At 63.2% G+C, this 57,671-nt stretch carries 50 protein-coding genes and 2 tRNA genes (2 of these 52 running past the window's edge); 37 read left to right on the forward strand and 15 right to left on the reverse strand.

Going from position 1 to position 57,671, the window contains the following annotated elements; all coding sequences use genetic code 11:
* Positions 1-780 carry the 3' portion of a tRNA epoxyqueuosine(34) reductase QueG gene (gene queG / locus B5F90_RS04525; RefSeq protein ID WP_087361616.1) on the forward strand. It extends 162 nt beyond the left edge of the window, so only the last 780 of its 942 coding nucleotides appear in the window; the start codon falls outside the window, past its left edge; the stop codon is at positions 778-780.
* Here the strand turns inward: queG and B5F90_RS04530 are convergent.
* From B5F90_RS04530 to B5F90_RS04545, 4 genes are all read right to left on the reverse strand, one after another.
* Entirely contained in the window at positions 740-2,104 is a 1,365-nt protein-coding gene (locus B5F90_RS04530; RefSeq protein WP_087361617.1) for an MATE family efflux transporter, read from the reverse strand. The genes queG and B5F90_RS04530 overlap by 41 nt on opposite strands.
* 217 nt (positions 2,105-2,321) lie before the next feature.
* Positions 2,322-3,260: a tetratricopeptide repeat protein gene (locus B5F90_RS04535; RefSeq protein ID WP_087361618.1), complete on the reverse strand. Its 939-nt coding sequence runs from the start codon at positions 3,258-3,260 to the stop codon at positions 2,322-2,324.
* A gap of 75 nt (positions 3,261-3,335) precedes the next feature.
* Positions 3,336-3,806: a nucleoside deaminase gene (locus B5F90_RS04540; protein WP_087361619.1), complete on the reverse strand. Its 471-nt coding sequence runs from the start codon at positions 3,804-3,806 to the stop codon at positions 3,336-3,338.
* Between the two features lie 89 nt (positions 3,807-3,895).
* The gene (locus tag B5F90_RS04545) at positions 3,896-4,321 is read right to left on the reverse strand and encodes an energy transducer TonB (protein ID WP_087361620.1); all 426 of its coding nucleotides are present in this window, start codon (positions 4,319-4,321) and stop codon (positions 3,896-3,898) included.
* Positions 4,322-4,526: 205 nt separating this feature from the next.
* Between B5F90_RS04545 and dinB the strand changes: the two genes are divergently transcribed.
* Positions 4,527-5,603, forward strand: a complete 1,077-nt coding sequence (gene dinB, locus B5F90_RS04550) for a DNA polymerase IV (protein WP_087361621.1) — start codon at positions 4,527-4,529, stop codon at positions 5,601-5,603.
* Between the two features lie 162 nt (positions 5,604-5,765).
* Positions 5,766-7,520: an aspartate--tRNA ligase gene (gene aspS / locus B5F90_RS04555; RefSeq protein WP_087361622.1), complete on the forward strand. Its 1,755-nt coding sequence runs from the start codon at positions 5,766-5,768 to the stop codon at positions 7,518-7,520.
* 380 nt (positions 7,521-7,900) lie between these two features.
* On the opposite strand, the gene B5F90_RS04560 is transcribed toward aspS, so the two are convergent.
* Complete coding sequence (locus B5F90_RS04560; RefSeq protein ID WP_087361623.1) at positions 7,901-8,203, reverse strand: hypothetical protein; 303 nt, start codon at positions 8,201-8,203, stop codon at positions 7,901-7,903.
* A 369-nt stretch (positions 8,204-8,572) separates the two neighbouring features.
* On the opposite strand from B5F90_RS04560, the gene B5F90_RS04565 reads away from it, so the two are divergent.
* The 20 genes from B5F90_RS04565 to B5F90_RS04660 all read left to right on the forward strand — a co-directional run bounded on the left by B5F90_RS04565 (position 8,573) and on the right by B5F90_RS04660 (position 32,454).
* Positions 8,573-9,613 (forward strand): alcohol dehydrogenase, encoded by a 1,041-nt coding sequence (locus B5F90_RS04565; protein WP_087361624.1) that lies wholly within the window; start codon positions 8,573-8,575, stop codon positions 9,611-9,613.
* 90 nt (positions 9,614-9,703) lie between these two features.
* Complete coding sequence (locus B5F90_RS04570) at positions 9,704-9,979, forward strand: putative quinol monooxygenase (RefSeq protein WP_087361625.1); 276 nt, start codon at positions 9,704-9,706, stop codon at positions 9,977-9,979.
* A gap of 173 nt (positions 9,980-10,152) precedes the next feature.
* Entirely contained in the window at positions 10,153-11,424 is a 1,272-nt protein-coding gene (locus B5F90_RS04575) for a replication-associated recombination protein A (protein WP_087361626.1), read from the forward strand.
* A 94-nt stretch (positions 11,425-11,518) separates the two neighbouring features.
* Positions 11,519-13,090, forward strand: coding sequence for a CotH kinase family protein (locus B5F90_RS04580; protein ID WP_087361627.1), 1,572 nt, complete (start codon positions 11,519-11,521; stop codon positions 13,088-13,090).
* 43 nt (positions 13,091-13,133) lie between these two features.
* A complete protein-coding gene (locus tag B5F90_RS04585) occupies positions 13,134-13,634 on the forward strand; it encodes a metallophosphoesterase family protein (protein WP_087361628.1) in 501 nt (166 codons plus the stop codon).
* A gap of 545 nt (positions 13,635-14,179) precedes the next feature.
* Positions 14,180-16,651 carry an ATP-dependent Clp protease ATP-binding subunit gene (locus B5F90_RS04590; protein ID WP_087361629.1) on the forward strand — a complete coding sequence of 824 codons (2,472 nt, stop codon included), beginning with the start codon at positions 14,180-14,182 and terminating at the stop codon, positions 16,649-16,651.
* Between the two features lie 214 nt (positions 16,652-16,865).
* Complete coding sequence (locus tag B5F90_RS04595; RefSeq protein WP_087361630.1) at positions 16,866-17,705, forward strand: lipopolysaccharide kinase InaA family protein; 840 nt, start codon at positions 16,866-16,868, stop codon at positions 17,703-17,705.
* A gap of 107 nt (positions 17,706-17,812) precedes the next feature.
* On the forward strand, positions 17,813-19,498 hold the full coding sequence (locus B5F90_RS04600; RefSeq protein WP_143256102.1) for a hypothetical protein: 1,686 nt from the start codon (positions 17,813-17,815) through the stop codon (positions 19,496-19,498).
* A gap of 194 nt (positions 19,499-19,692) precedes the next feature.
* Positions 19,693-20,775 carry a DUF5036 family protein gene (locus B5F90_RS04605; protein WP_087361632.1) on the forward strand — a complete coding sequence of 361 codons (1,083 nt, stop codon included), beginning with the start codon at positions 19,693-19,695 and terminating at the stop codon, positions 20,773-20,775.
* Positions 20,776-21,351: 576 nt separating this feature from the next.
* Entirely contained in the window at positions 21,352-21,966 is a 615-nt protein-coding gene (locus B5F90_RS04610; protein ID WP_087361633.1) for a TetR/AcrR family transcriptional regulator, read from the forward strand.
* A 115-nt stretch (positions 21,967-22,081) separates the two neighbouring features.
* Complete coding sequence (locus tag B5F90_RS04615; protein ID WP_087361634.1) at positions 22,082-22,561, forward strand: hypothetical protein; 480 nt, start codon at positions 22,082-22,084, stop codon at positions 22,559-22,561.
* A 27-nt stretch (positions 22,562-22,588) separates the two neighbouring features.
* On the forward strand, positions 22,589-23,275 hold the full coding sequence (locus tag B5F90_RS04620) for a hypothetical protein (RefSeq protein ID WP_087361635.1): 687 nt from the start codon (positions 22,589-22,591) through the stop codon (positions 23,273-23,275).
* A gap of 10 nt (positions 23,276-23,285) precedes the next feature.
* Positions 23,286-23,789, forward strand: coding sequence for a hypothetical protein (locus tag B5F90_RS04625; RefSeq protein ID WP_087361636.1), 504 nt, complete (start codon positions 23,286-23,288; stop codon positions 23,787-23,789).
* The gene (locus tag B5F90_RS04630) at positions 23,786-25,315 is read left to right on the forward strand and encodes an ankyrin repeat domain-containing protein (protein WP_087361637.1); all 1,530 of its coding nucleotides are present in this window, start codon (positions 23,786-23,788) and stop codon (positions 25,313-25,315) included. Before B5F90_RS04625 ends, B5F90_RS04630 begins: the two co-directional genes overlap by 4 nt.
* Before the next feature lie 10 nt (positions 25,316-25,325).
* Positions 25,326-26,315: an ankyrin repeat domain-containing protein gene (locus B5F90_RS04635; RefSeq protein WP_087361638.1), complete on the forward strand. Its 990-nt coding sequence runs from the start codon at positions 25,326-25,328 to the stop codon at positions 26,313-26,315.
* 31 nt (positions 26,316-26,346) lie between these two features.
* A complete protein-coding gene (locus B5F90_RS04640; protein ID WP_087361639.1) occupies positions 26,347-27,351 on the forward strand; it encodes a DUF1266 domain-containing protein in 1,005 nt (334 codons plus the stop codon).
* Between the two features lie 21 nt (positions 27,352-27,372).
* On the forward strand, positions 27,373-28,206 hold the full coding sequence (locus B5F90_RS04645) for a DUF1266 domain-containing protein (RefSeq protein ID WP_087361640.1): 834 nt from the start codon (positions 27,373-27,375) through the stop codon (positions 28,204-28,206).
* Between the two features lie 89 nt (positions 28,207-28,295).
* The gene (locus B5F90_RS04650) at positions 28,296-28,835 is read left to right on the forward strand and encodes a hypothetical protein (protein WP_143256103.1); all 540 of its coding nucleotides are present in this window, start codon (positions 28,296-28,298) and stop codon (positions 28,833-28,835) included.
* Between the two features lie 663 nt (positions 28,836-29,498).
* Positions 29,499-29,957: a hypothetical protein gene (locus tag B5F90_RS04655; protein WP_143256104.1), complete on the forward strand. Its 459-nt coding sequence runs from the start codon at positions 29,499-29,501 to the stop codon at positions 29,955-29,957.
* A 10-nt stretch (positions 29,958-29,967) separates the two neighbouring features.
* Positions 29,968-32,454, forward strand: coding sequence for a hypothetical protein (locus B5F90_RS04660; RefSeq protein WP_143256105.1), 2,487 nt, complete (start codon positions 29,968-29,970; stop codon positions 32,452-32,454).
* A gap of 133 nt (positions 32,455-32,587) precedes the next feature.
* Here B5F90_RS04660 and B5F90_RS04665 read toward each other — a convergent pair.
* Both B5F90_RS04665 and uvrC read right to left on the reverse strand, forming a co-directional pair.
* A tRNA-Leu gene (locus B5F90_RS04665) sits at positions 32,588-32,674 on the reverse strand.
* Positions 32,675-32,818: 144 nt separating this feature from the next.
* Complete coding sequence (gene uvrC, locus B5F90_RS04670; protein WP_087361644.1) at positions 32,819-34,648, reverse strand: excinuclease ABC subunit UvrC; 1,830 nt, start codon at positions 34,646-34,648, stop codon at positions 32,819-32,821.
* 132 nt (positions 34,649-34,780) lie between these two features.
* On the opposite strand from uvrC, the gene B5F90_RS04675 reads away from it, so the two are divergent.
* Together B5F90_RS04675 and B5F90_RS04680 are read left to right on the forward strand one after the other, a co-directional pair.
* Positions 34,781-35,725: a hypothetical protein gene (locus tag B5F90_RS04675; RefSeq protein ID WP_143256106.1), complete on the forward strand. Its 945-nt coding sequence runs from the start codon at positions 34,781-34,783 to the stop codon at positions 35,723-35,725.
* Between the two features lie 13 nt (positions 35,726-35,738).
* Positions 35,739-37,112: a DUF5723 family protein gene (locus B5F90_RS04680; protein ID WP_087361646.1), complete on the forward strand. Its 1,374-nt coding sequence runs from the start codon at positions 35,739-35,741 to the stop codon at positions 37,110-37,112.
* Positions 37,113-37,475: 363 nt separating this feature from the next.
* Here B5F90_RS04680 and B5F90_RS11115 read toward each other — a convergent pair whose 3' ends face one another.
* Both B5F90_RS11115 and B5F90_RS11265 read right to left on the reverse strand, forming a co-directional pair.
* Entirely contained in the window at positions 37,476-38,438 is a 963-nt protein-coding gene (locus B5F90_RS11115; protein WP_239307742.1) for a patatin-like phospholipase family protein, read from the reverse strand.
* Between the two features lie 20 nt (positions 38,439-38,458).
* Positions 38,459-39,733 (reverse strand): 5-formyltetrahydrofolate cyclo-ligase, encoded by a 1,275-nt coding sequence (locus B5F90_RS11265; protein WP_343213192.1) that lies wholly within the window; start codon positions 39,731-39,733, stop codon positions 38,459-38,461.
* A 126-nt stretch (positions 39,734-39,859) separates the two neighbouring features.
* Between B5F90_RS11265 and B5F90_RS04700 the strand changes: the two genes are divergently transcribed.
* The 3 genes from B5F90_RS04700 to B5F90_RS04710 all read left to right on the forward strand — a co-directional run bounded on the left by B5F90_RS04700 (position 39,860) and on the right by B5F90_RS04710 (position 43,405).
* Positions 39,860-40,558 (forward strand): succinate dehydrogenase cytochrome b subunit, encoded by a 699-nt coding sequence (locus tag B5F90_RS04700; RefSeq protein ID WP_087361647.1) that lies wholly within the window; start codon positions 39,860-39,862, stop codon positions 40,556-40,558.
* 117 nt (positions 40,559-40,675) lie between these two features.
* Positions 40,676-42,622: a fumarate reductase/succinate dehydrogenase flavoprotein subunit gene (locus B5F90_RS04705; RefSeq protein ID WP_087361648.1), complete on the forward strand. Its 1,947-nt coding sequence runs from the start codon at positions 40,676-40,678 to the stop codon at positions 42,620-42,622.
* 39 nt (positions 42,623-42,661) lie between these two features.
* A complete protein-coding gene (locus B5F90_RS04710) occupies positions 42,662-43,405 on the forward strand; it encodes a succinate dehydrogenase/fumarate reductase iron-sulfur subunit (RefSeq protein WP_087361649.1) in 744 nt (247 codons plus the stop codon).
* A gap of 472 nt (positions 43,406-43,877) precedes the next feature.
* On the opposite strand, the gene fsa is transcribed toward B5F90_RS04710, so the two are convergent.
* Complete coding sequence (fsa, locus tag B5F90_RS04715; RefSeq protein ID WP_087361650.1) at positions 43,878-44,534, reverse strand: fructose-6-phosphate aldolase; 657 nt, start codon at positions 44,532-44,534, stop codon at positions 43,878-43,880.
* A gap of 262 nt (positions 44,535-44,796) precedes the next feature.
* Here fsa and B5F90_RS04720 point away from each other — a divergent pair, with 262 nt between their 5' ends.
* The 7 genes from B5F90_RS04720 (at position 44,797) to B5F90_RS04750 (ending at position 50,308) form a co-directional block, all read left to right on the forward strand.
* Positions 44,797-45,300: a PspC domain-containing protein gene (locus tag B5F90_RS04720; protein WP_087361651.1), complete on the forward strand. Its 504-nt coding sequence runs from the start codon at positions 44,797-44,799 to the stop codon at positions 45,298-45,300.
* 12 nt (positions 45,301-45,312) lie between these two features.
* Positions 45,313-45,528 (forward strand): PspC domain-containing protein, encoded by a 216-nt coding sequence (locus B5F90_RS04725; RefSeq protein ID WP_087361652.1) that lies wholly within the window; start codon positions 45,313-45,315, stop codon positions 45,526-45,528.
* A 4-nt stretch (positions 45,529-45,532) separates the two neighbouring features.
* Complete coding sequence (locus B5F90_RS04730) at positions 45,533-45,871, forward strand: PadR family transcriptional regulator (protein WP_087361653.1); 339 nt, start codon at positions 45,533-45,535, stop codon at positions 45,869-45,871.
* A gap of 22 nt (positions 45,872-45,893) precedes the next feature.
* Positions 45,894-46,742 (forward strand): head GIN domain-containing protein, encoded by an 849-nt coding sequence (locus B5F90_RS04735; RefSeq protein ID WP_087361654.1) that lies wholly within the window; start codon positions 45,894-45,896, stop codon positions 46,740-46,742.
* A gap of 45 nt (positions 46,743-46,787) precedes the next feature.
* On the forward strand, positions 46,788-48,086 hold the full coding sequence (locus B5F90_RS04740; RefSeq protein WP_087361655.1) for a PspC domain-containing protein: 1,299 nt from the start codon (positions 46,788-46,790) through the stop codon (positions 48,084-48,086).
* Positions 48,087-48,288: 202 nt separating this feature from the next.
* A complete protein-coding gene (gene pfkA / locus B5F90_RS04745) occupies positions 48,289-49,269 on the forward strand; it encodes a 6-phosphofructokinase (RefSeq protein ID WP_087361656.1) in 981 nt (326 codons plus the stop codon).
* 37 nt (positions 49,270-49,306) lie between these two features.
* Complete coding sequence (locus B5F90_RS04750; protein WP_087361719.1) at positions 49,307-50,308, forward strand: adenosine kinase; 1,002 nt, start codon at positions 49,307-49,309, stop codon at positions 50,306-50,308.
* A gap of 314 nt (positions 50,309-50,622) precedes the next feature.
* Here the strand turns inward: B5F90_RS04750 and B5F90_RS04755 are convergent, their stop codons facing one another.
* The gene (locus B5F90_RS04755) at positions 50,623-51,516 is read right to left on the reverse strand and encodes a glycosyltransferase (RefSeq protein ID WP_087361657.1); all 894 of its coding nucleotides are present in this window, start codon (positions 51,514-51,516) and stop codon (positions 50,623-50,625) included.
* Positions 51,517-51,587: 71 nt separating this feature from the next.
* Here B5F90_RS04755 and B5F90_RS04760 point away from each other — a divergent pair, with 71 nt between their 5' ends.
* Both B5F90_RS04760 and B5F90_RS04765 read left to right on the forward strand, forming a co-directional pair.
* Positions 51,588-53,717 carry a cytochrome c biogenesis protein CcdA gene (locus tag B5F90_RS04760; RefSeq protein ID WP_087361658.1) on the forward strand — a complete coding sequence of 710 codons (2,130 nt, stop codon included), beginning with the start codon at positions 51,588-51,590 and terminating at the stop codon, positions 53,715-53,717.
* A 270-nt stretch (positions 53,718-53,987) separates the two neighbouring features.
* The gene (locus tag B5F90_RS04765) at positions 53,988-54,794 is read left to right on the forward strand and encodes a hypothetical protein (RefSeq protein WP_087361659.1); all 807 of its coding nucleotides are present in this window, start codon (positions 53,988-53,990) and stop codon (positions 54,792-54,794) included.
* Positions 54,795-54,913: 119 nt separating this feature from the next.
* Here B5F90_RS04765 and B5F90_RS11060 read toward each other — a convergent pair whose 3' ends face one another.
* The 4 genes from B5F90_RS11060 to B5F90_RS04780 form a co-directional block, all read right to left on the reverse strand.
* Positions 54,914-55,087: a hypothetical protein gene (locus B5F90_RS11060; protein ID WP_199792080.1), complete on the reverse strand. Its 174-nt coding sequence runs from the start codon at positions 55,085-55,087 to the stop codon at positions 54,914-54,916.
* 175 nt (positions 55,088-55,262) lie between these two features.
* Complete coding sequence (locus B5F90_RS04770) at positions 55,263-55,967, reverse strand: DUF4919 domain-containing protein (protein ID WP_162607750.1); 705 nt, start codon at positions 55,965-55,967, stop codon at positions 55,263-55,265.
* Positions 55,968-56,279: 312 nt separating this feature from the next.
* Positions 56,280-56,355: transfer RNA gene (locus B5F90_RS04775), tRNA-Met, on the reverse strand.
* A gap of 361 nt (positions 56,356-56,716) precedes the next feature.
* Positions 56,717-57,671, reverse strand: the 3' portion of a protein-coding gene (locus B5F90_RS04780) for a (Fe-S)-binding protein (RefSeq protein WP_087361661.1). 827 nt of this gene lie beyond the right edge of the window; the window shows 955 of its 1,782 coding nt (coding positions 828-1,782); its start codon lies off the right edge, out of view; the stop codon is at positions 56,717-56,719.

The following is a 57,671-nucleotide window of genomic DNA, read 5'->3' on the forward strand; positions in this document are numbered from 1 at the left end:
AAACGGTTCGACCCCGCGCGTCTGGTCGAGGGGGCCCGCACGGCCGTCGTCTGCGCCGTGGGCTACAAGAACGAGGCGAGCGAGGGCTACCCCGCCTCGTGCCGCACGAAAATCGCCTCCTACGCCCTGACGACCGACTACCACACCACCATCCGGCAGATGCTCCGCGGCATGCTCGGCGCGCTGCGGCAGCGCTACCCCGAACTGCAGGGGCGTGCGTTCGTCGACACGGCGCCGCTGCTCGAGAAGCAGCTGGCCGTCGAGGCGGGGCTGGGATGGATTGGCCGCCAGTCGCTGCTCGTCACCCCGACGCTGGGGAGCTTCGTGCTGCTGGGCGAGCTGCTGCTTACCGACGAGGCCGACAGCTACGACGCCCCCTGCACTCTCGAGGGGTGCGGCCGCTGCAACCGCTGCCTCGAGAGCTGCCCCACCGGGGCGCTCGTCGCCCCGCGGACGCTCGACACGGGGCGCTGCATCGCCTGCCACACCATCGAGCGCGAACCGCAGAGGCGCATCGACCTCCACGGCTGGCTCTTCGGCTGCGACGCCTGCCAGAGCTGCTGTCCCTACAACCGCCGCGCACCGCACCATGCCAACAAGGCCTTCGACCCGCTGTTCGACCCCCGTGCGATGACGTCCGAAGAGTGGGAGGCGCTCGACGAGCGGCAGTTCGGGGAGCGCTTCGGGGCGACGCCCCTCCAGCGCAGCGGTCTGGAACGCATCCGCCGCAATGCACGGCTCAACGCCGGGGACGGTGCAGCCGAAAATAGAGCAGAATGAACACTGTGGTGAGCGTCTCGGAGAGCGGCTGCGCAAACCAGATGCCCGCAACGCCGCAGAGCTCCGGCAGCAGCAGGAAGCTCGGCACCAGCAGCACGCATCCGCGCAGCAGCGCAAAGGCGGTTGCCGGCCGGACCCGCTCCAGGCTCTGGTAGCAGCCGATGGCCGTCAGATTGACCACAAAGGGGATGAAGCCGGCCGCGAAGAGCGGGAATCCGGCAACGGCCAGCTGCGCGGCACGGTTCTCACCGGGCAGGAACAGTCCGACCAGCCCCTCGGGGACGAAGACGAAGAGCGCCGAGACCACCGCGCCGCAGCCGACGGCCGTCATGAGGGCAATGCGTGCGGCGGCGCGCACGCGCACGCCGTTGGCCAGCCCGAAGTTGTAGCTCAGAATCGGCTGCGCCGACTGCGCAATCGCGTTGCCGACCATGAAGACGAAGGGGATGTAGTAGCACGCCACGCCGAAGGCCCCCACCCCGTCGTCGCCCAGCCTTCGCATGAAGACCCCGTTACCCACGAACATCAACACGGCGAGCGTCATCTCGCCCAGCAGTGCCGACGAACCGATGCGGCACTGGTAGCCGATGTTGCGCCACGAGAGTCTGAGGCTCTTGCGGCTCCACTTCACGCGGCAGAGCCGCAGCATCCGGGCGCGGAAGAGCAGGTAGCCGACAGCCACCACACCGCCGGCGGCCACGCTGATGGCCGTAGCGAAGGCGGCTCCGCGGACGCCCCATCCGAGCGGAAAGATGAACCACCAGTCGAGCACGACGTTCAGCACGGCCGAGAGGACCGAGCACCACATCGCCACGCGCGGTGCGCCGTCGAGGCGGATGACGAAGAGCCCCACGGCCGTCCACATCTGGAAGAGCAGCCCGGGCGAGAACCAGAGCAGGTAATCGCGCACGAGCGGCAGCAGCCGCTCCGAGGCGCCGAGCATCCGGGCCGTCGCATCGGGCCAGAGCATCACCGCGCCGACCAGGAGCAGCGTCAGCAGCGTCACGAACCAGAGAGCCTGGGTGACGTTGAGCCGCGCGGCCCGCACCTTGCCGCGCGCCAGGTGAATCGAGGCCACCACCGAGCTCCCCACGCCGGCCATGAGCCCCACCCCCTGGGCGAGCATCAGCAGCGGGACGTAGATGTTGATGGCGGCGATGCCGTCGCTGCCCACGCCGTGGCCCACGAACATTCCGTCGGCGACCGTCACCGCCGAAATCGACAGCATGCCCAGCAGCGTCGGCACGAAGAGGCGCCGGAAGAGGGTCGAGACCCGCACGGTGCCCAAATCGATGGCATCGCGCTCCTGATTGTTCCGTTTCATGACCTGTCACAAAAAAAGGTACCGGACAAGCGATTGGTTTTACCCAGTCATCTTATCCGGTACCGTAGATACCCTCCGATGAGGATTACAAAACTCGCAGAGCCCGTCCGGCTCCGTTTATTTCATATTTTCAATGGTCCTTCACTGGTCCGCTCCCCGCGAGCAGAGGCGCTCAGGCATCTACCTTCCCCCCCCCTCGCGGTGCGGAGCAGGACGATTACTTCGACAGCTCGGCAAGAGCGGCCTTGGCACTCTCGACGGCCGGACCGTCGGTCACCTTCTGGAAGGCGGCGATGGCCTGCGGCTTCATCTCCTTGGCGTTGTAGGCGGCGCCCAGCGTCAGGTACATGAGGCTCTTGTCCTCGGGGTCGGTCTGTGCGGCGGCAGCCTCCTCACCCAGCTCGATGACCTTCGCGAAGTCCTGCTTGCTCGAGTAGGCCTGCAGACGCACCTTGTGGGCAATGGCGCTTGCGGGGTTCTTGGCCAGCAGCACGTCGGCCATGACGATGATGCCGTCGTAGTTGTTGTTGGCCTGCAGCTTGGCAACCTCGTTGTTCGTATAGAGCGTCATCATCTCGTTGGCCTTCGCAACGGCATCCTCATACTTGGGGTTGGTCAGCGCGGCGATGTCCTCGTAGATGGCCATACCCTCGGCATACTTGCCCAGCTCGCAGTAGCTCATCGCCAGGTTGAGTGCCATGTCCGTATTGCGGGGGTCGGCAGCGTAGCCCTTGGCGAAAATCTCCGATGCGGTGGCGTAGTCCTTGTTGTTGAAGGCCTCACCGCCCTGCAGCTGGTAGATTTTGGCAACCCACTGCTTCGATTTGGTCATCTGCGTCATGTCGCCGTAGAGCTCGGCCAGCTCGGCCGACTTGCTGAAGTTGGTCAGCGCTTCGTCGTACTTCTTGGCCTGTGCGGCATAGCCGCCCATCATGAAGTAGCATTTCGGAAGCGTCGACTTGGCGGTTGCGACCAGCGACTCGGAGCCTTCGGCATCCATGCCCTCGTCAATGACCTGCTGGAACTTGGCCGCAGCACCCGCGAAATCCTTGGCACCGTAAGCAGCGGCAGCCTCGTTGTAGACAGCCGTCAAATCCTGCGCCGAGAGCGATACCGCAGCAAAGAGCGCAGCTACAGATAACAATACTTTTTTCATTTTCACTTAGAGTTTTTAATGTTCGTGCGTAGTCGCCCTTTCGGGCAGATGGTTGCAAAAATAACTTATTTTTCCCTATTTTACAAGAGGCTGTCGGCGCAGCGAGGCGAAAAAACGGGTAATCAGCTCCTCGCACTCCCCGCGCAGCACGCCGCGCGTAATGGTCGTACGGGGATGGAACACCCCGTCGGAGTAGCAGCGATAGCCCTTCTTGGGGTCGTCGGCGCCCCACACCACGCGGGCCACCTGGGCCCAGCCAATCGCGCCGGCGCACATGATGCAGGGTTCGACGGTCACGTAGAGCGTACAGCCCTGCAGGTATTTGCCCCCGAGCGTCGAGGCGGCTGCCGTCAGCGCCTGCATCTCGGCATGGGCCGTCGGGTCGCGGAGCGTCTCCACCAGATTGTGCCCCCGGCCCACGACCGTCTCACCGGAGACGACCACCGCGCCGATGGGGACCTCGCATGCATCTAACGCATGATGCGCCTCGTTTAGTGCGAGGCGCATGAATTTTTCGTCAAGTTGCTGTTGTTCCAAACCTTCCATATTGCTTTTCATTCCGTTGCATCAGGGCACATGAACTCCCCGCACCGGGGCCCGCGGTCCCGGTGCGGATTCACGGCGGCAGGTGCGCATCAGATTTCGGCCGTCACCGTTATCAGCAGCCGCACCTTCACCGGCTTGCCGTCCTGCCGGCCCGCACGCCACTTGGGCGAGCGCTCCATAACCTGCGTCACCGCGTCGGCAAACTCCTGCGACGAGGCGGACTTCACCTCGATGTCGGTCACCTGCCCCTGCGTATCGACCACGAAGAGGACATTGGCGCTGCAGGTGCCCTTCACCCCCTTGGCGCGGGCCTCGGAACGGGCCTTGAAGGAGACCCACTTCTGGTAGGCCGCCACTGTGCCGCCCTTGAACGAGGGCATCTGCTGGGCCATCATCCTGACCTCGGAGCTTTCGTCCGAAGCGGGCGACTGGGCATGGGTTGCTGCCGCGACGGTTCCGGCCGCCATCAGCAGGAGGGCGGCAACCGCGCATCGAAGAATCGACAGGGACTTCATAAAGGTTACATTTTTATTTTAGGGGTACTTCGTCAACAGGGCATATCCGGGCGGCGGGCTCCGGAGTCCGCATCGCCCGCCCTATTCTCTAACAAATATAGAAAATTTCCGCCGTATGTCCAAACGCTCCGGCGCGGAAAAGCGGCACCCACGGGTACGCACCACGCCGTTTCTTCCTATCTTTGCTTCGGAAAACACCGCGATAATGGCGCAGCGCAAAATCATACACGTCGACATGGACGCCTTCTTCGCCTCGGTCGAACAGCGCGACAACCCCGCCTACCGGGGGCGCCCGATTGCCGTGGGCTACGACGGCCCGCGGGGCGTGGTGGCCACGGCCAGCTACGAGGCGCGCCCCTACGGCGTACACTCGGCCCTACCCTCTGCCGTGGCGCGGAGACTCTGCCCCTCGCTGATTTTCGTCCCGGCCCGCTTCGAGGTCTACAAGGAGGTCTCGCAGCAGATTCGCGCCATCTTCCACCGCTACACCGAACTGGTCGAGCCCCTCTCGCTCGACGAGGCCTTTCTCGACGTCTCGCACCACCGCTCGGCGACGCTCGTGGCGCGCGAAATCAAGGCAGCCATCCGCGCCGAGACCGGACTGACCGCCTCGGCGGGCATCTCGGTGAACAAGATGCTGGCGAAAATCGCCTCGGACTACCGCAAGCCCGACGGGCTCTTCACGATTGCCCCGGCCCAGGTCGAGGAGTTCGTCGCGGCACTCCCCGTCGAGCGCTTCTTCGGCATCGGCGAGGTCACGGCCGAACGGATGCACCGGCTGGGCATCCGCACGGGGGCCGACCTGCGGCACTGGAGCGAGGAGGCGCTCGTCCACCACTTCGGCAAGGCGGGCCACGCCTACTACGGCTATGCGCGCGGCATCGACGAGCGCGAAGTGACCCCCAACCGTATCCGCAAGTCGCTCGGGGCCGAGACCACCTTTGCCGAGGATACCGGCGACCGCGGGCGGCTCGCGTTCGAACTTGCGGGGGTGCGCGACGAGCTCTGGGCGCGGCTCCAGCGCCACGAATTCGCCGGCCGGACCGTCGTGCTGAAGCTCAAGTTCGACGACTTCCGCCAGATTACCCGCTCGCGGACCCTCGCGGCGGCCGTGACCTCGGCCGAGGAGCTGCGCGTGGTCTCCGAGGAGCTGCTTGCGGCCACCGACCTGGGCGGCCACCGCGTCCGCCTCATCGGGCTGACGGTGGGCAATTCATCCGAAGCATGCCCGGAGTGCGTGCAGCTTTGCTTCGACTTCGATTGCGACCAGCGGAAGCCGTAGGCGGCCCGGTGCCGGGGCCGAAGGGCCCGTCCCCTCCGCCGGCCGGGACGCACGAAGGGCCCCGAAGGGCGAAAAATCGGGAAAATGTGAACGTCTGTTGTGAATTTTTCCTAAATTTGCCCGTTACAAAAGGATTCTAACAAAAACAAACTCAATAGCTCCATGTACAGAACCCATACGTGCGGCTCCCTGAGAGTCGAAAACGTCAACGAGCGCGTCACCCTGGCAGGGTGGGTGCAGAAAGTGAGAAACCTCGGGGCGATGACCTTCATCGACCTGCGCGACCGCTACGGCATCACGCAGATTGTCGTCGAGGAGCACTCCCCGGCCCAGGCACGCGAGGCGGCCTCCCGTCTGGGACGCGAGTTCGTCGTCCAGGTCACGGGCCGCGTCGTCGAGCGTTCGTCGAAGAACCCCAAGATGCCGACGGGCGACATCGAGGTGGCGGCCGAGCAGGTCAACATCCTCAACGAGGCGCTGACCCCGCCCTTCACCATCGAGGAGGTCTCGGACGGCGGTGACGACCTGCGGATGAAGTACCGCTACCTCGACCTGCGCCGTCCGCCGCTGCAGCGCAACCTCATCCTGCGCCACAAGATGGCCCAGGAGATTCGCCGCTTCCTCGATGCCGAGGGCTTCCTCGAAATCGAGACCCCCTATCTGGTGGGCTCCACGCCCGAAGGCGCGCGCGACTTCGTCGTGCCGAGCCGCATGAACCCCAACCAGTTCTACGCCCTGCCCCAGTCGCCGCAGACGCTCAAGCAGCTGCTCATGGTGGCCGGCTACGACAAGTACTTCCAGATTGTGCGCTGCTTCCGCGACGAGGACCTGCGCGCCGACCGTCAGCCCGAGTTCACCCAAATCGACTGCGAGATGTCGTTCGTCGAGCAGGAGGACATCCTCGAGGTGTTCGAGCGCTGGGCCAAGCACATGTTCCACGCGGTCATGGGCATCGACTTCACGGAGCCCTTCCGCCGCATGCCCTGGATTGAGGCGATGGAGAAGTACGGTTCGGACAAGCCCGACCTGCGCTTCGGAATGGAGTTCTCGGACCTTACGGAGCTCGCCAAGGGGCACGGCTTCAGCGTCTTCGACAACGCCGAGTATGTGACGGGCTTCGCCGCCACGGGCTGTGCGACCTACACCCGCAAGCAGATTGACGCCCTGACCGAGTATGTCAAGCGTCCGCAGGTGGGCGCCAAGGGGCTCATCTGGCTCCGCGTCGAGGAGTCGGGCATCAAGTCGTCGATTGACAAGTTCTTCACGCCGGAGCAGGTGCGCGCACTGGCCGAGCGCTGCGGTGCCAAGGCCGGCGACATGGTCTTCATCCTCAGCGGCCCGAAGTTCAAGACGCTCACGCAGCTCTGCGCCCTGCGCCTCGAAGTGGCCCAGCAGCTCGGACTGCGCGACCCGAAGAAGTTCGCCCCGCTGTGGGTGGTCGACTTTCCGATGTTCGAGTGGGACGAGGAGACGCAGCGCTTCTATGCGATGCACCACCCCTTCACCTCGCCCAAGCCCGAGGATTACGAGTACCTCGAGAGCGACCCCGGCCGCGTACGCGCCAACGCCTACGACTTCGTCTGCAACGGCACCGAAATCGGCGGCGGCTCGATTCGTATCCACGACGCCAAGCTCCAGGCCCGCATCTTCAAGTGCCTGGGCTTTACGCCCGAGCGTGCGCAGGAGCAGTTCGGCTTCCTGATGAACGCCTTCAAGTACGGTGCACCCCCTCACGGAGGTCTGGCCTTCGGCTTCGACCGGCTCTGCTCACTCTTCGGCGGCTCGGACTCCATCCGCGACTACATCGCCTTCCCGAAGAACAACGCCGGCCGCGACGTGATGCTCGACGCACCGTCGTACCTCGACCAGTCGCAGCTTGACGAACTCTACCTCGAACTGCGCAAGCCGGAAAAATAGGCAACCAGCGTTCCGGAGAGCCGCGCCGCTCTTCCGATGCGACAAGCGGGACCTTTCCTCAACGGAAGGGTCCCGCTCTCTTTTCCATCCCGGCCCAAATGCGCCCGGGCAACAGGCGGACAAACGGTTTCGAACCGGCCGATGTCCTCCTCCCCGGCCGGACGCCCACCAGACTTTCCCGGCCGTAGACTCGGCCGGACGCACAGCCAGCTTCTCCCGGTCGGACGCGCAGCCGGCTCTCTCCCGGTCGAAGCCTCTCCGCACGGCGGAGAGGGACACAAAAAAGCGGACCTCCGCACTGCCGTCCGTACAGTGAGAAGGTCCGTTTGACTCGTTTCCGGAGGAGGCGCCTCACGCACTCCGGAGGTCAGGGGCCGATGTCAGAAGGCTGCAGCCACGGCTCCAACCAGGACAATCAGCAGAATCAGTCCCAGGAAGGAGATGACCAGACCGGCAATCGACAGGCCGCGCGGCGTACGGAATACGCCCACGAGCGACAGAATCAGACCCAGTACCCAGAGAATCCATCCCAGCACGGGAACCCAGGAGAAAATCAGGCCCAGCAGTGCGAGCACGAAACCGGCCGTACCTACTCCGTTCGATTTCTTTTCAGCGGGCTGGTTGATGATAATCGTCTGGCCCTGGTTCTCCTTGCCCTGCGGCTTTTGTACATTTTCTTCCATAATCGTTCATGTGTTTTTGCCGCCCGCACCTCGGCAGCTGTTCTTGGAAAGGAGACGTGGTGCAGCAGTCCACTTCCCATCCCGGGAATCTCGCACTTCTCATTCGCAGTCACCTCATCCGGGAAGCCCGGATTCAGGAGGCAAACTTACGTCTCCTTCAACGTGTTGTTACAAAAGTACAAAATTCTGCGAATTATGCAACATTTTCGTCCGAAATCGAACATCCGCATGCACCTTTTTGTTCGAAACGGCCGCCAAGCGGTCTCCGCCGGGCGCAGACAGCCACGGGCAGCCATGAACAACGTCCTCCAGACGCTCCGTTTTCCGCCGCAAATGGTTATCTTTGTACACGTGAAAACACGCCGGACCATGAAAGCCTGTACCTATGTCGAACGCGGACGCTTCGAGCTCCGCGAAAAGCCGGAACCCCGGCTCGAAACACCCCGCGACGCCCTGGTGCGCGTCACGCTGGCAAGCATCTGCACCAGCGACCTGCACATCCTCCACGGCAGCGTGCCGCGCGCCGTCGAGGGCATCACCGTGGGCCACGAGATGGTGGGCGTCGTCGAGCAGGTGGGCACGGAGGTTGCGACGCTCCGCCCGGGCGACCGCGTGGCGGTCAATGTCGAGACCTTCTGCGGCGAGTGCTACTTCTGCCGCCACGGCTATGTCAACAACTGCACCGACCCCGACGGAGGCTGGGCGCTGGGCTGCCGCATCGACGGCGGGCAGGCCCCTCTGGTGCGGGTGCCCCATGCCGACCAGGGGCTGACCCCCATCCCGGCGACGGTGAGCGACGAGGCGGCGCTCTTCGCGGGCGACATCCTCGCCACGGGATTCTGGGCCGCCCGCATCGCCGAGATTACCGAAGAGGATACGCTCCTCATCATCGGAGCGGGCCCCACGGGCATCTGCACGCTGCTCTGCGCGATGCTCCACCGCCCGCGCCGCATCATCGTCTGCGAAAAGGAGCCCGGGCGGCGCCGCTTCGTGCGGGAGCACTACCCCGAGGTGCTCGTCACCACGCCCGGGGAGTGCCGCGACTTCGTGCGGCGCCACAGCGACCACGGCGGCGCGGACCGCGTCTTCGAGGTGGCCGGCAGCGACGAGACGTTCCGTCTGGCGTGGGAGTGCGCCCGCCCCAACGCCGTGGTGGTCATCGTGGCGCTCTACGACCGGCCGCAGGTGCTGCCGCTGCCCGAGATGTACGGCAAGAACCTCACCTTCAAGACGGGCGGCGTCGACGGCTGCGACTGCGCCGAGATTCTGCATCTGATAGCCGAGGGGCGCATCGACACCACGCCGCTCATCACCCACCGCTTCCCGCTCAGCCGCATCATGGAGGGCTACCGCCTCTTCGAGAGCCGCGCCGACGGGGTCATCAAGGTGGCCGTCGAGTGTCAAAAGTAGCCGCAGCGGAAAAAATCTTTGCCATTCGGCAAAAATTGTCTATTTTTGAAACCGACAAAACGAATTACGAACCTCAAAAAGAGAAAGACCATGATACGACTCAATGTGTTCATCCGTACGACGGAATCCAACCGTGAGGAGCTGCTCCGCACGGCACGCGAGTTGACGGCCGCATCCGTCAAGGATGCCGGCTGCATTGCCTACGACATCTTCGAGAGCGCCACGCGCCCCGACGTGCTGATGATTTGCGAAACGTGGAGCGACGCCAAGGCGCTCACCGCCCACGAGCAGACGCCTCACTTCACGACCCTCGTTCCGAAGCTCCGCCAGCTGGCCGAGATGAAGACCGAGAAGTTCGTCTTCTGAGGCCCGTCTCAGTAATAATTAATGTAAAGACAACGCGCATTCCGTGCGCGCGCAGCCGTGCGGCAGGTCTCAGGACCTGCCGCTGAGCTACGCGGCCCGCTCTTTGGGGCTGCGCATGCGGCAGCAGCGCACACCGCCGAATCGCATTTCCGCCCCTTCACTTTCCGCATACCATGTCCGCACCTCTGGCCGAACGACTGCGCCCCCGAACGCTCGACGAATACATCGGGCAGGAGCACCTTGTGGGGCGCAACGGCGTCTTCCGCAAGTTTTTCGAGACGGGCAACGTCCCCTCGTTCATCCTGTGGGGCCCTCCGGGCGTGGGCAAGACCACGCTGGCGAAGATTGTCGCCACGCAGCTCGAACGCCCCTTCTTCACCCTCTCGGCCGTCACGTCGGGGGTCAAGGAGGTGCGCGACGTCATCGAGTCGGCCAAGCGGCAGCGCTTCTTCGACGCCAAGCCCCCCTTCCTGTTCATCGACGAAATCCACCGCTTCAACAAGTCGCAGCAGGATTCGCTGCTCGGCGCCGTCGAGCAGGGGGTCGTAACGCTCATCGGCGCCACGACCGAGAATCCCTCCTTCGAGGTGATTTCGCCGCTGCTGAGCCGGTGCCAGGTCTACACGCTCCACCCCATGGAGGATGCCGACCTGCAGCGGCTGCTCGACCGCGCCCTGACCACCGACGCCGAGCTGCGCGCCCGCGACATCGAGGTGCGCGAGACGGCGGCGCTCTTCAAGTTCTCGGGGGGCGACGCCCGCAAGCTGCTCAACATCCTCGAGATTCTGGTCGGAGCCTCCGAGGGCAAAATCACGCTGACGGACCGCTACGTGACCGAGTGCCTGCAGCAGAACATCGCCCTCTACGACAAGAACGGCGAGCAGCACTACGACGTCATCTCGGCCTTCATCAAGTCGGTGCGGGGCAGCGACCCCAACGCCGCCATCTACTACCTGGCACGGATGCTTGCCGGAGGCGAGGAGCCGCGCTTCATCGCACGGCGGCTGGTGATTCTCGCCTCGGAGGATATCGGGCTGGCCAACCCCAACGCGCTGCTGCTGGCCAACGCCTGCTTCGATACTGTACATAAAATAGGTATGCCCGAGGCGCGCATCACGCTGGCCGAGACGACCATCTATCTGGCCACCTCGCCCAAGAGCAACTCGGCCTACATGGCCATCAACCGGGCGCTGGCCCAGGTCGGGCACGACACGAACAACCGCCCCGTACCGCTGCACCTGCGCAACGCCCCGACACGGCTGATGGAGCGCGAAGGCTACGGCAAGGGATACAAGTACGCCCACGACTACGAGGGCAACTTCGCCGAGCTGGAGTTCATGCCCCAGGGGCTCGAGGGGACGCGTTTCTACGAACCCAATACGGGCAACGCCCAGGAGGCGAAAATCGCCGAACGCATCCAGCAGCTCTGGAAGGGAAAATACTGACCCGCCCCGCAGCCGCACGCAGCGAGGCTACGACGGTTCCGCCCCTCCCGACAGAAACTCAACCACGAACACCAACCCAAACTCACCACACACCATGAAACGACTTCTGCTCTGCTGCCTGCTTCTGGGAGGAGCGCTCTTCTCCTGTTCGAAGGAGGAGACGGGCGGCACCCCCGACAAGGTCGAGATTTCGCTCTCGACCCTCACCTTCCAGCTCTCGCGCGACGGCTCGGCCACGGCCGACATCACCGTCACCCCCTCCACCACTCCGCTCGAAGAGAAGGATTTCCGCCTCGAGAACCCCGACCAGGAGATGGTCTCCATCCACTACACAAGCCGCATCGAACAGACGGGCGAGGGGCTCTTCCGCCTGACGATTCTCGACAGCGGCGGCGAGGAGAGCTACGACGAAACGCCTCGTCTCTACTGCGACAAGGCGGGCTTTGTCTCCGAACCGCTGCACGTCAGCCGCGGCGCATTCGCCATTCCGGTGGTCCGCGTAACGACCGAGGGGCCCGTGCTGGACAAGGAGACGTGGGTGGCCGGCACCATCGAAATCGACGGCAAGGGCTACCTTCCCTCGCTGGAGCGGATGGCCGTCGAGGTCAAGGGCCGCGGCAACACGACCTGGGGCTGGGAGAAGAAGCTCTATGCGCTGAAGCTCGATTCGAAGAAGGAGGTGCTCGGCATGCCCAAGCACAAGCGCTGGTGTCTGATTGCCAACTACATGGACCGAACGAACCTGCGCAACCGCGTGGCCTACCACATCGGCGCCAACTCGCGTCTGGCCTGGACCACGCGCAACGAATTCGTCGAGCTCTACTTCAACGGCAGCTACGACGGTCTCTACCTGCTGACCGAGCAAATCAAGGTCGACAAGAACCGCGTCAACGTCACCGAGATGGAGCCCACGGACAACAGCGGCGAGGCCGTCACGGGAGGCTACCTGCTCGAATTCGACACCAACTACGACGAGGAGCAGCGCTTCCGCTCGGCAACGACCGACATTCCGGTCAACATCAAGTATCCCGACCCCGAGGACCTTACCCCCGAACAGTTCGCCTACATCCGCGACTACGTCAACCGCATCGACGAGGTGGTGGCCGCCCAGAGCATGAATCAGGGCAGCGACGACGACGCGCCATTCGAATACCTCGACATGGAGTCGCTCGCCGACTTCTGGATTTGCTTCGAGGTGACGGCCAACCACGAGATGCTCCACCCGAAGAGCATCTATTTCTACAAGGAGCGCGGCGGCAAGCTCTTCGCCGGCCCCATCTGGGACTTCGACTACGAGACGCTCGTCTCGCACACCGCCACGCGGTGGGTCAACTACGGCATGACCTACCCCTCGTCCATCTATCCGTGGCACGAGCGGAACTGGTGGAACATGCTGCTGCTCCACAACGCCACCTTCCGCCGGGCGGTCAAGAGCCGCTGGCAGGAGTGGTACCCCTTCCTGCAGCGTGTTCCCGACTTCATCGAGCACGAACGCAAGGCCATCGCCCAGGCCGAGGTGCGCAACCGCGAGCGCTGGCCCTCCATCAACGACACGGGCTACCCCAACGGCGACGAGTGGCTCTCGTTCGACGAGGCCGTCGACCGGCTCAAGGAGGTCTACACCACGCGCACGGAGTGGCTCAACAGCCAGATTTCGGCCTGGTAGCCGGCCGCCCCGACTCCGACCTTCACCCCTCACACAGAGACCCATGAAACGCATCGGCATCATTTCGGACACCCACGGCACCTTCGACGACACGCTGCGCGACTTCCTGCGCGACGTCGACGAAATCTGGCATGCCGGCGATATCGGCTCGCTCGAGACGGCCGACCGCATCGCCGCGTTCAAACCGCTGCGGGCCGTCACGGGCAACGTCGACGGAGGGCTCATCCGCCGCGCCTACACCGACTTCCTGGCCTTCGACTGCGAAGGGGTCCGCGTGCTGATGACCCACATCGGCGGCTACCCCCGTCACTACGACCCGCGAGCGCTCGCCCGCATCCATCAGGTGGAGCCCCGGCTCTTCGTCTGCGGCCACTCGCACATCCTGCGCGTGATGTACGACCCCATCTACTCGCTGCTGGCCGTCAATCCGGGAGCTGCCGGCAACTACGGCATCCACAAGGTGCGCACGGCCATCCGTCTGGTCATCGACGGCGAAGAGATGCGCGATATGGAGGTCGGCGAGTGGCCGCGCAGCTCGCTGTGACCGGACACCGGCCCAACGAGGCTCCGCCCCGACGCAGCGCCACCGAAGGCGGCAGACGGATTTCGTCTGCCGCCTTTTTCGGCCGGGAGCGGGGCTGCGGCCCCCCCCATTTGAGGCCGCAGCAGCCCCCGCCGCCACGCTGCCAAAGGGGCGAACGGCCAGCCCGGGTAAACAGAACGGCCCGAAAAAACCGTTCACGCTACGGAAGCGTCCAAACGGAACAATCGGAGGAGATAATCCACATATGGATATTTTGCATTGATTACCAACAGTTTCAGATACATTCGGAAAATTTTTCCGCAAAAAAATCGACCTTTTTCGTTCACCAGCATCCAGGCAGGGAACAAAACGAGGCAACATGCTGTCACTCAAACAGTACGCATCGGCAAAGAGGCAGAAAGGTCCTCGCTCCGCACCGAGAACACACGCTGAATATCAGCGAAATATCCACCGAAGTATACAATTCGGTCCGCATACTATACCGTAATGGTCTGCCGTTATCCATGCGAAATTCAAAAGGACGCAACATTCAAAAGGACGCTACCATGAAGATTAGAATCTCGAAACGGCTCGAAGGCATCATCGCCCGCACGGCCTTCGACACGACCAAGACCGGCGTAACCCGCTCGCTGAAGGATTTCCTCATGCTGGAGATGCTGCGCGAGGAGGGGTCGCTCGCCTGCCAGCTCCTCACGGCCCGTCTCAAGGAGTGGGAGCTGCACCAGGTGCGGCTCCGCATCGAACACGACATACTCTCCGTCACGGAGACGGAGCACCACGCGCCCGAAGAGTTCTTCCACACCTTCGTCGACGAGCTGCGCGCCTCGGCCGGACGGACGACCCGGTACATCACGACGGCCCATGCGCTGCAGGCCATCGCCGCCGACCGGACCACCGTCACGGCACACGTGCTGGAGCTCTATGGCATCACGGCCGAACGGCTCGCCGTCGAGCTGCAGCTGCTGCCCGACGAGAGCGGGCCCGGGGAGATGCGGCTCCGCCTGCCCGACTTCGACACCTCCGCTTCGCCGGCCGACAACGCATCGGCAAAAGGTCCGCACACCACGTCGCTGCTCGAAAAGTTCGGCATCGACCTCACGCAGCTGGCCCGCAACGGCGAAATCGACCCCGTGGTGGGACGCGAGCAGGAGATTGAACGCGTCGTGCAGATTCTCTCGCGCCGCAAGAAGAACAATCCGGTGCTCATCGGCGAGGCGGGCGTGGGCAAGAGCGCCATCGTCGAGGGGCTGGCCCTGCGCATCGTCGCGGGCGAGGTGCCCCACACGCTGGCGGGCAAGCGCCTCTTCGCGCTCGACGTCTCCTCGCTGGTGGCCGGGACGAAGTTCCGGGGCGAGTTCGAGGAGCGGATGCAGCAGCTGCTCGAGGAGCTGCGCCGCTCGAAGCAGACGCTGCTCTTCATCGACGAGGTCCACACCATCGTCGGGGCCGGCTCGACCCAGGGGAGCCTCGACACGGCCAACATCCTCAAACCGGCGCTGGCACGGGGCGAGCTGCAGATTATCGGCGCCACCACCTTCGACGAATACCGCACCGACATCGAGTCGGACGCCGCCCTCGAACGCCGCTTCCAGCGGGTGGTCGTCGAGCCGACCACCCCCGAGCAGACGCTGCGCATCCTGCGCAACATCGCCCCCGGCTACGAGGCGCACCACCACGTACGCTACACGGAGGAGGCGCTGCAGGCCTGCGTCGAGCTGACGGGCCGCTACATCACCGACCGCTACTTCCCCGACAAGGCCATCGACGTACTCGACGAGGCGGGGGCCCGCGCCCACCTGCAGGCCGCCCGCGAGCCCGAATCGCTGCGGCGTCTGGAGGCCGAGCTGACGGCCGCCCGGCGCGAGCACCTGAAGGCCGTCGGGCAGTTCGCCTACGAAGAGGCCGCCGCGGCCCGCAACCGCGAGCTGACGCTCCGCACGCGGCTCGGCGAGCGCCGCGACGCGTGGCAACGCACGCTCGAAAGCCGTCCGGTGGAGCTCACCGCACGCCACATTCGCGAGGTCATCACCGCCATGACGGGCATCCCCGCCGAGCGGGTTTCGGACGACGAGCGGCTCCGCCTGCAGCAGCTCGGGGAGTACCTCTCGAAGCGGGTCATCGGCCAGCAGGAGGCCGTCGAGCGCATCGTCCGCACCATCCGCCGCTCGCGCAGCGGTCTGAAGGAGGAGCAGCGCCCCCTGGGCATCTTCCTCTTCGTGGGGCCGACCGGCGTGGGCAAGACCCTGCTGGCCAAGGAGGTGTCCAGATGGCTCTTCGACGAGCGCCGCGGGCTGATTCGCATCGACATGAGCGAATATGCCGAGAAGCACAACGTCGCCCGCCTCATCGGCTCGCCGCCGGGGTATGTCGGCTACGGCGAGGGCGGGCAGCTCACCGAGGCGGTCCGCCGCCAGCCCCATGCGGTGGTGCTCTTCGACGAAATCGAGAAGGCACACCCCGAGGTCTTCCACACGATGCTCCAGCTCTTCGACGAGGGGTGGCTCACCGACGGCGCGGGGCGCAGCGTCGACTTCCGCAATACGATTGTCATCATGACCTCGAACATCGGTTCGCGCGAGGCCGCCCGCAAGGCCGTGCAGGTGGGCTACGCCACCGGTTCGAAGGAGGCGGGCGAGGCGCTCACGCCGCAGTTGGAGTACCGCAAGGCGCTCGAGCAGCGCTTCGCGCCGGAGTTTCTCAACCGCATCGACGACATCGTCGTCTTCCGCCCGCTCGAACGGGAAGATGTCGAGCGCATCGTCGAACTCGAGCTGCAGGCGCTGCGCGAGCGGGCCCGGAAGCTGGGGTACCGCATGCGCGTCACCGAGGGGGCGCGGCAGCGGCTGGCCGCCATGGGCTACGAGCGTCGCTACGGCGCGCGGGCGCTCCGCCGCACGCTGCTCGACCAGGTCGAGGAGCCCTTTTCGTCACTCATCATCGAGGGGCGGCTGCGCGAGGGCGACACGGTGGTGGTCGAGTCGGACCGCGCCCGGGGCGTACGGCTGCGCGTGGCTTGAATACAGTGGTGACCTGCGGCCGGGAACCGACCGTGAGCCGCAAGGAGCCGTCCGAGGGTCCGGTCGACCGTTTTTACGGTCGGCCGGACCTTTTTGTCGATTTTCCGGGCAACTTCGGCCGCATCACGGGCAAGGAAATCCGCGCCGGAACCGCTTCCTTTGCATCGAAACGAAAGATACGAACAACACACCCGACCGATTAACCCGCAAAGTCATGAAACTCCGCATCAATCCGCGCTACCATGCACTTGAACCCTTTGTCCGGCACCTTGCCGAGCCCGGATACTTCGACGCACACGGCCAGACGCTGCACGACGGGCGCAACACGCTCAAGCTCTTCGAGGTGGAGGGCATCCGCATCGTGGTCAAGCGCTACGGCCATCTGTCGCTGCTCAACCGTCTTCTCTACGGGGTTCTGCGCCGGAGCAAGGCCGAACGGGCCTACCTCCACGCGGCGCAGCTGCGCGAGCGGGGCATCGATTCGCCCGAGGAGGTTGCCTTCCTCGAAATCCGCCGCCGCGGAGTGCTCGCCGAGAGCTACTTCGTCTCGCTCTGCTCCGAGTTCGACTCCCTGCTGCCGGTCATGGAACTCGACCGTCCGATGGCCCGGCGGCGGGAGATTCTTGATGCACTGGCTGCCTTTCTGCTCCGCCTGCACGATGCCGGCGTCGAACACCTCGACCTCAACATCGGCAACATCCTCTACCGCCGGGAGGGAGAGACGGGATACGCCTTCCAGCTCATCGACACCAACCGCATGCGCTTCCGCCGCCACCTCACGACCCGCCTCCGGCTGGACAACCTGAGAAGGCTCACCTGCCCGGCCCCGGTCTACCTCTACCTGCTCGACCGCTACGCCCGGCTGATTCACACCGATGCCGACACCGTACAGTTCAAGGGGGTGCTCATGCGGCTCTTCTTCGAGAACCGGCAGCGGCTCAAGCGGCGGATGAAGAGCCGCATCCGCCGGGAGCGCTCCCGCTCCGGCGCAGTCGGCAGAGGCACGGCACCCGGGCAGACCGACACGCCCGGGAACGCTTCGGCAGAGCAATAGAGCCCTGCGAAGGCCTCTTAGCAACGGTCCGCAACAAAAAGCGCCGGGAATTTGCCCGCCTCACGGGGATTTGCTACCTTTGGCCGCATACCAACCCATCCCGACCCATGAAAAGGACCTTTTGCGGCTGGCTGCTGATGATGGTTACCCTCATCGGATGCACCTCCGACAACACGACGAACGAAACCCTTGCCCGCTGCGAACGGCGCGTTGCCGCAGCTCCGGACAGCGTCCTGCAGATTCTGCAGGAGATTCCCGCCGAACGGCTCCGCAGCCGTGCGCTGCGGGCCCGCTATGCGCTGCTCGCGGCCGAAGCGCACGACCGCACCGAAACGACGCCCGACAACGACTCGCTGCTCAAGGTGGCGTGGAGCTACTACGGAGAACGGCCTCAGGAGCTCTACGGACAGTGCAAGACGCTCTACTACCGCGGACGCGAACACCTGCGCCGGGGCGACAAACCCGGAGCGCTGCGGCTCTTTCTCGAGGTCGAGGAGCGGCTGCGCTCCATCGACGAGCCCTACTACACGGGGCTGCTCTACCTGCGCATCGGCGAGGTCTACCGCTCGGAGCTCAACTTCGTGCGGGCCTACCGCTACTTCCGCGACGCACGCGACCTCTTCATGCGTTCGGAACACCCCCGCGAGACAACCGAGGCGCTGCTGGGCATGACCGCCTCGGCGCTGCGCATGCGCGACCTGCAGCGTGCCCGGCGCGACTGCACCATGGCGCTCGAGCTGGCCGACGACCTGGGCGACGACACGCTGCGCCGGCGCAGCCTCGCCTTCTTCGCCACGCTGCACATCTTCTCGGAGGGGGACCCCATCGCCACCGACCTGCTGCGCCGCATCGAGCGCTCGGTCCGCCGCGACACCACCCCCGAAGGCTTCTGCACGCTGGCCCAGACGCAGCTGCTGCGCGGACGGCCCGACAGCGCACTGCTCTACCTGCAACTGGCCAAGGAGAAGGGCCCCGACGGCGAGGAGCTTCCGCTGCTGGCCTACACCGCCTTCCGCGCGCAGGCGGCCGCCCGCCGCTACCCCGAGGCCACACGGGAAATCCACCGCTTCATCTACCTCAACGACTCGCTCACGCGCACCGCGCTGCAGACTTCGGCCGGGATGATTGAAAAGGACTACTTCCGCGAGCAGGCCGCCTTCGCCGACTACCGCATGCAGAGCCGCCGCACGGGCGAACGGGTCGCCGTCGCCGCACTGCTCGTGCTGCTCATACTCATCGGAATGGTCATCCGCCAGCGGATGCGCCTCCAGCGCGAACGGAACGGACGCTCGCTCCAGCTGCTGCGCGAGGCCCGCGAGGAGTACCGCCAGATAGCCGAGAGCATGGTCGAGCGGAACGACACCGAGTCGCGGCTGCGCAGCATGATTGCCTCGCGCTTCGAGATTGTCGACCGGCTGGGCAAGAGCTACTACGAGCGCGAGAACACCGCCTCGGGACAGGCCGCCATGGCCCGCCAGGTCAAGCAGCTCATCGACGGCTTTGCCGAGAACGGCGAGATGCTCGCCGAGCTCGAACAGATGGTCGACGAGGCGCACGACGGCGCCATGCAGAAGCTGCGGGCCGACTTCCCCCGCATGAAGGAGGCCGACGCACGGCTGCTCTGCTACATCTTCGGCGGCTTCTCGCCCCAGGTCATCAGCCTCTTCATGGAGGAGAGCGTGGCCAACATCTATGCCCGCAAGTCGCGGCTCAAGTCACGCATCAAGGCCTCGGATTCGCCCCACAAGGGGCTCTTTACGGCCCTTTTGGAGCAGCCGTCAGGCGGGTGTTAGATTCCCGCGCGGAAAATTCGCGCAAAACGCTGATTTACAGCACCGATTTTTGAAAAGTGTTAGATTGGGGCGTCCGTATCGCAACTGGTTTTCGGTACGGACGCCCTACTTTTGCATTCGGAAACGCCCCAGTCCCGGACCGTCCGGGAGCGTTCGCAAAACGAACGTCCGACACATTCCAAAAATTTACACACATGAAACCGAATCAGATTCTTATCGCAATATTGGCAGGCGCGGCACTCATGACCGCCTGCAAGAAGGATGATGTTCCACCCTCGGAGAAGGATGCCGTCGTGCAAATCTCCGTACGCGACCAGAAGGGTACGCCCATCAACGGAACGCCCGTACTGATATACGACGAGGAGGGTTATGCCAAGTTCCAGAAGGAGCACAACACGCCGCCGCTCGATGTGGCCGTAACCCGGGCCGACGGCAACGTGGAGTACCGCTTCGCCTACGACAAGTGGCTGACGAGCGGTAAGCGCACCGTCACCTTCGTGGTCTACAAGGAGCAGGACGAGAAGAACTACGACATCTGGTCCGAGACGCGGACCCTCATGCCTTCGAAGAGCGAGCGGGTCGAAATCCGCATCGAGCTCGGGGAGAAGGAGGAGCCCAAACCCGGCACCGACCCCAAGCCCGAGCCCGGCGCGGGTGAGGAGCGGCAGCTCGAGATGTATGACGCCGACAACGGACGCACGCTCCTCGACGGAACCCTCTTCCTCGACACGAAGCACTACTTCGACGGCGGCGACACCCATATGATAGCCGATGCGGGCGAGGTGGCAGACCTCAAGGCGCTGGGCGAGCCCGTCTTCACGGAAATTGAGGACCTTGTTGCAGCTACACCCGGTCACGGATACTTCATCTGCAGGAATATGACTTTCAAGACCTTCCCGTCGGGGGCGCACGCCCTCGCCATCGGAGCCGAATACACGAAGGTCTACGTGGCCGGGTGGCTGCAGCAGGGCGACAAGAAGGTAGGCGTACGCCTCCACTACCAGACCGCGCAGGCCGGCACCGGAACATTGCCCGAACGGGGCCACACCTACGAAATGTCGCTCAAGGGCGAACACACGCTCGACGTCGAGCTGCCCGAGGCACCCGAGCTCTACGAGTTCGTGGCCCACGACAAGACGCAGCTCGAACTCGCGGGGACCCGCAACCGCATCACGGTGCGCGTGACCGACACAGACATTGCCGAGGGACGGGAGTATCTCTTCCACGTACGCTCGGGAGTGCTCTACACCGAACTCAAGGTCAAGATTGTAGCCTGAACAGAAAATCGTTTCAGCCGCCGGGAACCGGCCGTTCGAGGTCCCCTCGCCAAAGGGACAAGGGGGTATTTAATCGAGTATTTTAAAACGGCAGGGACTTCAGGGCCGGAACCGGCGGCATGAACGATTTATTCCAGGAAGCCTCACGGCTTCACCGACACCCGCCCGAGCAATCCGCCCAGGCGGGTGTTTTCTATTCCGAGACCGGCTCCCGCAGCTCACGCCCGGCAGATTGCCCCCGCCGGGTCCGGCAGGGATGCCGTATCCCGACCGAGCCGGTCCGACCACCCTTCCGTCTTAAGAAACAACCGACCCGACCATGCTTTTGCTTCTCTCGCTGCTCCTGCTGCGCGCCGGAGTAATCCTTCCCAACCGATTGCGCGATTCGGAATCGGGCCGACAGTAAGGCCGGCCCACCCGGCGCTCCGACGCCCCGGTACCCCAACGCCCCAACGCTCCAACGCTCCGGCAGAGTGTGAGGGGGCGACCCTCCGGAAACCGCGCAGAAAAATCGTACGGATTTTCGTTTTTCCCCGAATTAGCTTGTATCTTTGGAATCACAAACGCCAGACAAGCATGAAAACCAATCGGGAAGAGATTCTGCAACATGCCCTGCGACTCTTCATGTCAATGAACTACGAGGGTGTCAGCCTGCAGATGATTGCCCACAGCGTCGGACTGACCAAAACCGGAATCTTCAACTACTACCCCACGAAGCTAGACCTCTTCATCGCCGTGGCCGACCGCTACCTCTTCCACCTCCAGGACCCCGGGAACAAATTCGCCCCCTCGGACGGGTCGCTGCGCGACTTCATCGACAAATACATCGAAGGCGTCGAGCGCACCATGGACGAGATTGTACGTCTGGGCAATATCCGCCGCGAGGAGATGCCCGGACAGCTGGCCAACGCCGGATATTTCCACCTCTTCCAGCAGGTGCTCTTCTACTATCCCGACGGCAAGCGCAAACTTCACGAATGGATGGAAAAGGAGTTCCGGCTCTGGTGCGGCGTCATCGCCCGGAGTGTCGAACGGGGCGAACTGCGGGCCGACACAGATATTGAAGAGGCCGCCGCTCTGTTCCGACAGGTCTTTATCGGTCTCTCATACCAGATGTCCTTCGACAAAGGGCTCGATGTCGGGATTCTCCGCCGGCGATTCCTCTATATATACGGGCTGCTGAAGCGCTGAGCAGGCTCCCGGCGGCTTTTTTCACGAATTGAAGCAAAAATATGACCACACGGTCATATTTTTGCTTTTTTATGCTATCTTTGTCTCCGTAAAAAATGACCAACCGGTAACTTTTATGGAAAACAAACCCTTCGAACGCATCCAGCGGAGCTTCAACTACACGCCTGCGAGCATCTTTACGAACCAATGGTCGAACCTGGCCTTCGGCGCAGGAATGATTGTCATTCCCGCCATCTTCCCCTTCGGCCTCCGCATCCGCCACCTGCGGATTCTCTCGCCGGCGGTCTTCTCGACCATTCTGATTGCGGGCGGCGTGCTGCTGCTCTTCTTCACTTGGCGGGGCATGCGCAATGCCCGGGCGCTGAAGGCCGCGGGAGGAAAAATCACCGTCGACGGCACGCGCGTAACCTATCCCGAGGTCGAGAAGGGAAAGGTCGAATACCGCTCGTTCCTTACGACCGATATCGAGTATGTGAAGGACGACGAAGAGGAGCACCAGTGCAAGGTCAAGACGCCGGACAACTACATCGTCTTCGAGACACGCTATTTCGACTCCGAGGAGGAGTTCGAAGCCTTCCGCTCGCTGCTGGGATAAAACAAACCAACCAAAAACCATAACCCCATGAAAGCAATCATCACCCAATGGCTCTATGCCGCAGGTGCGGCCATGCTGGCACTGACCTCCTGCGGGTCGGGCGAAACCTATCCGATGGCCTCCGCCGAGGGACTTGCCAAAATCCGTGAACTCGTTGCAGCGAACGTCGACACCTCGCAGTACAAGATTTACACGGTGGAGTGGCGCGAGGACAACCGCGACCGCCAGCTGGAGAACATTCTCACATATATCGACGTCTACTACCTCGACGCCGACAACAACGACTACCACCTCTCGTTCCAACTCACCAACGGGAAGTTCACGACCGACGGTCCGGAGCTGAACGACCGCCGGAGCTACTCTTATGCATGCACGACGCCGCTCGACATCGCGGCCATCGACTTTGACTACCTCCAGAAAATCGGCGAACGGGCAGACTCTCTGGTTATGTCCGACGAGGAGGGCAAACACCTGACCCTGAAGTCGGCCGGGATGTTCCGTTTCCGGATGTGGCCGGTGGGGCTGAGCAGCGTCGACCGCTGGAACCACAGCGAGGAGTACCGCGCGGAGTCGAAGCAAATGCAGGTGCAGTTCGAACTGAACTACGTCGACGAGAGCGAATCGCCCGAATACCAGGGACGCTTCACCGTGACGAACTACTACACGGTCGCCTTCACGGCCAATGCCTCTGGAGAGGTCTCCATCGACAATTAACCGCACGGAAATGGGACTGATGGGCAACGCCCAGCCGATGGCGGGAGCGGACTCCGAACGGCATTTTGCGGCCGGAGTTGCCTGCATCTGCTGCGAAGCGTGGCCTATGGCCTACGTCTGCTTCGAGCGCTCCGCACGCGAGGACGCCCCGACACGCTACAACCAGGCTCTGTGCTGCTTCCATGTAGAGTGGTACGAAGAGAGCTACCGGCTGCTTGCGGAGGCCGAGCGGTTGCTCGACATCCAGTCTGCCGGAATCTCCGGGCCGGGTGTTACGTCCGCTCCGCGCCGGCAACTTCCAGAAGCTTTCCGCCGCTGGGATACCGACGGTGAATTGCCCCGCTCTCCGCTGCTGCCCGAGACACCGCGCGACGATGCCCTCACGCTGATCCTCCGCCTGCGGGCCGAGGCGGCCTTCCGACTGGGTCGCTGCGAGGAGGTTCGGACGATTGCCGCCCGCCTCGGGCACCGATACAAACATCTTGAAAACCTGCTCAAAACGATTGACCGATGACACCGCTCCGGGAACTCTACGACCTTTATTACTATCCGAACCCTGCAAAGGAGGAGCGCCGGCGACAACTCCTTGCCGAGATCCCGACCGACGCACGCGACGAGGAGAACTACGGCCGCACGTCGCTGCACCTCGCGGCGGAATTTGCCGACTGCGAGGCCATTGCTTCGCTGCTCGACCGCGGGGCCGGAGTGAACGACCGCGACACGGAGGGACACACGCCCCTCTTCCGTCTGGCCTCGCGCCGCAGCAGGGTGGCCGCAGAGGAAGAACAGATTGCCGCGGCGGCACGGCTGCTGCTGGATCGCGGCGCGAACCTTCCGCGTTCGGCTCGCGGCACGACGGCGCTGCTCGAGGCCGTGCAAAACCGTCACCACGCGATGGCCGCCGTGCTGATCGACTCCGGACAGCGGCTCGACTCCGCGAACAGCTACGGCGACAATGCCCTGCACAACCTCTGCCGGCGCGCCGCCGATACCGCACGGGAGATCGCCGGCAAGGAGCGTTTTATCGCCAGCTTCGGCGAACGGTGGGTCTCGGAGAAACAGCAGCGGGAAGCCCGCGAGGAGTTGGAGGAGCTCCGGGCGGAACAGATGCGCTGTTATGCAACGGCGGCACTGCTGCTCCACAGCGGGCAGATCGACCCCGACGAGAAAAATTCGGCCGGCCGACGTCCGTTTGACCTCGCCATGGAGGGCGGAGCCCAATGGGTGGGCGCCCTGCTCTCGGGCGGGGACCCGTTCGATGAACTCACCATGGAGACCGGCGGGATGAGCCTCTTCCAGACGCTGCGCAAAAAGGACCGGAAAGCGCTGGAGGCCCTGCTGCAGGCAGGTGTCGATCTCAATGCGGAGTGCGACGACCGCGGAATGAGCGACTGGACGGGCAAAACGCCGTTGGTCTGCGCGCTGGAGTGGGGCGAGACTGAAATCGCGGCAATGCTGCTCCGGGCCGGTGCCGACCCCGACCGGCGAACGACAAAGGGAATGGCTCCGTTTGCCGTCTGGATTGAGCAGGGATGCCGCGTCTCGGATGGCATGGAGCGGTTTGCGCCGCTCATGGAGCTCTTCGAAGAGCGGGGATGGCACCCCGATGCCCCACAGACGGGGAAAGACGAACGGGCCCTTATGCTGGTGTGCCAGCACGATGATTACGAACTGGCCATCTGGACCTTGCGGCGACTGCTGAAACAAAAGGTCGAGGTGAATGCCCGCGATGCGATGGGCCGCACGGCCTTGATGCATCTGCTGGGCCCGCACAGCGCCGGGCCGTATCAGCCGGAGATGCTGGAACGGCTGCTGGAAGCCGGCGCCGACCCCTGTGCCACGGACAACGAAGGACGTACCGTGCTGCACTATGCGGCCGAGGGCTACACGCATGCGGCGGCACGGCAGGCAGCCGAACTGCTCTTCGACTTCGGGCGGCCCGATGTCTCGGCCGCCGACAATGAGGGGCGCACGCCGCTCGACATTGCCCAGCGCAGCAACAACGAGTCGCTTGTGAAATTTTTGCTGAAACACGTCTGAAATCAACGCTATGGATACCTTCCAGACCTTTCTGAACGCCTGCCGCAACGGGCAGAAAAACATCGTAAAAATCCTCCTCGAACGGGGCGGCATCGACCTCAACCGGCGCGATGCCGAGGGCAATACGGCGCTCCATTACGTCTGCCGCGAAGGATACCGGGATTTGGCGGTGCTGCTGCTGGATAAGGGAGCCGATGCCTCGTTGGTAAACAACCGGGGCGAAACGCCGCTCCACGCCGCCGCCCGAAAGGGCAATCGCGAGATTCTGGCCCTTCTCCTCGATGCCGGGGCCGAACCGGATGCCGCCGACCGGGAGGGCTGCACGCCGCTGATGCGGCTCGTGGAGAACCGACGCACGGGTGCCGCGCTGTGGTTGATTGACCGCGGTGCCGATACCGAGGCTACGGACCAGACGGGACACCGCGCTCTGGACTACGCCACGGTACACGGGCTGACGGAGGTGGTGGCACGGCTGAGCCAAAACGGATCCGACGCGACGGACAGCCGTGATGCCGAAGGCAACACGCCGCTGCACCAGGCGGTCTACAACGATCAGGCCGAGGTCGTGCGTACACTGCTCGCGGACTCGAAAGCGCGACTCGATGCGCCGAACGATGCGGGCGAAACGCCGTTGCTGGTGGCGTGCGGACGCGGTAATCTGCACATTGCCCGGATGCTCCTCGACGCCGGAGCCGATGCCAACCGTCCGCTGTCCGACGGGACAACGCCGCTGCATTGGGCGGCACAAGCGGGCAATCGCTTCCTCGTGGAGAGACTGCTCGGGGCTGGAGCGTCGATCGATGCCCGCAACGGGGTGGGCGAAACGGCCCTGCTCATGGCGGCACGTGCCGGGAACAACGAAATAGTGCGCCTGCTTGTGAAGCGTCATGCCGAAGTCAATGCGGCAGACAACCTCCAGCACACTGCGCTCTACTATGCCGGAGAACGCGGCTTTTCGGAGATCGTCGAACTGTTGCTCACGGCCGGCGCCGAAGGATAAAATGGATCGAAAACCTTAAAACATACCGAACATGGCAAACGAGAAGATGAAACCCCAAAGCCCGGAGGAGATTGCCCGGGCGGCGCAGGAGGCGGCCTTGGAGCAGATGCGCGCAATGATGGGCTCGATTCCGGGGATGCCCGACATGGGCGACATGCAGGCACAAATCATGGCCCAGATGCAGGCTGCCATGCCCAATCTGGCGGAGATTCAGGCGCAGCAGGCCGCCATGGGAACGCTCGGAGGTGTGGATGCCGCCGCCGTAGCCGAGGCCGCACGACACAATATGGCGCAGGCCGCCGCAACCATGCAGGCGATGCAGGACGGGAGTCTCGAAAAGGAGTTGCGCGAAGCAAATGCCGCGGCGCTCGACTGGCTGGGCGAGGACGACGGCTGGGAGATCAGGCACGCCGCGACGTGCCGGCTGACTGCGGAGCAGCGCCGACTGATGGCTTTTGCCGCACCGCTGCTGGTCTATAACGATGAGGCGGTGGATGCCGTCGAGAGCGAGGTCCTGCCCGAAACCTACCGCGCGCAACTTCAGAGCTGGTGGAATATTACGGACCGCGAATCGACGCTCGAAATCGTCCGGTGGCTGCTCCTCGAAGGACACCATGCGGATGCCGACGCGGCGCTGGCGCTCATGCGCGGCGACCAGCCCGAAGCGGGCAATCCCGAAGAGAAGGCCGAGGATGTGCAGGCCATCGCGGAGTTTATGGTCGGAAACGGGTATTGTACGACCAAAACGCTTCCGCGGACGGTCATCGCGTGGGATCTGGTGCGCATCGCCAATCTCGGGCGCTGGGCCCTTCACGCCGGTTATCTCTCCGAGGAGGAGATGTGGCAGGTGATGCAAGTGGCGGCCGATGCCGCCCGCGAGCACTTCTCGTCATGGGAGGAGTACGGACGCAGCTTTGCCATGGGTCGCGGCGTCTGGCACGGCGACGAGGAGGATTGCCAGACCGCCTGGGAGATTGTCACCGCGCTGCTCGAAGAGGAACAGTCGCTCTGGCGGCAGATTCCATGGAACGCATAGCACCCCGACAACGCCGAAACGATGGAACGGGGACCTGAATTCTACGTGATGCTGGCCGCCGTGGCGGTCGGTGCCCTGACGTGGCTCTACCGCAAGGGCAGCCGGGTCTGGCGAACGGTGCGCAAGCTGCGCCGGTCGTTTCAGGAAATTTGCCTGAATCCGAAATCGACGCTCGATGACGAACACGGCCGCCAACTGGCCATCGGGGCGATGTACGCCTCGCAGCAGGGGGCCTGGCAGAATTCGCTGGAGACAGGGATTTTCGACGCGCTGCCCGAGATCGTGGGCGGCTGGTGGGGCATCGACTCCGCCGCCGAGGCCCGCAAGCAACTGGACTACCTTTGTGAAAAGGGATTCCGCTACTACTGGCCCACGGTGCTCGAAGCCTTTCGGCTCGACGGCCGCGAACGGCAGGACGAACTCCTCCAGCAGCGGATGACCTCGCAGGAGGATTACGACAAGGCCTCGTCGCAACTCGAAAACCTGCGGGAGACCTTTGACGAACTCCTCTCGTGCGGCGTGGTCGCCTCGAAGGAGGAGCTCGGCCGCTGCAACGTGACGGGCTGGGATGCCGGACGCATGGTCTTTCTGGCGCGCGCCTGCTGCGAAATGGGCTATCTCACCGAAGAGGAGGCATGGGCGTACATCGGCCGGGCCGATGCGCTGGCGCACAAGGCGTGCGGATCGTGGCGCGAACTGGCCATGAGCTACATCCTCGGGCGTTCGCTGTGGGGTGGCAAACGGGCCTATAACTCGGTGATGAAGACGACGGCCGACGTGCTGCTGAGCAACCCCAAGAGCCCGTGGGTGCGCTGCCCGTGGCAACAGAATGAATCAAAATCAGACCAATCATGAAATTCCGACTCTGGATTGCATCCATCCTTCTACTCGCCGCCACAGGCTGCGCAAGCACCCGTAAATCCAAGGAAATCAACCCACCTTTCGTGGCCTCCGAATCGACCTGGTTGTATCGGGATGCCGAGGTGGTAAACCGCCGTCTGAAACCCCTCGAACGTCCGCAGGTGCGCTTTGAGGTCGAGCACGCCATCCTGCACGGGGATTCGGTCTGGGTGGTGGTTCGCGCGACCATTCCCCACCGCTCAATCCGCCGCGGGGAGTGTTTCAAGGCCATAAGTGTTCTTCAAGCCTCCGAGGGCATCATGGAGCTGGGTGAGCTGTCGCTCGACTCGGGCCATTTCATGCCCGATGAAGAGGGAGACGTGGATGTGACAACCCGTCCCGGACGGATGCAGAACCTCTATCTCTCGTGGCGCTTTGCCTGGGACGAGCGCATGCGAATGAATACCTTCATCGTGGTCTTCGCCAGTTTGACCGACGGTCGCCACCTGTTCCAGTATCTGCCCCTGATGCTGCCGCTCTTCTGGATTGATGATACGAAGGATGAGTTTTACTGGCCCCGGTCGGCCGGGATTCCCGAGGAGGTCCTGCTCGACCGTTCACCCTTCGAAACTGCCGTCGAGTGATATGGAAAAAGTTATTCGGCGCAGATTCGGACTGCTGCTCGCACTGACACTTCCAATCTGGAGTGTACAAGGCGAACAGGCTCCGACAGACGACCTTCCCGACTTCAATGTTGTACCGGGAAACGCCGCCCGGGCGGTCCTGCTCCACGCCGCCACCCCGGAATGCGACACCGTGCGCAGCTGTCTCTCGATTGGGGCCGTTCAGCCGCGGGCTCGGGGTGACTACGAGATTTTACTCTCCAGCAACCAATACGCCGACCAAACTCCGACCATCATCACGGAGGAGGGGACACCGTTGACATGGCTTCGCAGTTCCTCTTCCGCATCCTGGAGCAACGGCACCATGACACGTATCTGCCGGCACTTCTATCGCTTCGCTCCCGCCAAAAAGGGCGAGTACCGGTTTCGCTGCCGGGACCTCTCGTTCGACGGGGTGGCCTACGACGGCGTACTGACGATCCAGGTCGGAGCACCGGAGCTAAATGCCGTTCCCACCTTTCTTTTTTATGGGTGGCGGGAATCGGTTGTCTGCTCCTCGTTGAAGTATTCATTCGGATTGGATGCCGCAACGAAGCCCGGGTCGATACGGCCGGCTTCATTCGGCGACACCGCAGGCTGCCGCTCAACGCCGAGGGGGTCTGGGCCCATTACCTGCTTCCAATCATGCTCCTCTATCTTCCGCTCTTCCTGGCTCTCATCACACTCACAGGGATGGCGTCCATTTCGACAAATGTGCTTCTCTGGACCTCGGGTGTCTGCGTCCCGGTGGCTTTCGTCCTCTTCCGCCTCCAATACCGCAGGCTTTTCTTCCTCTGGAGAAAAACGGTGCTGCCGCCAGAGCGGATCGACGCTTTGCTTCGGGAGCGGGCCGAGCAGTACGACTGGACGATCGACCACATGGACCGGGATTTTTTTGTCGCACACACCCATCCCGCATGGTGGAGCGCCACGTGGGGTGAACAGATCTTCGTCGCGCACGACCGCGGCGGCATCTGGATCAACAGCATCAATGACCTCGGCAAGCGCAGTTCGATCGTCTCGTTCGGATATACCCGCCGGAACATCCGCAGGGTGACAGAGGCAATCACTGCACAGGAAAAAGATATCCATTCACCAATATAAGCCCGATACCATGACACCGTTGAAAATCGCCCCGCTGCCCGGATGCACTCCCGGGACGGTCGAAAAAATCGATGCACTCAACCGCAAACTCGGATCGTTCATCCACGCTCCTCTCAATCTCAAGGAGGTGCTGCGCATGGAGCCGTTCGCCGCCGACACGGAGGTGGTGCGGGCCGTTGCGGCGACGCTCGACAACTACGCCATCCTCCCGACCTCGCCCGAGGAGCGCGAACGCCAACGCACGTCGGGCCTGTCGAAGGACTACGACATCGTGGGATTCTGGTATTGCGTGGCGCTTCTCGCCCTTTCGGCAGAGCCGGAGGCCGTGCGGTATCTGCTCGTGCTGGCGCGCATACTGATGGTCGAGGATCCCGCGGAGCTGTTCCTGCTGCGGCGCATCGTCCGTCTGCTGGAGGGATTTCCATTTCCCCACCTGCAGGAACTCAGAAGTCGGATTGAAGGCTTCTACGACACCGTTACGCACCAATTGGAGGCCTTCCGATGGCTGGAGGCCGCCAGGATTCCGTGGCCCGAGTCATACGAATGGGAGGTCATCACGCAATTCTCCTCCGACGGCGAGCCCTATGCCGACCCGGCGGCTCCGAAGAAAGAGCGGCGCAGGCGCGTGGTGCTGACACTCCAGCTGAACAGTCCCCGCAGCCTCTACGGCAGCTGTCGCCAGCACAACAGCTTCGAGATTTCGCTCCGCAACGACGACAACACGACGCGCGGCCTATGGAACGAAGGCCACGGCAATCTCTTCATCGAAGACCGCCCCGTGATGCAGCACCGGATGTTCACGCCGCTGCAGCTTCCGGAACTGTTCGACGTGCTCGAAGGGTTCGGTATCCGGCTGGTGCGCAAACCCGTGATGGTCTACACGAGTCAGGGAATCCGAAAGGCCCACGTGAAGGTGTTTCAGATGCTCGAGAATCAGCTCGGGCACAAGCCTTCGGAGATCGGACAAGCCGAAGAAGAGGCCCAGACGAAAGCAGAGGACGATGCGGGCGGCATGTCGGCAGGAAAAGCAGGGAAAGGCCAATTCCCGGAGGTCGAGCGGGCCGTAGAGGAGGCGCTGGACCTGCTCAAATACGACGGGGATGTGAACGACTCGCTGGCTGAGATGCGTAAAAAATGGGGCGAAGGGATTTCGGTGCTGCATGAAGCCCGATTCGACGAGATTGGGGTGCAATATGCCTGCCGCTCGCACGAAGAGGGACTTGCTGCTCTCGGGCAGGAGCTGACCTGCCACGGATACCGGCTCTACGACCTCGACGGCGACGATATCTACCTCCTCACGTTGCAACCGGAGGCTCACGTTGCGGATTTCGAAAAGGCTTGCGGAAAGGCGGGTCAATATTGTCGGCAGTTGAAGCAGCCAGGGCGTGCACCGGGCACTCCGGCCCGAGCACTCGATTCTAGGCGTACGATGCCCTGCGAAGAGGTGCCATGGCCCGATGATGCCGACTACATGCTCGACGCGCTGGCCGGCGACTTCTGCAGCGGGAGGTGGAAAAGCCGCGATGCGGAGGAGTGGCAGGGAAATTTCGTCGCCGACCTCCGCCAGCGGCCGCTGCAACCGGTCAAGGTGCGCTGGAACCGGTTTTGCTGCCTGACCTACTCCCCGGAGATGGATTTCTATGCGGCGTTTTACTACATTCCGCCCATGCAGTGCTGGATGCTTCTCGGGGGCAAGAATCCCCTGGAAGCGAACAGTTGGAAGCGGCTGTGCGACCTGCCAAAACAGGAATCGCCCTTTCTTTTCTTCGACCAGCGGCCCCGATGGTTCGGCCGCTACCTCTGCTTCGGCGACCGGCAGAGCGCCACGATCCTCACGATGAATCCGCAGGGAGTGGAGCGCGTCCAGCGTTTTCCCCTGCCCAAGGCGCAGCACCCTTGCAGGTTCGCCTGCGACGGACTCGGACGCATCCTCCTTGCACACGGCGAAGAGACCTATCGCTACGACAACGGCACGCTCACTCCGCTGGGCTTCCACATATTGAGCGGCGACGGGTTCAACGGCTCCATCCCTGTACCCGGAACCGGCCGACTGGTAATGTGCGGCTTCTCGAACCGGGAGGTGGTTGCCCGGCTGCTGGAACTCGACATCGACACGCGCCGCTGCCGGGCCACCCGTATGCAGAATGTGGATCCCTGGTCGAACCTACTCCCGTTTGGAGACGACTGGACGCTGATCAAAGGAGCTTGTGATTCGATGCGCCTGGATTTCGCCCGACTCTGGAATCGCCCGACGGGCGAAGTGCTACGCATCCATCCCGGGATGTTCGGCAGCGAAAAACTCGAACATATCGGACGGCTGAGCGATGGCCGTGTGGTGTTGACCACACTTCGCTCCCATGTGGGACAAGTCGTGCACTTTCCCGCGGATTTCTGGAATTTTCTCCGCTCGGCCAGTCGTCCGCAAACTCTGGAGCCGATGCAACCCTACGAAACACTCTATCCAGATATTCCGCTGACACTACCCGAAAGATCATAACAAAACATGCGCATGATTGGGTAAAAGAGGTGGATTAAAACATCTTTCACAGCACGTGTGGGGAAAATGTGGGGAAAATCCAGAAAATAAAAATCGCTTAATCCGTATATATCAACAGATTAAGCGATTTTCATGGTACCCGGAGCCGGGGTCGAACCGGCACGACATTGCTGTCATTGGTGTTTGAGACCAACGCGTCTACCGATTCCGCCATCCGGGCAGACTCTCTCACGGTCGAGCGAATCGGGACAGCAAAGGTATAAAAAATTCACCAATTCAAAAACTTTGGTCCGAATTTATTCGGTGTCAGCGACAAAAAGCGGTTGATTCCGCTCCTCCATCCGCCCCTACTGACCGACAGGCGTCACTGCTCGGGATGGAAGAAGGAGTAGATTCGCTGCGCCCGGGCGCTGCCCACCAGCGCCGACAGCTCGCCGATGTTGGCCGCGCGGACCTTGGCCACCGAGCGGAAGTGGGCCAGCAGCGTTGAGACGGTCTTGGCCCCCACCCCTTCGATTTGTTCCAGCTCGCTGTAGATGAATGCCTTGCTGCGTTTCTGGCGATGGAACGTGATGGCGAAGCGGTGCACCTCGTCCTGGATGCTCGCCAGGAAGTGGAACAGCGGCGAGGTAGGGCGCAGTCCGACCAGCAGCGGCGGATAGCCGCAGTAGAGTTCGGCCGTGCGGTGGCGGTCGTCCTTAGCCAGACCGGCAATCGGGATGTCGAGCCCCAGCGCCTCCAGCACCTCGTGGATGATGCCCATCTGCCCCTTGCCGCCATCGGCGATAATCAGGTCGGGGAGCTCGGCCCCCTCGGCCTGCAGGCGGCTGTAGCGGCGGTAGACCACCTCGCGCATCGAGGCGTAGTCGTCGGGCCCCTCCACCGTCTTGATGTTGAAGTGGCGGTACTCCTTCCGCGAGGGCTTGCCGTCGCGGAAGACGACACACGAGGCCACGGGGTTGGAGCCCTGAAGGTTGGAGTTGTCGAAGCACTCGATGTGGCGCGGCTGGCGGTCGAGGTGCAGCTCCTTCTGCAGGGCGTTCATCAGCCGCTCGGTATGGCGTTCGGGATTCTTGATTTCGAGGTTCTTGAGCTGCTCGGCCCGGTAGATGCGGGCGCTCTTCTGCGAGAATTCGAGCAGTTCGAGCTTCTCGCCGCGCTTGGGGACCGTGAAGGTCACCCCGTCGAAGAGCAGCGTCGTCGAGGGGAGGAAGGGGACAATCACCTCGCGCGCCAGCTCGCCGCCGCCAATCTGCTCGACGATGTGCTGGATGGCCAGCGTCAGCATGTCGCGCTCGTCAGCGCCGACACCCGTTGTCAGACGCACGGTCGAGACGCCGATGATGGAGCCGTGGCGGATGCGCACGAAGTTGCAGTAGGCCACATCGTCGTCGGGCAGCAGCGAGAAGACGTCGACGTCGCGAATCCGCGCGCTGACAATCACCGACCGCCCGGCGTAGTTGTCCAGCGCATCGAGGCGCTGCTTGTAGCGCTGCGCCACCTCGAAGCGGAGCGCCTCGGCCGCCCGCTGCATCTCCCCCTCGAGGTAGGTGCGCACGGGGCGCAGGTCGCCCTTGAGCACCGAGACGACCATGTCGACCAGCCGGTCGTACTCCTCCTCGCTCTGGGCCCCGATGCAGGGCCCCTTGCAGTTGCCCAGATGGTACTGCAGGCAGACCGTATAGCGTCCCCGGGCGATGGCCTCGGGCGAGAGGTTGAGCTTGCAGGTGCGCAGCGGCACCACCTCGCGGATGAAGTCCAGCACGCTGTGCTGCATCATCACCGAGCCGTAGGGGCCGAAGTACTGCGAACCGTCGCGCACGAGCGTACGCGTCGACTGCACGCGGGGGAAGGGCTCGCGCCGCACGACAATCCACGGATAGGTCTTGTCGTCCTTGAGCAGGATGTTGTAGCGGGGCTGGAGCGTCTTGATGAGCGAGTTTTCGAGCAGCAGGGCGTCGGTCTCGCTCCCCACGACGATGTGGCGGATTTCGACAATCTGCTTCACCATCACACGCACCTTGGCGCTGTGCTCACGGCTCTGTACGAAGTAGGAGGAGACCCGCTTGCGCAGGCTCTTGGCCTTACCCACATAGATGATGGTCCCCGTCCGGTCCACGAACTGGTAGACGCCGGGCGAGAGGGGGAGCCGGGAGACCTGCTCCTTCAGCGAATCGCGGACCGTTTCACTCATACGTGGTGCAAATGTAACAAATATATCACGAAATTTAAATTGATAAAAACCTCCTTTTTATTGTTTGTTTTTCCCCTTGTGCTATTTTTGTGCGACATTTTAAGAAAGGTTATGAAGAAACTCTCTATTTTCATGCTTTTTGTCCTTCTTGCGACGGCCTGCGTCGACAACGACTACGACCTGCGAAACGTCGACGCCGACAACATCACCATCGGCGACGAGACATCGACCTTCGAGGCGCCGCTGGCCAGGGTCCGCATCACGATGGACGACATCAACAACAACGACGGAACACGCATCGACCGGATTTTCGAGGAGGCCGACATCTGGCTTCCGACCCGACTGCCCGATGAGGATGCGAACGGCTATTATGCCGACGTGCAGCGGCTGCTCCACGATGCGGCCTACGTCGACGACGAAGTGCTGCCGGAGCTGCTCGCGCAGATGACCACCGACGCCGCGAAGCTCGACGCCGTGGCCACGCTGCTGCAGCAGAAGTACTACGACTCCTTCGTGGAGCTGCTGCCGGGCGTATCGCGCGATGAATTCAAGAGTGCATTCGTCACCGCCTACACCGACGACCCCACGATGCGCGAACGGCTCGGCGTCGAGGTCAAGGCGCTGGCGACGGGGTATCTGACGGGGCTCGACGTCAACATGGAGAATCTGAGCTACCGCGTCGACCGCATCGACATCAGCGACGAGGTGGTCGACATGCTGGCCGACAACCTCGACCCCCGCGAGACGGCCAACCCGACCAATACGCTCCACCTCCGCGGAACGATTGACAACCGGCTCCCCGTCACGCTGAGCATCTCGCCCCTCTTCCGCCCCACTGCGGTGACCTTCACCTCGACCATCGAAGCCAACTGCGCCACGAACGAGCTCCCCGCCACGCGCCTCTTCGCCGACGACATCCGCACGATTGTCCGCGGCATCGACCTCGACATCCCCATGGTTGTGGAGCGCTACTACCCGGGCAAGGGCTTCGGCCCCGACGCCCAGGAGGGCAACCCGACGCAGGTGGACATCAGCCTCCATCTGGTCAAGCACGGCGCACTGAAGTTCGACCTCTAAACCGACTCCCGCAATGAAAAAAGCAACCCTTTTGCTGGCGGCGCTGCTCCTCGCAACCGGACTTGCCGCCCAGAATCCCACCCTGTACTTCATGGAGGGGTCGACCTACCGTTCGCAGCTCAACCCCGCCTTCGCCCCGCAGCGCGGCTACGTCAACCTGCCCGGAATCGGCGGCATGGAGGTCGGAATCAACGGCAACGTCGCCCTCGACAACATACTCTACCCGCGCAACGGGCGGCTCGTCACGCTGCTCGACAGCTCCGTGCCGGCCGACGTGGCGCTGAGCGGCCTGAGCGCACAAAACCGAATCGGTGCCGAAACCCGCATCAACCTCTTCGGCATCGGCATGTTCACCGCCAACCACAAGAACTTCTGGTCGTTCGACCTCGCGCTGCGCACCTCCGAGGAGACCACCCTGCCCCGCTCGCTCTTCGAGTTTCTAAAACGCGGCGAGGAGGGGCACATCAGCGACATCGGACTGATGGCCGAGAGCTACCTCGAGGCGGGCTTCAACTACTCGATGCCGCTGCTCGACGACCGTCTCTACATCGGTTTCCGCGGCAAGCTGCTGGTCGGACTTGCCCGCATGCAGATGGACTACGACCGCTTCGACGTCACGCTGCAGAACGACCGCTGGGCCGTCGCCACCCACGGCACCATCGACATCACGGCCGACGGCACGAAGGCCAACCCCGACCCCGAGAGCGGACTCTTCGGACTGGGCGACCTCGAGACGAGCCCCAAGGGGCCCTCGGGCTACGGACTTGCCGTCGACCTGGGCGCCACGTACGACATCCTGCCCCAGCTGCAGGCCTCGCTGGCGGTTACCGACCTGGGCTTCATCAGCTGGAGCGACCGGAAGAGCGTCACGGGCGTCTCCTCGCGCGAGACCGAGTTCACGGGCGTCGACGTTCCCGACAACGGCACCCCCGCCCCGGACTTCGACCTCGAGCTGCTGCGATTCACCCCCGTGGAGAGCTCCGCACCTACGCGGATGCTGCGCGCCTCGGTCAACGCCGCACTGGAGTACAAGCTCTGGAAGCGCCGTATCGGCATCGGACTGCTCTACACGCTCCGCTTCCTGAACTACTCGACGGTGCACAACATCACCGCCTCGGTCAACATCCAGCCCACGCGATGGCTCACCTTCACGGGCAGCTACTCGGCGCTCGACAACCGCAGCGGCGCCGTGGGGCTGGGTCTGAGCATCCACCCGCGGTGGCTGCACTTCTTCATCGCCACCGACCTGCTCACCTCGCGCCATACGCCGCAGTGGATTCCCGTCCGGCAGAGCACGGCCTACGTCACGGCCGGCATCGGCATCCCCATCGGCCGGGACAGCCACCGCAAGACGGCCGAGTTTGCACCGCGCAGCCGCAAGAAATAGGGCCCGGCAGGCCGCACGATGCTCGTCCGCGGCAGGACGCCCGCGTCGCGGCTCCGCAGACGGAGACCGATGGTGCGAAAGGTCCGACCTCTCGGCCTTTTGGACACTCCCGGCCCTTTTCCGGAGAAAGAGGCCCCAAGTATGGGAACTTTCGTTATCTTTGTGAGTCGTACGGAATCCGGCCGCTCACGCCGAACATCCGGATGCCCGGACGACCTTGCGACGGCCCAAGAAAAGTGTAAAGTTGCGTCACCGAATTTACGGAATTCATCGATTGCGGACCGTCGCTTTTTCTTTTGCATCCAATACGTACCGCCCACTGTATCCGGTGGTCGCAAATACCGTGCCGAAGCGGCCGGCGGCTCACAATCTTACTCCCTCGTCACGCTGCACGGAGTCCTCGTCGCCCCGGGCGTCGGCACCCGCCTCCCAGCGGTCCAGCACCCGGCGCGCCGCCTCGGCGCCCGCCTCGACAATCTCCTGCGCACGGTAGAACTCGAACAGGCCGAAACGGTCGGCCGGCAGTTCGAAGAGCATGTCGGGCTCATAGAGCCGGCACATCAGCCGCGTGAGGTGCTGCGTCATGATTTCGGTCGCCGCCGTGATGAGCTTGTAGTAGTTCAGCGACGGCAGCTTGCCTACGGCCGCACCGATGCTGCGGGCCCGGCGTCCGGCCCCGTGCCACAGCCCCTCGCGGGTGTCGCCCGCAGCCGCCTCCGACGCCTCCGCATCCACGGCGGCACTCCCCGCACCCGCAAAGGGGGCGCAGACGTCGACCCCCACCAGCAGGTCGCCCGCACAGCGACGAACGCGGTTGAGCGGCAGCGGGTTGACGATTCCGCCGTCGGTCAGCACCATGCCGTCGCGGTGGACCGGACGGAAGACCGACGGGATGGCAATCGAGGCCCGAATCGCATCGTAGAGCCCGCCCCGCTCGATGACCACCTCACTGCCGCTCAGCAGGTCGGCCGAGACGGCCGTGAAGGGGATGCGCATCTGCTCGATGCGCATGTCGGGAATCAGCTCCTTCATCGCCTCGATGACGCGGCTGCCCTTGACCAGCCCCTCGGTGCTGAAGGTGAAGTCGACCAGACTGAAGACCCGGTAGCGGTCGAGCGCACACATCCACTCCTTGAACTCCTCGAGGTGGCCCGAGGCGTACATGCCGCCCACGAGCGCCCCCATCGACGTTCCGGCGACGGCTCCAATCTCATAGCCGCGCCGCTCCAACTCCTCAATGGCCCCGATGTGGGCCACGCCCCGGGCTCCGCCGCCGGCAAGCACCAGCGCGACCCTCCGCCGCTTCACTCCGTTGTTCTGCTCCATATTCTTTACATTACATAGAATCACTCCGCACCGTTCGCCTCCATCCGTTCGCGCACGCGCAGCCAACCGTCCGTACCACTCAGAGCCGTCGCCGGCAGCGATGCGCACATCGACGCCAGACGCGACACGGGCACCGCAAAGCCCAGCTCATGCGCCCCGACCCACGGCCGCACCGAGGGGTCGAAGAGCCCCAGGAAGCAGCGCTGCCCGCCCCGCCGGTTCTCCTCGACGACCCGGGCAATCATCACGCCGCACCCCGAGCCGAAGGGGGCCGCAACGGCATCTTCGGCATCGTTGTCGTAGGAGGCCCAGGCAAAGAGCCCCGCCAGCATGTCGGGTCCGGCGAAGAAGAGCAGCCCCTCGGCCCCCTCGAAACTCGCGGCCGCATCGAGCCGCTCGAAGCGGAGCCACGGACGGGGTGCCGGCCGCACGTCGAGCCGCCGCACATGCTCCGCCACCGATTCGGGGCTCTGCTTGTAACGCTCGCGGCAGGCCACGAAATCGGGCACGCGCGCCGGCAGCGGAGCGAATCCCGTATAGAAACGGCCTCCGCCGCAACCGATGTTCGAGGCGTTGAAGGCACACGCGCCGCCCTCGCTGCGCAGCTCGGCAAGCTCGCGGAAGAGGCAGCCGGCCCGCAGCGGTGCCACGCGCCCGGGCTCCTCCGCATAGCCGAAGAGCAGCGGCAGCGGAGCCTCCCAGCCGAAGGCGCCGCGCAAGGCGGCCACAAGCTCCGCTGGAGCCATCGGCCCCGGCGGCGTGACCACGCAGTCGAGCCGCACGTCGTGCGGCTCGAGGGGCAGCTCGGCCACCACCTGGTGGGCGTAGCAGACCCCGACCTTCACGCCCCGGAACCGGGGGTCCGAGAGGTAGCGGTCGTAGTATCCGCGGCCGCGCCCCATGCGCCCGCCCGCCAGGGTGAAGGCCGTACCGGGGACCACCACCAGGTCTATCTCTCCGGGAGGACAGGGCACGGCGTCGGGGCCGGCCTCGAGGATGCCGAAGGCCCCCTCGCGGAGCGTCGCGGGGTCGTACGCCACGAACGACATCCGCTCCCCCTCGACGCGCGGCAGCACCACCCGCTTCGTGCGGCTCCAGCGCTCCAGCGCGGCATCGGTGGCCGGCTCGTCGGGCAGCGCCGCAAAGAGCGCCACCGTCCGCGCCGACGCAAAAAACGGCAGCCGCTCGACCGCCGCAAAGAGCCGCTCCGAAACCTCGGCGCGCACCTCGCCCCGCAACGAACGGTTGAGCCGTTTCATCGCGGCGCGTATCTCCTTCTTGCTTCGTCTCTCCATGTTCAGTTTCAGTACAAAATTCCCGTCAAATTCCCGGCTCCGAGCTTTGTTATTCCGCAAACAATGGCTATATTTGCGCTCGGGAACACAAATCACAAACAAATATAAACAAATTTTTCAATTATTATGAGCTGCTTTTTAACCAATTCATCTCTTGGCAAGAAGTTAGTAATGAGCGTGACAGGCTGTTTCCTCGTGCTCTTTATCCTCTTCCACATGTCCATGAACGTCGTGGCGATTATCTCGCCCGAGGGTTACAACTCGATTTGCGCGTTCCTGGGCGCCAACTGGTATGCACTGGCCGGCACCGTCGTTCTGGCCGCAGGCGTACTGATTCACTTCATCTACGCCCTCGTCCTCACGGTGAACAACTACCGTGCACGAGGCAACGAGCGTTACGCCGTCACGGTCAAGGAGAAGGGCGTACAGTGGGCTTCGAAGAACATGCTGCTGCTGGGATGGATTATCCTGGGCGGACTGCTGCTCCACCTGTTCAACTTCTGGTCGAAGATGCAGCTCGTGGAAATCATGGGCCAGCACCAGAACTCGCTGGGCTTCGGCCCCGCCGACGGTGCTTCGCTCATCGCCTACACCTTCTCGCAGTGGTACTACGTGATTATCTATCTGCTGTGGTTTGCCGCCCTGTGGTTCCACCTCACGCACGGCGTGTGGTCGATGTTCCAGACCGTGGGCTGGGCCAACAACACGTGGTATCCCCGTCTGAAGTGCATCGCCAACATCGTCGCCACGATTGTATTCCTGGGCTTCGCGCTGGTGGTTGTCATCTTCTTCCTCAAGAGCATCTGCTGCTGCGGCGCATGCTAATTCCGGTCCGGCTCCGCATGCCGGCTTCCGCGCGGCTCTCCGGCCCGCGGTGCAATCCCTGAGGGAAGGCATGCGACACGGCGAAGTGATTCAACAAAAAATAAACACACAACAGATATGGCTTTCAAATTAGATGCAAAAATTCCTGCCGGCGAACTCGCACAGAAGTGGAGCAACCACAAGGCAGCTATCAAGGTCGTAAGCCCCGCAAACAAGCGCAAGCTCGACATCATCATCGTCGGAACGGGTCTGGGCGGTGCCTCCGCAGCCGCTTCGCTCGGTGAACTGGGATACAACGTCAAGGTATTCTGCATCCAGGACTCGCCCCGCCGCGCACACTCGATTGCGGCTCAGGGCGGTATCAACGCAGCCAAGAACTACCAGAACGACAACGACTCGGTATATCGTCTCTTCTACGACACCATCAAGGGCGGCGACTACCGCGCCCGCGAGGCCAACGTCTACCGTCTGGCCGAGGTTTCGAACCTCATCATCGACCAGTGCGTGGCTCAGGGCGTCCCCTTCGCACGCGAATACGGCGGCCTGCTGGCCAACCGTTCGTTCGGCGGCGCGCAGGTATCGCGTACGTTCTACGCCCGCGGCCAGACCGGACAGCAGCTGCTGCTGGGCGCCTATGCGGCCCTCAACAAGGAGATTGCCGCCGGCACGGTGAAGAGCTACCCGCGTCACGAGATGCTCGACATCGTCATCGAGGACGGTGAGGCCCGCGGTATCATCGCCCGCAACCTCGTTACGGGTGAAATCGAGCGCTTCGGCGCCCACGCCGTCGTGCTGGCCACGGGCGGCTACGGCAACGTCTTCTTCCTCTCGACCAACGCCATGGCTTCGAACGGCTCGGCCGCATTCCAGTGCTACCGCAAGGGTGCCGGCTTCGCCAACCCCTGCTTCACGCAGATTCACCCCACCTGCATCCCCGTACACGGCGACCAGCAGTCGAAGCTGACCCTCATGTCGGAGTCGCTGCGTAACGACGGCCGCATCTGGGTTCCCAAGAAGCTTGAGGACGTGAAGGCCATCCGCTCGGGCGCCAAGAAGCCCTCGGACATTCCCGAAGAGGACCGCGACTACTATCTGGAGCGCCGCTACCCGGCCTTCGGCAACCTCGTGCCGCGTGACGTCGCTTCGCGTGCCGCCAAGGAGCGCTGCGATGCCGGCTACGGTGTCAACGAGACGGGTCTGGCCGTATTCCTCGACTTCAAGACTGCCATCGAGCGTCTGGGCAAGGAGCGCATCAAGCAGCGCTACGGCAACCTCTTCGACATGTACGAGGAGATTACCGACGTGAACCCCTACGAGCAGCCGATGCAGATTTTCCCGGCCGTGCACTACACGATGGGCGGTCTGTGGGTTGACTACAACCTGATGACCACCATCCCGGGCCTCTACGCCATCGGCGAGTGCAACTTCTCGGACCACGGTGCCAACCGTCTGGGTGCCTCGGCCCTGATGCAGGGTCTGGCCGACGGTTACTTCGTGCTGCCCTACACCATCGGCGACTACCTCTCGCACAAGATTCAGGCTCCGAAGGTGAAGACCGACACCAAGGCATTCGACGAGGCCGAGAAGAACGTCAAGGCTCGCATCGAGAAGCTCCTCTCCATCAACGGCAAGCAGTCGGTGGACGACATCCACAAGAAGCTGGGCCACATCATGTGGGAGAACGTCGGCATGGCCCGTACGAAGGAGTCGCTCGAGAAGGCCATCACCGAAATCCAGGCCCTGCGCAAGGAGTTCTGGAAGGATGTCAAGGTCGTAGGCCGCGCCGACGACTTCAACGTCGAGCTGGAGAAGGCACTCCGTGTGGCCGACTTCCTCGAACTGGGCGAGCTGATGGCCCGTGACGCCCTCCACCGCGAGGAGTCGTGCGGCGGTCACTTCCGCGTCGAGCACCAGACCGAAGAGGGCGAGGCAAAGCGCGACGACGAGAACTTCGTATACGCCGCCGTCTGGGAGTACAAGGGTATGGACGAGGCTCCCGAGATGACCAAGGAGCCGCTGAACTTCGAGTTCGTACACCCGGCACAGCGCAACTACAAGGACTAATGCCATTTTGACGTTGAACTTTAATAACAATTTGAAACTATGAATTTTACATTAAAGATATGGCGTCAAAAGGACGCTAAGAGCAAAGGCGCGTTCGAGACCTACAAGGTCGAGAACATCTCGGAGGACACCTCGTTCCTCGAAATGCTCGATATCCTGAACAACGACCTCGTACATGCGGGCAAGGAGCCCGTGGCATTCGACCACGACTGCCGCGAGGGTATCTGCGGCATGTGCTCGCTGCACATCGACGGCCGTGCACACGGTCCGGGCGACGGTGCCACGACCTGCCAGATTTACATGCGCCGCTTCAAGGATGGTGCGACCATCACCATCGAGCCGTGGCGTTCGGCCGCCTTCCCGATTATCAAGGACCTGGTGGTCAACCGCAGCGCCTACGACCAGATTCTCCAGGCCGGCGGCTTCATCTCGGTACGCACCAACTCGGTGCCCGACGGCAACGCCATTCCCATTCCGAAGGAGGATGCCGACGAGTCGATGGATGCAGCAGCCTGCATCGGCTGCGGTGCCTGCGCCGCAACCTGCAAGAACGGCTCGGCGATGCTCTTCGTGGCTGCCCGCGTATCGTCGCTGGCCAAGCTGCCGCAGGGCCGCATCGAGGGTGCCCGCCGTGCCAAGGCGATGGTAGCCAAGATGGACGAGCTGGGCTTCGGCAACTGCACCAACACGGGTGCCTGCCAGGCCGAGTGCCCCAAGCAGATTTCGATTGCCCACATCGCGCGTCTGAACCGCGAGTTCCTCTCGGCAAAGTTCGAGGACTAAGCCCCCGACGCCGAAAGGCATACGACAACGCCCTGCAACCGTCGGGTTGCAGGGCGTTTTTTATAAAGGTGGCACAGAAGCAAGCCGGACAGCGGGCAAAAGCATCCGAATAGAGACAGCGAAATTCCGGCAAGGGCGGCAGAAGACCCCGGCGAAGAGGCAGCGACTCGGCGAGGACTGCGGAGGCCGGCAAGGGAGACAGAGACCGGCAAAAGAGTCAGAAGCCCCGGCGAGAACGGCAGAGGTCCCGGCAAGGGCGGCAGAAGCCACAAGGACAGCGCAGCTCCGGCGAAAGGGATGAAGACCCGGCGGGGGCGGCAGAAACTACAAGGCAGTGCACCCTCCAGCGAAGACGACACTGCCCCGGCAAAGACGGCACAGCGCGACCGGCAAAGACGGCGCAGCACCACCAACAAAAAAGAGGCAGACCCGCCAACCGGCAGGTCTGCCTCAATCGTTCCGCGCGGCGGAGCTATCCATTCACCCGCGCATGGTCGGCCAGAAACTGGGCAAGACCGCTGTCGGTAAGCGGATGCTTGAGCAGCCCCTTGATGGCGGCCAGCGGGCAGGTTGCCACGTCGGCCCCCGCATCGAGGCAGCGGATGATGTGGTTCGTATGGCGAATCGAGGCAGCCAGCACCTGCGTCTGATAGCCGTAGGTGCGATAGACGCGCACGATGTGGGCCACGAGCCCCACGCCGTCCTCCGAGATGTCGTCCAGACGTCCGACAAAGGGCGAGACGTAGGTCGCACCCGCCTTGGCCGCCAGCAGCGCCTGTCCCACCGAGAAGACCAGCGTGCAGTTGGTGCGGATGCCGCGCCCGGCAAAGTACTTCACGGCGCGGATGCCGTCGGCCGTGCAGGGGAGCTTCACTACGATGTGGGGGTGGAGCGCCGCCAGTTGCTCGCCTTCGTGCACCATGCCCTCGAAGTCGGTTGCAATCACCTCGGCGCTCACGTCGCCGTCGACGATGTTGCAGATTTCGACGTAGTGGCGGTGGCACGCCTCCTCGCCGCGGATGTTCTCCTTCGCCATGAGCGAAGGATTGGTGGTCACGCCGTCGAGTACGCCCATCGCGTTGGCCTCGCGAATCTGGTCGAGATTCGCCGTATCGATGAAGAATTTCATGGTTGAAAGGTTAATTTGGGTTTTAGGTTTTCTAAAGGTACGAAAAAAAGCGGCTCCTGCTCCACACCGCTCCGCTTTTCGACGATTTTCCGGCCGCACGGCCCCGCCCCACCCCGCCTCGGACCGCGGGAAAGGGAGAAATCACATTTTTTTCGAGAAAAATTAGTACTTTGTATTGCATAATACATTTCTGCGCATTATATTTGCAGTACGAAAATAACCTATATCAAAAAATAACCTTACAAATTTACAACCTGCGACCATGAAAGAGACCATCAACGCCAACATCGGCTCGCTGGCATTCACACTCGACCGCGACGCGTACGAAGAGCTCAAGGCCTACTTCGCCGACATCCGCAGGCGGCTGCCCGAGGGGGATACCGAGACGCTCGACGACATCGAGCGCCGCATGGCCGAAATTTTTCGCGAAAAGGTGAACACGCCGATGCGGGTGGTCACCCTCGACATCGTCCAGGCGGCCATCGCACAGATGGGTGCTCCCGACGACTTCGGAGCTCCGCGCAGCGGAGGCGAGGAGGCCGAATGCGAAGAGCAGCCCCGCGAAATGCTCCGCCGCCAGCTGCGCCGCTCGCGCAAGGACCGCTCGATAGCCGGCATCTGCGGCGGCATCGCCGAGTTCTTCGATACGGACCCGACCCCCATCCGGCTCGCAACGCTGCTGCTGATTCTCTTCGGCGGACTCTCGCTCTGGGTCTACATCCTGCTCTGGATTGTCATCCCGAACGCCCCCGAAACCGACAACTAAAAAGACCTGACCATGAATACGAACACACGACCGAAACTCTACCGTTCGACGGACCGCGTCATAGGCGGCGTCTGTGGCGGAATTGCCGAATACTTCGGACTCGACACCTCGACGATTCGCATCGTCACCCTGATTCTGATTCTCTTCGGCGGGCTCTCGCTCTGGGTCTACATCCTGCTCTGGATTATCATCCCGAACGCTCCCGACCGTTACACCCTAAACCGATAACGCCATGGCTGAAGACAATGTAAAGGTACAGATGCGCAAGGGCATCCTTGAATACTGCATTCTCGCCATTCTTTCGCGGGAGGATTCCTACGCGCCGAAAATCATCGCCGAGCTCAAGGAGGCCCGGATGATTGTGGTCGAGGGTACGCTCTACCCGATTCTCACCCGGCAGAAAAACGCCGGACTGCTCACCTACCGCTGGGAGGAGTCCCCGCAGGGACCTCCCCGCAAGTACTACTCGCTCACCGAGAAGGGACGCGAAAGCCTCGCACAGCTCGACGAGGCGTGGGACGAACTCGTCCGACAGATTCAAGTCATCCGTCACGGAAAACCACAGGAATAACCATCAAAAAAAGACCAATACCATGAAAACACGATTCATCACCGCCATTCTGCTCCTCGCCGCTCTGGTCGGCTCGTCGCTCAACGCCCAGGCCGCATGGCCCGGCAAACGCTGCAAGGGGAGCGGCAAACTCATCACCCGCGAAATTGCGGTGGCTCCCTTCACGGCCCTTGAGGTCAGCAACGGCGCCAACGTAACCCTCACCACGGGCTCGGGTCCGGCCGTGGTCGAGACCGATGACAACATGATGGAGTATGTCGAGGTCAAGGTGGAGGACGGAACGCTCACCATCGGCTTCGAAGGCGAGTGCACGAGCCTGACCAACGTCACGCTGCGCGTCACCGTCCCGACCGACGGCCGGCTGAACCGGCTGCGCGCCTCGGGCGCCTCGAAGATTGTCGCCGAACCCGTACTGCAGAGCAAGAACCTCAAGCTGCGTCTCTCGGGGGCCTCGAAGCTGGTTGCCGTCGTCAAGTGCGGCACCTGCGCCCTGGACATCTCGGGAGCCTCGAAGGCCGAAGTGGGCGGCGACATGGATGTCTGCGAGGCCGAGGTCTCGGGCGCCTCGAACCTCAACCTGGTGGCCAAGGCCGACCGCTGCCTGCTCGATGCCTCGGGCGCCTCGAAAATCAACGCCTCGGGCTCGGCCAACTTCGCCAGCATCGAGGTCTCGGGCGCCTCGAACCTCAACGCCGAGGACTTCGTCACCACGACATGCGTCGTCAGCGCCTCGGGCGCCTCGAACGCCCGCGTCAACTGCTCGAGCAAGCTGACGGCCGAGGCCAGCAGCGCCTCGAAAATCACCTACTCGGGCAACTGCACGAACAACTCGATTGAGAGCTCGGGCGCCTCGACCGTAAAGCGCAAGTAAAACCGGCAGCACACGCATCGAACAATCCTCGAAACTGACAACGCCATGAACAACATAAAGAAATGCAGCATCTCGGGCGTCGCCTTCACGCTCGACGAAGAGGCCTACAAGACTTTGGAAGCCTATCTCGACTCGCTCCGCGCATCCTACGGTGAGACGGCCGACGGAAAGGAGATTGTCGCCGACATCGAGGCCCGCATCGCCGAACTGATTCTCACGACGCAGGAGGGCGACCGCGTGGTCCAGAAGCCCCTCATCGACAACATCATCGCCCAGATGGGCTCGGCCCGCGATATCTCGGAGGAGAGCTCCGAGGAGGGCAGCGCCGGGGAGTCCTCCCCCAAGGAGCCCCGCATTCCGCGCCGCCTCTACCGCGACACGGCCAACGCCAAGCTGGGCGGCGTATGCGCCGGCATCGGCAAATACTTCGACATCGACCCCGTATGGGTGCGTCTGGCGATGTTCGTGCCGCTGATATTCACCTGCATGGGGGGCATCCCCTTCCTCGGATGGATGTCGCAGATTTTCGGCAACCTCTTCGGCATCTTCATCATCTGCTACCTGATTATGTGGTTCGTCGTGCCGGTGGCACGCACGGCCCGTCAGAAGCTGGAGATGAAAGGTGAACGCATCACCGCCGAGTCCATCCGCGAGACGACCGAAGCGGCCGGCAACGACCCCGACCGCCGCGCACGGCCCATCGTCGCCGAGACAGTCTCCGTTTTCGGCAAGGTGGTGCTCATCCTGCTCAAGCTCATCGCCGGAGTGATTGTCTTCTCGCTCATCGTGCTGGCCATCGTGCTGGTAGTCGGCCTTCTGGGCGTCATCATCAGCGGTCCGGGCAGCATCTGCCCGAGCCAGTTCGACGACGACATCTGGGTTAGCATCTTCGGCATCACCTCGCTACTGATTCCCGTCATCCTGCTCATCTACGTGCTGATGTGCCTCATCGCCTCGCGCAAACCGGGAGGCAAACCCGTGCTGGGCTTCTTCCTCGTATGGCTGGCCAGCATCGCCGCCTGCATCGGAGCGGCGCTCAACGAGGGTCACGACAAGGGAATCTTCTCGCGCCACGACTCTAAGGAGCAGCTGATGAAGACCGACATCGTCATCGACGGCGATTCGACCACCGTGGGACGGCTGCTCCACGAGAGCGACGACGTCGAGAGCGTCGTCGACGCCGACAACCGGACGCTGCGCCTCAACCTGAAGAACGGAGACCGGAACATCGAAATCACGGTCGACGCCAACACCAAGACGCTGCAGGTGCGCGAGGCGGAGCCGCAGACCGACTCCACCCGGAAGACCAACATTCCGAAGACCGAGGCCTCGAAAGCCAAATAACACGGCGGCTCGCAGCTGCCGGGGCGGAAGAGCGGCTGGACACTTTGGTACACCGGCGCCGCTTCGTTTCACAAAAAAGGCCTTCCCGACCATCGGGAGGGCCTTTTTTCGCTGCCAAAGGTCGGCACAAGGGCCCCGTTTTTGAGAATATTGAGAAAATATCGCTATCTTTGGGCGGTTTTACAATCCAACTACGACAATTATGGCTGGCATCAATTGTATCGGCATTCTCACCTCGGGAGGCGACGCCCCCGGCATGAATGCAGCAATCCGCGCGGTCACCCGCACGGCCATCTTCAAGGGCTTCTCGGTCAAGGGCATTATGCGTGGCTACAAGGGCCTTGTGTTCAATGAAATCGTCGAATTCAAATCCCGCAGCGTCAGCAACATCATCCAGCAGGGCGGCACAATCCTCAAGACGGCCCGCTGCAAGGAGTTCATGACGGCAGAGGGACGCAAGTCTGCCTATGAGAACATGGTGGCGGCCGGCATCGACGCACTGGTGGTCATCGGCGGCGACGGCTCGCTGACCGGTGCCAACATCTTCGCACAGGAGTACAACGTCCCGATTGTGGGGCTGCCGGGCACCATCGACAACGACCTGGGCGGCACCGACTCGACCATCGGCTACGACACGGCGCTGAACACCATCATGGAGGCGGTCGACAAGCTGCGCGACACGGCCTCGAGCCACGAGCGGCTCTTCTTCGTCGAGGTGATGGGCAACACGGCCGGCTATCTGGCGCTCAACAGCGCCATCGCTACCGGCTCCGAGGCGGCCATCATCCCGGAGATGGAGACCGAGGTCGACCAGCTGGGCGAACTCATCAACCACGGCTTCCGCAAGAGCAAGAACTCGGCCATCGTCATCGTCGCCGAGAATCCCAAGACGGGCGGTGCGACGGCTCTGGCCGAGCGCGTCAAGCAGGAGTTCCCGCAGTACGACGCCCGCGTCACCATCCTGGGCCACATCCAGCGCGGCGGCTCGCCCTCGGCCATCGACCGCATCCTAGCCTCGCGCATGGGCGAAGCGGCCATCGAGGCCCTCATCGAGGGGCAGCGCAACGTGATGATTGGCATGCACAACAGCGAAATCGTCTACGTCCCCTTCTCGAAGGCCATCCAGCACAACAAGGGAATCAACCGCAACGACATCGAGCTGGTCAAGATTCTCTCGATTTGATTTTTCACCCGGAAACCTCTCACGCGACCCAATGACTATCAAAAGCGTAATCGGCATCGGCAACGCCCTGACGGACATGCTCGTCAACCTGAAGACCGACTCGGTCCTCGGACGGTTCAAACTGGCCAAAGGCTCGATGAGCCTGGTGGATACCTACCTGCAGACCGAAATCTCGAAATCGGTGGCGGGACTCCCCTACTCGCTCTCGCTCGGCGGCTCGGCCGGCAACACCATCCGTGCCATGGCCCGTCTGGGCTGCAAGGTGGGCTTCATCGGCAAGGTGGGCCCCGACACCACGGGTGACTTCTTCGAGCAGGCGCTCGAGAACCTGGGCGTCGAGCCCATCGTCTTCCGCGGCCTCGAGCGTTCGGGCAAGTGCGTCTCGCTCATCTCGGCCGACGGCGAGCGGACGATGGTCACCCATCTGGGCGCCGCCCTCGAGCTGCAGGCCGAGGAGATTGTCCCCACCATCTTCGACGGCTACGACTGCCTCTACGTCGAGGGCTACCTGGTCCAGGACCACAAGCTCATCGAGGGGGCCATCCGCACGGCCAAGCAGTGCGGGCTGAAGGTGGCCATCGACCTGGCGAGCTTCAACATCGTGCAGGAGAACCGCGAATTCCTGCGCCGTCTGGTCTCGGAGCAGGTCGACATCGTCTTTGCCAACGAGGACGAGGCGCGGGTCTTCACCGAGGAGGCCGAGCCGCTCAATGCGCTGCAGGCCATCTCGCAGATGTGCGAACTGGCGGTGGTGAAAATCGGCACCAAGGGAGCCCTCATCAAGCACGGCGACGAGGTGGTCCACGTCGGCATCATGGCCGCCGCCAAGCGGGTCGACACCACAGGCGCCGGTGACTTCTACGCCGCGGGATTCCTCGCAGGGCTCTGCGACGGGCTCTCGCTGCGCCAGTGCGGCACCATCGGCGCCATCACGGCCGGCAAGGTCATCGAGGTGGTGGGCACGACCTTCGGCGAGGAGGCGTGGGAGGAGATTTTCCGACTGGTCAACAAGGTCAAGCACGAGAAGTATCTCTTCTGATAACAACAGTCGTGCACCGCGGGGCTGAGCTTCCGACCGGGCGCGAAGGAGAACAAAGCGGGGCGGTACCCATCAGGTACCGCCCCGCTTTTATCTTCATCCGGACCGATAGGTCCGTCGCCGGCGCCGCTTCCCGTCGGACCGCCCGCACCGCCGCTTCCCATGGGCTGGCCGCCCGGACCGGTTTTCCCGGTCGCTCCCCGCCCCGGGCTGGCCGTACCGCTCGATTTTTTCCGTCCCCCGGGCCGCTCGATTTTTTCCGCCCCCCGGACCGGCCGTGCACCTCAACACCGCAGGCCCCGGCAGCAGCCGGATCAGTCGCGCGCCAGAAGCCCCCGCGTGATGCCCCATCGCATGCGCAGCAGCCACAGCGAGCGGCGCGGAGTAAGCGTACAGGCAAGCAGCAGCGAGGCGCACCACTTGCCCGCCTCAACCAGGAGCGCCTTCGCATAGCGCCCGTGCATCTTCGCCCGCTGGCGCTGGCTCTCGCCCACGTGGTAGCTCAGGCGCCGGAAGTAGTCGGACGTCAGCTTCGACGAGGGGATAATGTGCCACATCACCGCTTCGGGAACGTACCACAGGCGGATGCCGCCCGCGCGCAGCCGCTCGAAGAAATCGCTCTCCTCGCCGCCCACCAGCTTACCGCCCACGCGGCCCAGCGTGACGTCGAAGGCGCCGAAGCGCTCGACGATACGGCGGCGGATGGCCATGTTGCCGCCGCCGGGAATCCGCGACGCGGGGAATTCGCACACCGCATCGCCCAGGTCGAGCGGATTGGCAATCGGCCGCTCGGTGAGCGGCGAGAGCCAGTCGGGCCGTCCCGAAGGGTATTCGGGAATGATTTTCCCGCCGGCCGCCTCGGCCCCGGGCCATGCGTCGAAGAAGGCGATGTAGGCCCGCACGAAGCCCGCATTGATACGCTCGTCGTCGTCGATGACGGCAATCAGTTCGCCCGTCGACTCGGCGATGCCGCGGTTGCGGGCATGCGAAAGGCCCTGATTGCGTTCGGTAACCATGCGCAGGTTGAACTCCGCGTGGCGCGCCGCAAATTCGGCAAAGCGCGCCTCGGTGTCGTCCGTCGAGTTGTTGTTGACCACCACGCATTCCCATTCCCCGGCCGGCGCATCCTGCGCAACGACCGACTCGAGTACCCGCAGCATCTGTCCCGCGCGGTTGTAGGTGGCAATTATGAGGGAAAGTCGAATCATCGCGTAAATGTACGCAAAATCCGGCAAAATAGGTTATCTTTGCACAAAAGTATTATTTTGAAACTCATACCATGCAGAAACTCATCCAACGCATCCTTTTGCCGCTTCTTGCGCTGACGCTCGGCGTCACGACGCTCCACGCCCAGGAGGTAGGCTGGACGGGCTCGGTCGAGCCGCTCGGCGGAGCGGAGTACGAGCTCCGCTTCGAGGCCGCCATCCCCTCGGGCTTCCACATGTACGATATGGGTCCCTACGAAGGGGGCCCCAACCCCACGGTCATCACGCTGAGCCCCGAGGCAGGGGTCGAGCTGGTCGGCAGCGTCGAGCAGCGCACGAAACCCCACCGCTACTTCGACCAGATGTTCGGCATGGAAATCGGCACCTTCTCGGGCAAGGCCCTCTTCACGCAGCACGTGCGCCTCACCGCAGCGCAGGCCAAGGTGCGGGCCGCCATCGAGTGGATGATTTGCGACGACAAGAGCTGCATGCCCCCCTCGGATACGGAGCTGACGCTCGTGGTCGGCGCTGCCGACGCTCAGGGTGCTGCCGCCGAGGCGACGACCGCCCCGGCAGGCGATGAAAGCGTCGCAACCCCGGCCGCCGCAACAGAGCGCGTGAGCGACACGGCCGCAACCTCCGGGAGCGTCGCCGGTGCCTCTGAAACAACCGCCGGTGCCGAAACCGCCGCAGCTCCGGCCAAGGATGCCGCCGGCAGCGGCTCGCTCTGGTCGCTCATCATCGAGGCGATTCTCTGGGGCTTTGCCGCACTGCTCACCCCCTGTGTCTTCCCCATGGTGCCGATGACCGTCTCGTTCTTCATGAAGAGCTCCGGAAAGCCGGCACTCGGACGCTTCCGCGCCGGCATGTACGGCTTCTTCATCGTAGCGCTCTACACGCTGCCCATCGCCGCCATCATCGTCATCACGCGCCTTGTGGGTGGCGACGCCGTCACGGCCGACATCTTCAACTGGCTGGCAACGCACTGGCTGCCCAACCTCATCTTCTTCGCCGTCTTCATGCTCTTCGCCGCCTCGTTCTTCGGAGCCTTCGAAATCACGATGCCCTCGTGGATGGTCAACAAGAGCGACTCGAAGGCCGACTCGAAGGGGCTGGCAGGCATCTTCTTCATGGCGCTGACGCTCGTGCTGGTCTCCTTCTCGTGCACGGGCCCCATCGTCGGCTCGGTACTCATCAAATCGACCGCCGGCGAGTTCTGGAGCCCGATTGTCACCATGCTGGCCTTCTCGCTCGCCTTTGCACTCCCCTTCACCCTCTTCGCCTTCTTCCCCTCGATGCTCAAGAAGCTCCCCAAGAGCGGCGGCTGGCTCAACTCGGTGAAGGTCGTGCTGGGATTCGTCGAGGTGGCGCTCGGCTTCAAGTTCCTCTCCGTGGCCGACCAGACCTACCACTGGGGACTGCTCGACCGTGAGGTCTACCTGGCCATCTGGATTGTGGTCTTCGCCATGCTGGGCTTCTACCTGCTGGGCAAGCTGCGCTTCGCCCACGACGACGAAGTGCAGCACGTCGGCGTGGGACGGCTGGCGCTCGCCATCGCCGTCTTCACGTTCGTCGTCTACCTCATCCCCGGCATGTGGGGCGCCCCGCTCAAGGCGCTCTCGGGCTACCTGCCGCCGCTGACAACCCAGGACTTCGTCCTCGGACAGACGACCTCGGCAGGAGCTTCCGTATCGGTAACGGCGCCCCTCAGGACCGTCGACGGCAAGGCGCCCAAGTACAGCGACGTGCTCTATCTGCCCCACGGGCTCGAGGGATTCTTCGACCTGAAGGAGGCCGAGGCCTACGCCGCCCGCGCCGGCAAGCCGCTCTTCATCGACTTCACGGGCCACGGCTGCGTCAACTGCCGCGAGATGGAGGCCCGCGTCTGGTCCGACCCCCGCGTGCTGGAGCTGCTGCGCAACGACTACGTCATCTGCGCCCTCTACTCCGACGACAAGGTGGAGCTTCCCGAGAGCGAGTGGGTCACCACCGAATCGGGCAAGGTGCTGCGCAGCCTGGGCAAAATCAATGCGCACTATGCGCTGAAGACCTTCGGGGTCAACGCGCAGCCCTACTACGTGCTGCAGGGTCGCGACGGACGCATGCTGGTCGAGCCGCGCGGTTATGACCTCGATGTCGAGGCCTTCGTCGACTTCCTCCGCCGCGGTGTCGAAGCCTACCGGGCCGAGGAGCAGGGCCGATAGCATCCACAACGCCCCGCACCCGCTCCATACTTCACCCAACGCCACCACAAGAGCCTATGCCTCAAGGCAGAGGCTCTTTCTCTTGTACCTTTTCCCGGAGTGCGGATTATCCTCAAGGAGCTCCTCGTTTTCGGGTCAAAACTATTGTTATTCAAAAAACAATTTCTATATTTGTGAAAGGAGCTCCGAAAAGGACCAACCGGACGGCCCTCCGGAGCATCCATGAACCCAACCCTTTCACCCATCATCTAACCCTTAAAACCCCATCACATGAAAAGCATCTGGTTCCGGACGCTTGCGGCAACGGCTCTTCTGACGCTGTCGCTCGGCTGTTCGTCGGAGCAGGAGACTCCGCCCCCGCAGCCCGAATTTCCCGAAGTCAAGGTCGACATCACCGAAGTGACGGTCGGCTATCTGCGCACGACGGCCGAGCCCAACATCAAGGTCTCGCGCTACGCCCTGATTCTTGCCGCCCAGAACATCTGGGAGATGCAGCTCGAGACCCACGGCACCGAGGCCGCCACGGTCGAATACCTCATGGAGAACGACCCTGCGTGCATCTACACCGAGACGGTCGAGAGGCTGCTCATCCCGCTCAACGGTTCGCTCGACTTCGACTACTGGCTCGTCTGCGCCGTGATGGACGAGAGCGGCGCACTCTACTCCATCGAGAAGCTGCCCGTACGTTCGCCCTCCTATACCGAGAACGCCCCCGAGGCGACGATGACCATCGAGGTCGGCGAGCTCACCCCGACCACCGCCCGGCTGATACATACGCCCGACGCCAACACGGTCGGATACTACACCCTCATCTACACCCGGGAGCGCTACGAGGAGATGCTCAACACGGCCCGCACCGACCCCTCCATCGCGGAAATCTACCCCAACCCGGAGGATTACGTCGTCTACTTCCTGCGCTGGGAGGGATGGCGCTGGTTCGAGCGTGAGGACAACATCTGGCAGGAGCTCACACCCGGCACGGAGTACATGGCCGTCGGGGCTCCCTTCAACGTCAACGGCTTCGAGCAGGGTGCCGGCAGACTGGCCACGGCGTCGTTCACCACTCCGCAGCAGTAACACCGCACGGCGGCCGGCGGTCGGAACCTCGACCGGTCGGAACACGGCAAGACGCAAGCGGGCGGCCCTCCACGCATGGAGAGCCGCCCGTCAACGTTCCGAAAGGAGATTGGGGAGGGTCACTTGACCGCCTCGGGATGCTTCTCGCCGAAGGCCTCGCGGAGCTCCTGCTCCTTGCGCTCGCGTTCACGCTCCGTCGGGGCCTCGCCCTCGCGGACGATGTGGTGGATGTTGCGTTCAAAGTTGCGCTCGCAGGGGTCGCAGGGCTGCTGTTTGTTCTCTTGCTTGTTCATACGTTCGCTGTTTTGGTGGTTAACACCGTAGGCCGTGCAATTTCTGGGCCGAAGAGTTCGGAAGCTCCGCCCTGACCACTAAAACCGCACAACTCCACCCCACAGGGAGCGGCAGGGGCTGCCCTGCGGCGCCACACGTCCGCCCCTGCTGCCGGTCGGCAGCTCCGCAGCCGGGTTATTTCCCGCCTCCGAACATTGCGGCCTCGAGCTCGAGCACCCGCGTCGCATCGAAATAGATGACCGAGTCGGGGTAGAGCCTGTTGCCCTTTCCGAGCTCGAAGACATCGCAGCAGTCGACGAGCGACTGGCTTCCGAATGCATCCAGCTCGAGGTAGTGGCCCATGAAGAGATACTCGTCGGCGATTTTGGTCACGTGGAAGGGGTGCTCCTCGCTGCCGTAACCCGTTGCCGCTATCGTATCGAGCAGACGGATGGCCCGGGAGTAGTAGCCCTGACCCTCCTCGTGAGCGTGCGACTCGTCGCCCGCCTCACGCATGTTGGCTATGGCATAGGCCGCCCGGATGAGTGCCTTAATGTTGACGGGATTGACGGCGAGCACCTTCTCGGCCTGCGCCAGCGCTTCGGCATAGTTCTCCTCCGAATAGGCCTGGTCCATCGCATGCACCAGACGCTCCTCGCTGTCGTTGGTCAGCAGCGACTGCCCGAAGTAGGCGATGATTTGGTCGGGATAGGTCAGCGTCGTGTCGCGCTGCGGTGTGGAGATTCTCCGCACCAGTTCACGGAACCGCTCGGGCTCCTCCTTCACCAGGGTCTTGAGCTCTTTCCAGTCCACCGGATAAATCTGATACTGATACTGCGCCGTGGCGCACAGGCTGCACAGAAGTGCCAGCACCGACAAGATAGCGGCTTTGATGTTCATAAGGGGTATTTTTTGAAGGGAATCATCGTCCATCGGCCCTCTCCGCCGGACGGAATGCACCGCCGCAGCGGCTCCGGAGCCGCCTGCTGCCGGCGACGGAGCTCCGCGGAAACGAAGCCGGAAGCCGGACGGCGACATCCGGTTCGGGCGGGCCGGATGGTTAAATATACGAATAATCGGCTGCAAATGCAACCCGTGCAGACGGCAACCGGGCTTCGGAACGGACCAGCGGGGCAAAAAATCCGGAAACGGACGAACAATCCGGAGGAAACGGCAAAAAAAAGACGGACAACCCGTTTGAGTTGTCCGTCGTGGTAGCGGGAGGAGGACTCGAACCTCCGGCCTTTGGGTTATGAGCCCAACGAGCTACCAACTGCTCCATCCCGCGATATGTCTTTGAGTGTAGAGCTATCGCCTTTGCGACTGCAAAGATAAGGCAAAAATACGGCTTTGCCAAATATTTTTTAAATATTTTTCAGAAAAGCTCCGCGCAGCGCTATGAATCAGCCGCTTGCGGGGTGGAACTCCGCCGTCCCCGCACGGATTCTGCGGGTCCGAAACCAGCCACGAGAGTCCGAACCGCCCCCAAGCACCGAAAATTACATCGCGCTCCGGCACCCAGGGGCCCCGACACCCACGCTCCCCGGCATCCCGACGCCTCGGCTCCCTGGCCCCTGGCAGGGCGTCTCCGCCCGGCTGGCTGTCTCAGCACGGTCCCTCCCGGAACCTCGGCCACGCGTCGCCGACGGCTACTGCATGCTGGCAGCCACCACCTCGGCAAGGTCCTTCACCTCGTGACGCGTACCGCGTACCAGCGCCTTCTTGCAGAGCGGACAGGCGGTGACAATCACCTCGGCGCCCGTCGCCTCCAACTCGCCCGTGACCGAGCGTGCAATCTGCAGCTGCTGGCCGTCCGAGATGGCCAGATTGGCCACCGAGGAGCCGCAGCAAAGGGCATTTTCGCGCGTCTGGGCCGGTTCGAGCAGCTCGCCCACCGCCTCGATGACGGCACGCGGCTCGTCGTAGATGCCGCTGCCGCGCCCCAGTTCGCAGGGGTCGTGGTAGGTATAGCGCGTGGCACCGTGCTTGACCTGCAGGCGTCCGGCGCGCATCAGGCGGAGGATATACTCCGAATGGTGCAGCACCTCGATGCCGTCGAGCGCATAATCCTCGCGGAAGACCTTCAGACAAATCGGGCACGAGGTGACCAGCGTCGTGATGCCGTGCTTGCGGAAGAGCTCCGTATTGTACTGCATCATCTTGCGCGCCGAGTCGGTCTCGCCCGCCAGCTTGAGCGGACGGCCGCAGCAGACGCCGCCCTCGCGGTCGGCCCACCACACCTCCTCGCCCGCAGCGCGGAAGAGCTGCTCCATGGCCGTGAGCGTACGGGGCGTGAGCAGCGTCATGCAGCCGGCGAAGTAGCCCACCTTGCCCTCGCCCTGCGAGCGGTCAAGCCCCTTGAGGTAGCCGTAGCGCCGCTCGTCGGGCACGTTGCGCATCTTGTCGCGCGAGTTGAGCCGCAGCGTATTGAGGTCGATGTCCACGGGGCACTTCTCGACGCAGCGGCCGCACATGAGGCAGTTGTCGGCCGTGGCCAGCCGCAGCGTGTGGTAGCGGCGGTCACGCAGGAAGTAGACCGACTGCACGTCGTTGATGCCCAGCACGCTCTGCAGCTGGCAGGGGTCGATGCAGATGCCGCAGCGC

It is taken from the genome of Alistipes sp. An31A, from assembly GCF_002159425.1.
GTDB lineage: Bacteria > Bacteroidota > Bacteroidia > Bacteroidales > Rikenellaceae > Alistipes > Alistipes excrementigallinarum.

Bases quoted from the DNA above. Each gene is read 5' to 3' on its own strand.
- B5F90_RS04530 (WP_087361617.1), bottom strand. From the start codon at position 2,104: ATGAAACGGAACAATCAGGAGCGCGATGCCATCGATTTGGGCACCGTG.
- B5F90_RS04535 (WP_087361618.1), bottom strand. From the start codon at position 3,260: ATGAAAAAAGTATTGTTATCTGTAGCTGCGCTCTTTGCTGCGGTATCG.
- B5F90_RS04540 (WP_087361619.1), bottom strand. From the start codon at position 3,806: ATGGAAGGTTTGGAACAACAGCAACTTGACGAAAAATTCATGCGCCTC.
- B5F90_RS04545 (WP_087361620.1), bottom strand. From the start codon at position 4,321: ATGAAGTCCCTGTCGATTCTTCGATGCGCGGTTGCCGCCCTCCTGCTG.
- dinB (WP_087361621.1), top strand. From the start codon at position 4,527: ATGGCGCAGCGCAAAATCATACACGTCGACATGGACGCCTTCTTCGCC.
- aspS (WP_087361622.1), top strand. From the start codon at position 5,766: ATGTACAGAACCCATACGTGCGGCTCCCTGAGAGTCGAAAACGTCAAC.
- B5F90_RS04560 (WP_087361623.1), bottom strand. From the start codon at position 8,203: ATGGAAGAAAATGTACAAAAGCCGCAGGGCAAGGAGAACCAGGGCCAG.
- B5F90_RS04565 (WP_087361624.1), top strand. From the start codon at position 8,573: ATGAAAGCCTGTACCTATGTCGAACGCGGACGCTTCGAGCTCCGCGAA.
- B5F90_RS04570 (WP_087361625.1), top strand. From the start codon at position 9,704: ATGATACGACTCAATGTGTTCATCCGTACGACGGAATCCAACCGTGAG.
- B5F90_RS04575 (WP_087361626.1), top strand. From the start codon at position 10,153: ATGTCCGCACCTCTGGCCGAACGACTGCGCCCCCGAACGCTCGACGAA.
- B5F90_RS04580 (WP_087361627.1), top strand. From the start codon at position 11,519: ATGAAACGACTTCTGCTCTGCTGCCTGCTTCTGGGAGGAGCGCTCTTC.
- B5F90_RS04585 (WP_087361628.1), top strand. From the start codon at position 13,134: ATGAAACGCATCGGCATCATTTCGGACACCCACGGCACCTTCGACGAC.
- B5F90_RS04590 (WP_087361629.1), top strand. From the start codon at position 14,180: ATGAAGATTAGAATCTCGAAACGGCTCGAAGGCATCATCGCCCGCACG.
- B5F90_RS04595 (WP_087361630.1), top strand. From the start codon at position 16,866: ATGAAACTCCGCATCAATCCGCGCTACCATGCACTTGAACCCTTTGTC.
- B5F90_RS04600 (WP_143256102.1), top strand. From the start codon at position 17,813: ATGAAAAGGACCTTTTGCGGCTGGCTGCTGATGATGGTTACCCTCATC.
- B5F90_RS04605 (WP_087361632.1), top strand. From the start codon at position 19,693: ATGAAACCGAATCAGATTCTTATCGCAATATTGGCAGGCGCGGCACTC.
- B5F90_RS04610 (WP_087361633.1), top strand. From the start codon at position 21,352: ATGAAAACCAATCGGGAAGAGATTCTGCAACATGCCCTGCGACTCTTC.
- B5F90_RS04615 (WP_087361634.1), top strand. From the start codon at position 22,082: ATGGAAAACAAACCCTTCGAACGCATCCAGCGGAGCTTCAACTACACG.
- B5F90_RS04620 (WP_087361635.1), top strand. From the start codon at position 22,589: ATGAAAGCAATCATCACCCAATGGCTCTATGCCGCAGGTGCGGCCATG.
- B5F90_RS04625 (WP_087361636.1), top strand. From the start codon at position 23,286: ATGGGACTGATGGGCAACGCCCAGCCGATGGCGGGAGCGGACTCCGAA.
- B5F90_RS04630 (WP_087361637.1), top strand. From the start codon at position 23,786: ATGACACCGCTCCGGGAACTCTACGACCTTTATTACTATCCGAACCCT.
- B5F90_RS04635 (WP_087361638.1), top strand. From the start codon at position 25,326: ATGGATACCTTCCAGACCTTTCTGAACGCCTGCCGCAACGGGCAGAAA.
- B5F90_RS04640 (WP_087361639.1), top strand. From the start codon at position 26,347: ATGGCAAACGAGAAGATGAAACCCCAAAGCCCGGAGGAGATTGCCCGG.
- B5F90_RS04645 (WP_087361640.1), top strand. From the start codon at position 27,373: ATGGAACGGGGACCTGAATTCTACGTGATGCTGGCCGCCGTGGCGGTC.
- B5F90_RS04655 (WP_143256104.1), top strand. From the start codon at position 29,499: ATGCTCCTCTATCTTCCGCTCTTCCTGGCTCTCATCACACTCACAGGG.
- B5F90_RS04660 (WP_143256105.1), top strand. From the start codon at position 29,968: ATGACACCGTTGAAAATCGCCCCGCTGCCCGGATGCACTCCCGGGACG.
- uvrC (WP_087361644.1), bottom strand. From the start codon at position 34,648: ATGAGTGAAACGGTCCGCGATTCGCTGAAGGAGCAGGTCTCCCGGCTC.
- B5F90_RS04675 (WP_143256106.1), top strand. From the start codon at position 34,781: ATGCTTTTTGTCCTTCTTGCGACGGCCTGCGTCGACAACGACTACGAC.
- B5F90_RS04680 (WP_087361646.1), top strand. From the start codon at position 35,739: ATGAAAAAAGCAACCCTTTTGCTGGCGGCGCTGCTCCTCGCAACCGGA.
- B5F90_RS11115 (WP_239307742.1), bottom strand. From the start codon at position 38,438: ATGGAGCAGAACAACGGAGTGAAGCGGCGGAGGGTCGCGCTGGTGCTT.
- B5F90_RS11265 (WP_343213192.1), bottom strand. From the start codon at position 39,733: ATGGAGAGACGAAGCAAGAAGGAGATACGCGCCGCGATGAAACGGCTC.
- B5F90_RS04700 (WP_087361647.1), top strand. From the start codon at position 39,860: ATGAGCTGCTTTTTAACCAATTCATCTCTTGGCAAGAAGTTAGTAATG.
- B5F90_RS04705 (WP_087361648.1), top strand. From the start codon at position 40,676: ATGGCTTTCAAATTAGATGCAAAAATTCCTGCCGGCGAACTCGCACAG.
- B5F90_RS04710 (WP_087361649.1), top strand. From the start codon at position 42,662: ATGAATTTTACATTAAAGATATGGCGTCAAAAGGACGCTAAGAGCAAA.
- fsa (WP_087361650.1), bottom strand. From the start codon at position 44,534: ATGAAATTCTTCATCGATACGGCGAATCTCGACCAGATTCGCGAGGCC.
- B5F90_RS04720 (WP_087361651.1), top strand. From the start codon at position 44,797: ATGAAAGAGACCATCAACGCCAACATCGGCTCGCTGGCATTCACACTC.
- B5F90_RS04725 (WP_087361652.1), top strand. From the start codon at position 45,313: ATGAATACGAACACACGACCGAAACTCTACCGTTCGACGGACCGCGTC.
- B5F90_RS04730 (WP_087361653.1), top strand. From the start codon at position 45,533: ATGGCTGAAGACAATGTAAAGGTACAGATGCGCAAGGGCATCCTTGAA.
- B5F90_RS04735 (WP_087361654.1), top strand. From the start codon at position 45,894: ATGAAAACACGATTCATCACCGCCATTCTGCTCCTCGCCGCTCTGGTC.
- B5F90_RS04740 (WP_087361655.1), top strand. From the start codon at position 46,788: ATGAACAACATAAAGAAATGCAGCATCTCGGGCGTCGCCTTCACGCTC.
- pfkA (WP_087361656.1), top strand. From the start codon at position 48,289: ATGGCTGGCATCAATTGTATCGGCATTCTCACCTCGGGAGGCGACGCC.
- B5F90_RS04755 (WP_087361657.1), bottom strand. From the start codon at position 51,516: ATGATTCGACTTTCCCTCATAATTGCCACCTACAACCGCGCGGGACAG.
- B5F90_RS04760 (WP_087361658.1), top strand. From the start codon at position 51,588: ATGCAGAAACTCATCCAACGCATCCTTTTGCCGCTTCTTGCGCTGACG.
- B5F90_RS04765 (WP_087361659.1), top strand. From the start codon at position 53,988: ATGAAAAGCATCTGGTTCCGGACGCTTGCGGCAACGGCTCTTCTGACG.
- B5F90_RS11060 (WP_199792080.1), bottom strand. From the start codon at position 55,087: ATGAACAAGCAAGAGAACAAACAGCAGCCCTGCGACCCCTGCGAGCGC.
- B5F90_RS04770 (WP_162607750.1), bottom strand. From the start codon at position 55,967: ATGAACATCAAAGCCGCTATCTTGTCGGTGCTGGCACTTCTGTGCAGC.